Origin of the sequence: Microcoleus sp. Pol10D4 (assembly GCF_036701555.1) — a bacterium.
Taxonomy (GTDB): Bacteria; Cyanobacteriota; Cyanobacteriia; order Cyanobacteriales; family Microcoleaceae; genus Microcoleus.
On the sequence record NZ_JAUBRA010000008.1, the window covers coordinates 115,343 to 156,830 of the forward strand.

38 protein-coding genes and 1 pseudogene (1 of these 39 only partly in view) are annotated in these 41,488 nt (G+C 45.7%); 22 read left to right on the forward strand and 17 right to left on the reverse strand.

Annotated elements, in window-relative coordinates:
- Positions 1–458 carry the 3' portion of an Hsp20/alpha crystallin family protein gene (locus QUA36_RS06940; RefSeq protein ID WP_333456358.1) on the forward strand. The gene continues 25 nt to the left of window position 1, outside the view, so only the last 458 of its 483 coding nucleotides appear in the window; its start codon lies beyond the left edge, outside the window; the stop codon is at positions 456–458.
- Positions 459–951: 493 nt separating this feature from the next.
- Complete coding sequence (locus QUA36_RS06945) at positions 952–1,761, forward strand: peroxiredoxin-like family protein (protein ID WP_333456360.1); 810 nt, start codon at positions 952–954, stop codon at positions 1,759–1,761.
- 146 nt (positions 1,762–1,907) lie between these two features.
- On the opposite strand, the gene QUA36_RS06950 is transcribed toward QUA36_RS06945, so the two are convergent.
- From QUA36_RS06950 to QUA36_RS06960, 3 genes are all read right to left on the reverse strand, one after another.
- A complete protein-coding gene (locus tag QUA36_RS06950; protein ID WP_333456409.1) occupies positions 1,908–2,027 on the reverse strand; it encodes a DUF72 domain-containing protein in 120 nt (39 codons plus the stop codon).
- Between the two features lie 143 nt (positions 2,028–2,170).
- Positions 2,171–3,385, reverse strand: a complete 1,215-nt coding sequence (locus QUA36_RS06955; RefSeq protein WP_333456361.1) for an outer membrane protein assembly factor BamB family protein — start codon at positions 3,383–3,385, stop codon at positions 2,171–2,173.
- Positions 3,386–3,607: 222 nt separating this feature from the next.
- Positions 3,608–4,078, reverse strand: a complete 471-nt coding sequence (locus QUA36_RS06960; RefSeq protein WP_333456363.1) for a DNA-formamidopyrimidine glycosylase family protein — start codon at positions 4,076–4,078, stop codon at positions 3,608–3,610.
- A 308-nt stretch (positions 4,079–4,386) separates the two neighbouring features.
- On the opposite strand from QUA36_RS06960, the gene QUA36_RS06965 reads away from it, so the two are divergent.
- From QUA36_RS06965 to QUA36_RS06975, 3 genes are read left to right on the forward strand one after another with little or no spacing between them, the layout of a single operon-like run.
- The gene (locus QUA36_RS06965) at positions 4,387–7,872 is read left to right on the forward strand and encodes a tetratricopeptide repeat protein (protein WP_333456365.1); all 3,486 of its coding nucleotides are present in this window, start codon (positions 4,387–4,389) and stop codon (positions 7,870–7,872) included.
- Between the two features lie 3 nt (positions 7,873–7,875).
- Positions 7,876–8,667 carry an STAS-like domain-containing protein gene (locus QUA36_RS06970; RefSeq protein ID WP_333456367.1) on the forward strand — a complete coding sequence of 264 codons (792 nt, stop codon included), beginning with the start codon at positions 7,876–7,878 and terminating at the stop codon, positions 8,665–8,667.
- A complete protein-coding gene (locus QUA36_RS06975; RefSeq protein ID WP_333456369.1) occupies positions 8,667–9,305 on the forward strand; it encodes a hypothetical protein in 639 nt (212 codons plus the stop codon). The genes QUA36_RS06970 and QUA36_RS06975 overlap by 1 nt, the downstream gene beginning before the upstream one ends.
- A 50-nt stretch (positions 9,306–9,355) precedes the next feature.
- Here QUA36_RS06975 and QUA36_RS06980 read toward each other — a convergent pair whose 3' ends face one another.
- Positions 9,356–9,553: a hypothetical protein gene (locus tag QUA36_RS06980; RefSeq protein ID WP_333456371.1), complete on the reverse strand. Its 198-nt coding sequence runs from the start codon at positions 9,551–9,553 to the stop codon at positions 9,356–9,358.
- 856 nt (positions 9,554–10,409) lie between these two features.
- Between QUA36_RS06980 and katG the strand changes: the two genes are divergently transcribed.
- Positions 10,410–12,638, forward strand: a complete 2,229-nt coding sequence (gene katG, locus QUA36_RS06985; protein WP_333456373.1) for a catalase/peroxidase HPI — start codon at positions 10,410–10,412, stop codon at positions 12,636–12,638.
- A gap of 240 nt (positions 12,639–12,878) precedes the next feature.
- On the opposite strand, the pseudogene QUA36_RS06990 reads toward katG, so the two are convergent.
- A pseudogene (locus QUA36_RS06990) lies at positions 12,879–12,986 on the reverse strand (IS1 family transposase); the annotation flags it as partial.
- Positions 12,987–13,210: 224 nt separating this feature from the next.
- Between QUA36_RS06990 and QUA36_RS06995 the strand changes: the two are divergent.
- Complete coding sequence (locus QUA36_RS06995) at positions 13,211–14,128, forward strand: phytanoyl-CoA dioxygenase family protein (protein ID WP_333456375.1); 918 nt, start codon at positions 13,211–13,213, stop codon at positions 14,126–14,128.
- 102 nt (positions 14,129–14,230) lie between these two features.
- Here the strand turns inward: QUA36_RS06995 and QUA36_RS07000 are convergent, their stop codons facing one another.
- Positions 14,231–14,857 carry a discoidin domain-containing protein gene (locus QUA36_RS07000; protein WP_333456377.1) on the reverse strand — a complete coding sequence of 209 codons (627 nt, stop codon included), beginning with the start codon at positions 14,855–14,857 and terminating at the stop codon, positions 14,231–14,233.
- 234 nt (positions 14,858–15,091) lie between these two features.
- Between QUA36_RS07000 and QUA36_RS07005 the strand changes: the two genes are divergently transcribed.
- The 7 genes from QUA36_RS07005 to QUA36_RS07035 all read left to right on the forward strand — a co-directional run bounded on the left by QUA36_RS07005 (position 15,092) and on the right by QUA36_RS07035 (position 21,222).
- The gene (locus QUA36_RS07005) at positions 15,092–15,454 is read left to right on the forward strand and encodes an HNH endonuclease (RefSeq protein ID WP_333456379.1); all 363 of its coding nucleotides are present in this window, start codon (positions 15,092–15,094) and stop codon (positions 15,452–15,454) included.
- Entirely contained in the window at positions 15,432–15,665 is a 234-nt protein-coding gene (locus QUA36_RS07010; RefSeq protein WP_333456381.1) for a hypothetical protein, read from the forward strand. The genes QUA36_RS07005 and QUA36_RS07010 overlap by 23 nt, the downstream gene beginning before the upstream one ends.
- A 244-nt stretch (positions 15,666–15,909) precedes the next feature.
- Positions 15,910–17,577, forward strand: coding sequence for a hypothetical protein (locus QUA36_RS07015; RefSeq protein WP_333456383.1), 1,668 nt, complete (start codon positions 15,910–15,912; stop codon positions 17,575–17,577).
- Entirely contained in the window at positions 17,570–18,082 is a 513-nt protein-coding gene (locus QUA36_RS07020) for a hypothetical protein (protein WP_333456384.1), read from the forward strand. The genes QUA36_RS07015 and QUA36_RS07020 overlap by 8 nt, the downstream gene beginning before the upstream one ends.
- 49 nt (positions 18,083–18,131) lie before the next feature.
- Entirely contained in the window at positions 18,132–18,929 is a 798-nt protein-coding gene (locus QUA36_RS07025) for a mobilization protein MobD-like protein (protein WP_172192730.1), read from the forward strand.
- A 690-nt stretch (positions 18,930–19,619) separates the two neighbouring features.
- Positions 19,620–20,741, forward strand: a complete 1,122-nt coding sequence (locus QUA36_RS07030; RefSeq protein WP_333456386.1) for a DUF6753 family protein — start codon at positions 19,620–19,622, stop codon at positions 20,739–20,741.
- Between the two features lie 58 nt (positions 20,742–20,799).
- The gene (locus QUA36_RS07035; RefSeq protein WP_194060121.1) at positions 20,800–21,222 is read left to right on the forward strand and encodes a hypothetical protein; all 423 of its coding nucleotides are present in this window, start codon (positions 20,800–20,802) and stop codon (positions 21,220–21,222) included.
- On the opposite strand, the gene QUA36_RS07040 is transcribed toward QUA36_RS07035, so the two are convergent.
- Positions 21,164–22,393 (reverse strand): hypothetical protein, encoded by a 1,230-nt coding sequence (locus QUA36_RS07040; RefSeq protein ID WP_333456388.1) that lies wholly within the window; start codon positions 22,391–22,393, stop codon positions 21,164–21,166. The two genes, QUA36_RS07035 and QUA36_RS07040, sit on opposite strands and share 59 nt — an antisense overlap.
- 178 nt (positions 22,394–22,571) lie before the next feature.
- Between QUA36_RS07040 and QUA36_RS07045 the strand changes: the two genes are divergently transcribed.
- The 3 genes from QUA36_RS07045 (at position 22,572) to QUA36_RS07055 (ending at position 23,711) form a co-directional block, all read left to right on the forward strand.
- Positions 22,572–22,805, forward strand: coding sequence for a hypothetical protein (locus QUA36_RS07045; protein ID WP_194012320.1), 234 nt, complete (start codon positions 22,572–22,574; stop codon positions 22,803–22,805).
- A 152-nt stretch (positions 22,806–22,957) separates the two neighbouring features.
- Entirely contained in the window at positions 22,958–23,578 is a 621-nt protein-coding gene (locus tag QUA36_RS07050) for a Uma2 family endonuclease (protein WP_333456390.1), read from the forward strand.
- Positions 23,565–23,711 carry a hypothetical protein gene (locus QUA36_RS07055; RefSeq protein ID WP_333143558.1) on the forward strand — a complete coding sequence of 49 codons (147 nt, stop codon included), beginning with the start codon at positions 23,565–23,567 and terminating at the stop codon, positions 23,709–23,711. The genes QUA36_RS07050 and QUA36_RS07055 overlap by 14 nt, the downstream gene beginning before the upstream one ends.
- A 109-nt stretch (positions 23,712–23,820) precedes the next feature.
- Here the strand turns inward: QUA36_RS07055 and QUA36_RS07060 are convergent, their stop codons facing one another.
- From QUA36_RS07060 to QUA36_RS07070, 3 genes are all read right to left on the reverse strand, one after another.
- Positions 23,821–24,342 (reverse strand): hypothetical protein, encoded by a 522-nt coding sequence (locus QUA36_RS07060; RefSeq protein ID WP_333143557.1) that lies wholly within the window; start codon positions 24,340–24,342, stop codon positions 23,821–23,823.
- A 185-nt stretch (positions 24,343–24,527) separates the two neighbouring features.
- Positions 24,528–24,887, reverse strand: a complete 360-nt coding sequence (locus QUA36_RS07065) for a hypothetical protein (RefSeq protein WP_194060967.1) — start codon at positions 24,885–24,887, stop codon at positions 24,528–24,530.
- Positions 24,888–25,169: 282 nt separating this feature from the next.
- Positions 25,170–25,907, reverse strand: coding sequence for a hypothetical protein (locus tag QUA36_RS07070; RefSeq protein WP_333456392.1), 738 nt, complete (start codon positions 25,905–25,907; stop codon positions 25,170–25,172).
- Positions 25,908–26,069: 162 nt separating this feature from the next.
- Between QUA36_RS07070 and QUA36_RS07075 the strand changes: the two genes are divergently transcribed.
- Positions 26,070–27,743: an ATP-binding protein gene (locus tag QUA36_RS07075; RefSeq protein ID WP_333456394.1), complete on the forward strand. Its 1,674-nt coding sequence runs from the start codon at positions 26,070–26,072 to the stop codon at positions 27,741–27,743.
- Between the two features lie 603 nt (positions 27,744–28,346).
- Here the strand turns inward: QUA36_RS07075 and QUA36_RS07080 are convergent.
- Positions 28,347–28,529, reverse strand: coding sequence for a hypothetical protein (locus QUA36_RS07080; RefSeq protein WP_333099898.1), 183 nt, complete (start codon positions 28,527–28,529; stop codon positions 28,347–28,349).
- Positions 28,530–28,545: 16 nt separating this feature from the next.
- On the opposite strand from QUA36_RS07080, the gene QUA36_RS07085 reads away from it, so the two are divergent.
- Complete coding sequence (locus QUA36_RS07085; protein WP_333099897.1) at positions 28,546–28,671, forward strand: hypothetical protein; 126 nt, start codon at positions 28,546–28,548, stop codon at positions 28,669–28,671.
- Positions 28,672–28,745: 74 nt separating this feature from the next.
- Here the strand turns inward: QUA36_RS07085 and QUA36_RS07090 are convergent, their stop codons facing one another.
- The 6 genes from QUA36_RS07090 to QUA36_RS07115 form a co-directional block, all read right to left on the reverse strand.
- A complete protein-coding gene (locus QUA36_RS07090; protein WP_333099896.1) occupies positions 28,746–29,678 on the reverse strand; it encodes a DUF5996 family protein in 933 nt (310 codons plus the stop codon).
- Between the two features lie 32 nt (positions 29,679–29,710).
- Positions 29,711–29,986, reverse strand: a complete 276-nt coding sequence (locus tag QUA36_RS07095; protein ID WP_333099895.1) for a UBP-type zinc finger domain-containing protein — start codon at positions 29,984–29,986, stop codon at positions 29,711–29,713.
- 36 nt (positions 29,987–30,022) lie between these two features.
- Entirely contained in the window at positions 30,023–30,601 is a 579-nt protein-coding gene (locus tag QUA36_RS07100) for an antibiotic biosynthesis monooxygenase (protein WP_333456396.1), read from the reverse strand.
- 69 nt (positions 30,602–30,670) lie between these two features.
- Entirely contained in the window at positions 30,671–32,227 is a 1,557-nt protein-coding gene (locus tag QUA36_RS07105) for an iron uptake porin (protein WP_333143960.1), read from the reverse strand.
- A 167-nt stretch (positions 32,228–32,394) separates the two neighbouring features.
- Entirely contained in the window at positions 32,395–33,057 is a 663-nt protein-coding gene (gene ycaC, locus QUA36_RS07110) for an isochorismate family cysteine hydrolase YcaC (RefSeq protein WP_333093232.1), read from the reverse strand.
- A 236-nt stretch (positions 33,058–33,293) separates the two neighbouring features.
- The gene (locus tag QUA36_RS07115; protein ID WP_333093233.1) at positions 33,294–33,431 is read right to left on the reverse strand and encodes a hypothetical protein; all 138 of its coding nucleotides are present in this window, start codon (positions 33,429–33,431) and stop codon (positions 33,294–33,296) included.
- A gap of 194 nt (positions 33,432–33,625) precedes the next feature.
- Here QUA36_RS07115 and QUA36_RS07120 point away from each other — a divergent pair, with 194 nt between their 5' ends.
- From QUA36_RS07120 to QUA36_RS07130, 3 genes are all read left to right on the forward strand, one after another.
- A complete protein-coding gene (locus QUA36_RS07120; protein ID WP_333456399.1) occupies positions 33,626–33,793 on the forward strand; it encodes a hypothetical protein in 168 nt (55 codons plus the stop codon).
- A 266-nt stretch (positions 33,794–34,059) separates the two neighbouring features.
- The gene (locus QUA36_RS07125) at positions 34,060–40,749 is read left to right on the forward strand and encodes a PAS domain S-box protein (protein ID WP_333456401.1); all 6,690 of its coding nucleotides are present in this window, start codon (positions 34,060–34,062) and stop codon (positions 40,747–40,749) included.
- A 7-nt stretch (positions 40,750–40,756) separates the two neighbouring features.
- Positions 40,757–41,386 carry a response regulator transcription factor gene (locus QUA36_RS07130; RefSeq protein ID WP_333118484.1) on the forward strand — a complete coding sequence of 210 codons (630 nt, stop codon included), beginning with the start codon at positions 40,757–40,759 and terminating at the stop codon, positions 41,384–41,386.
- Positions 41,387–41,488: the final 102 nt, after the last annotated feature.

A 41,488-nucleotide genomic window follows, 5' to 3' on the forward strand; every position in this document is an offset into this window, starting at 1 on the left:
TCACGGAAATTGAAACCATCCGCGAGCAACTCGATAAAGTTTTTGACCAACGGGCAGCAACGAGAGATAACTCAGAAGCCGCTTGGATGCCAGCTCTGGAATTGGCTGATGCTGGGGACAACTTCGTATTAAAAGCGCAACTGCCTGGAATTGACCCCAAAGACATTGACGTTCAAGTCACTCGCGAAGCAATTTCTATCTCTGGCGAGCGCCGCTACGAAAACACAGACGAAAAATCTGGCTACGTCCGCTCAGAATTCCGCTATGGCAAATTCCACCGGGTGCTTCCCTTACCCGCACACATTCAAAACGACTCTGTGCAAGCTGAATACAAAGATGGCATTCTAACGCTAACTCTGCCCAAAGTAACTGAAGCTCGCAATAAAGTCGTCAAGATTAACTTAGCCGAAATTGCTGGAACTCCAGCGACTCCCGCTTTGGAACAGGCTAACCAATAACGATGGGGTAAGCGTGTTTAGTGGTGAACTCAGTACGCAGAAAGGCTGTGCTTAATCGAGTGAGGCAAATTTTCCTTTCATTGAGCCTGATTGGATTTATCTAACAACAACGGAACTGGAAAAGCTGAGACCGGGAGCGACCATTGCTCTCGGTATTCTTTATGTAAAAAAGCCAAGCGAAAAGTTACCTACAGATGCCGTGAACTGACGCTGATTCCAGTTAGTCTGCAAAAATATTTCACGCTTGTCGGCACCAATTTTATTGAGTCTGCTCTCGCGGAGAGAGCATTGGCGATCGCCGGACATCACCTGCTCATATGAGCTAAAGTAGCACAGGTAGACAGACCCTGCCAGCTCAAGCGCAATAGTTAAAGCATCTCAACCAGGTTATACATCAATTCCGAAAGTAGTCGCCCGATTTGATGTGAGTAAACCATCTGTCCAACAACTGATTATTTTCTACTTTCCCAATTCCTTAATCGATAATTAGCCGATGAATATCCATACCCTCTTGAGCCAAACCTCACGCCAACGGGTGAGTGATGGAGCCGTTTTACCCATCTTGAGCGGTTGCCAATCCTCTATGAGGCAATTGGTGCTGTTCTTGCCACAATTGGGAGACTTCGACAGCCTTGAATATGCTTGGTGGTTGCGACGGGACGCTCAACGGCTTGAAGCACAAGGGATAGCAATCCGAGCTGTGGGAATTGGCTCACGCTCATCGGGTCAGCGATTCTGTGGCTATACAGGATTTCCTGCCGACTGTTTGTTTGTAGATCCCAGTGCCCAACTGCACCACAAACTTGACCTGTATCCAGGTTTATCCTTAAAACTACCCGGTTTATCGGCTGCTATGAATGCTTACTTCAATTTATTGTTCATGTGTGCAGGGATTGGTAGCCCTGGCACTCTGGCAGAAGTATGGAGAGGGTATCGAGGCGACGCAAAAGCACCTCAATTAATTGGTGATGATGAAATTATCCAGGCTTTCCCTCTTCCACCCCTCAGAGGCTCCACTTTCCGGTGGGCAGGTGGCAAGGGTTTCCAACGTCCATTTGAATTGGCAACTTTACGGCTGCGGAATATGGGAGAAGTGCTGAGTCATTGGAAAACCTATGTTCCAAATGCTGCTTATCTCACTCAACGAGGCGCAACTTTCTTGTTTAATGCTCAGGGAGATTTAGTATACGAGCATCGAGATCGCGCCATCCTTGGTTTCGCTGCTGATATGAGCAATCCCCTGGCATTTCTATCAGAAATGGTGGCTGATGGAGACTCATTGGGGCATGGCAATATGCACTAACTACCACACTTATGGTGGGGCTTGCAGGAGCCAACTATACCCTGTACTGCTTCGTAGTTTGAACTCGCGTCTTCAAATACCGAAAAACGGCAGAACATACTTAATGTTCCGCTATTTCTAATGGGAACGCTCTCAATCAGAGCCTGTTATGAAGTACCCTTCTCCAAAAAAGTTTTTAACCTAGAAGCGTTCCTCATTGCATTACCGCCTCCGTCGTTGTTGAAGTAGACGAACACGCTTCGCCCCTGACTTTCCCACTCGCGGATGCAATAGACCTACCAATACAAATCCTCATCGAAACATAGCAGCTAGTAGCAGTGCATTAATTAGCCAATATTTCATCGAAAATTTCTTTCTAACGCCGCCATCCCAAGCATTCTTAATTCAATGTACGAACGGCTCTTAGAATCTATTCTACGGCATGAGGCGTAGCATCAAACGCATAGATTCTGTTTCGTAGGACATAGTAAAGCGTATCGTTATACAAAGATGGTCCCTCAATAGAGGGAGAACGTCGCTCACAGTTGTGGCACTCTTTATATTCCCAGTAGGGATTCCCGGTTTGAGGATCGAATGCGTAAAGAACTTCTTCCCGCACAAAAAAGACTGTACCCTTGTGGGCAAACGCACCTGTGTAACTGGTAGATGCTTTGGTAGGAAATCGCCATTTCTCTTGTCGCGTTACTAAATCAACAGCATGCAAATTGGGGCTAACCCCACCAAAGTAAATGACATTATCGGAAATTGCCAGATCCGAATCCACCATGCCCTCATGCACTGAATATTGCCATTGAAGTTTGCCGGTCTGAGCATCAAGCCCATAGATGTAGCCCCGATGTCTAGTGGCATCGCCAGAGCCAATGTAAACCCTCCCCTTTTGGACAAGGGGAGTGCTGTCCACCGCGTTATCAGTGGCAAATCTCCAAAGGGGTTTACCAGTTTGGACATCTAGCGCGTATAAACCGCTGCGAGTGCCTATGTATACAACGCCATTCGCAACCGTTGGAAAAGACACCACCTCATCTGGACGACCTTCAAACCGAGTGTTAATTTTTAACGGTGGGAGCGTTCCGTATGCCGGGAAGCTCCATTTCGAGTTTCCTGTGTTGGCATCAAGCGCATAAAGATACCCATCTAGGCTTCTAAAGCAGGCTACACCATCAAACACTACGACTGGCGAAAGAACGTTGCCACTGGCCTTGGTTTGCCACTTCAATTGCCCAGTTTGGACATCCAGTGCATAAACATGAGGTGATGAACCATAGGTGCCAACATACAGCATACCGTCATCGATAACAGGAGTATGACCAATTGCGTCCGCAGGGGGTAACTTAAAGCGCCAACGTTCTCTTTCTGTCTCGACCTCAACTGCAAAAACAACTGAGGAAAATAGAGATATATCAAAGCTTTCTTTGCCACCGAAATACATCACGTTTTGTGCAATCGCAGGTGCAGTGGTAGCGTTGTATTTGTAGGTATGCTTCAGTCTTTTAGAAAAGAACCTGTCTATCCAGGAATCAGAAGATATCCTAAAATCAGAACATTTCACAGGTAGCAACAAACTCATTATTATCAGCAAAATAATCCAGATACGAGAATGTATTGCTCTTTGTAAATAAAACATACATGAGAGAGGTTTTTCCTTAGTTTATTACTCAAGTTTATACTACCTTGCTTACGATGTTGAATGATGAAGTGGTTGAACCCCAAACCAGTGAAGATGTTCTCGACTGAAACAAATCCCGTGTAGGTAAGGGTGATGTATTGTAGGCGACTGTTCTCAGTATTTCTAAAAACGGTAAATACGAGATTGCAGTCAACAATCAACCGGGCAATCCGGGCAATGCTACTTTTCGTTTTGGATTTGCAGCAACTTGCGGGAGGAAAAATTGCGAAAAAGCCTCCTGAAACCAATCCCAAGTATCAGGCTCAATACAGCCAAGTAAAACTGATCGATGGCTCTCCAGCTCTCGTAACTTCTTGGTGCGGGGCTACTGTGTGTTGGTCGAGCGTGAGCGTGGACGACAATACGCGATCGCTCGCGGCGATCTATTTCTTGGGGCGGATTGTCTAAAACTGCCCAGCTTCCCCACATCATCAGGTGAGAGTGGAAGTAGTAACCCCCTTCAATTAAGCCGACTAGGTGCTTGCCGTGTGAGAGGACTCGTTCGATACGCCTGTTGAGTAAGACACCGGGATGCTCTTTTTCCCAAGATGAAGCTGTCTGTGTCCGTGCCTTGAGTGACACGATGGGTTTGCCTCCAAGTGCCTGATTTAAGGCATCGGCAAACCGTCTGACTTTTGGTTCTTCTGGCATGAGTGTGAGAGAGTGTTACTTTTTTTACTGTAAAGATGTGGCTACCTCGTCAACATCCTTCTTCATATAGAGGCTACCTGTGCGGATGAGGGGGTATTGTATGCTGGCAGGTGATCGCTCTTTGGTCGTGCTAACAGGTCTCTGAAACTAAGTTCCGCAATGCTATGCTAAAGCTAGGTTACAGCTTGCACAAATAGTAGAGTATCTAAAAACTGGACGGTTCAAAAAGCAAAAGATATTGGTAGGCTTAATGCCTTCTCCATCAACGCGAATGCAGAATAGTAATAACTGGATGAAAATTATTGCAGATGATGCAGAGTGCTAATGTAGAAGACTTGCTTGAGCAAGGTCATGATCAACTAGATAGAGGGCAGTACCAAACAGGGCTAGAGGTGTTCCAGCAAGCGGCGGAACTAGAACCGTGCAACCCGCAAGTATTATATGGTTTGGGTTTAGCTTGGTATTGTTTAAAGGACTATCAAAAGTCTGTTGACTACCTCAACAAAGCTTTGCAGAGCAAGCCATCCTCCATTTTAGCCTTGGCTCTACGGGGCTTGGCTTACCAACGTCTAAACCTGGTTGAGCAAGCAACTGTAGATTTTGAGCAAGCGATTCAAATTGAACCTCAACACCATGAAGATTGGCATGGTAGAGGCATCGGGTTCGCTGAGTTGCAGCAGTATGAAGATGCACGGGTTAGCTTCGACAATGCGACTAAGCTAAAACCTGACTTCTATGAAGCTTGGAGGCTTCACGGCATTACACTAGCAAACTTAGGCAAGCACAAAGAATCACTAAACAGTATTGAGAGAGCCATTCAGCTTAAACCCGACTCCCACAGAGCTTGGAAGAGCCATGCTCAGACCTTAGGAAACCTAGAAAACCTTGAGAACTTGGAAAAGGCACTTAAAAGTTTAGATAAAGCAATTGCGATAAAACCTGACTATGCAGAAGCTTGGATGTATTACGGTATTACCCTCACCAAATTAAATCGACATCAGAAAGCGATCGCTAGCTTTGATAAAGCGATTAAGTTTAGACCAGACTTCGCAGAAGCCTGGATGCATCGCGGCATTACGCTCGCCAACCTCAGACGATTTAGAGATGGGCTTGACAGCTTAAACAAAGCGATTGAGTTTAAACCAGACTACTCAAAAGCTTGGATGCATCACGGCATTACCCTAGGAAAATCAGGCGGCAAAGAAGAGAAACAGGAAGCAATCGCCAGCTTTGATAAGGCTCTAGAAATTCAACCAGACTACGCAGAAGCCTGGATGCATCGTGGCATTACGCTAACAATATTAGGATGCCATGAAGAAGCACTGACCAGCTTTGATAGGGTTTTAGAAATTCAACCAGATTATAAAGATGCTGAGAAAAAGCGTCGCCGTCCATTAGATGCACTTGTTAAATCAGGCTGCTACGATGCTGTATTTGCTAGCTGGGCCAAAATTATAATTATTCAACCTGATAACGCAGAAGCTCGGTTGAAACGGGGGTACGCACTTTATAAGCTAGGTCGCTTAGAAGAAGCGATTGAGAGCTATGACGAAGCCTTGGATATTGACCTCAACTATACGGAGGCTTGGTACAGCAAAGGCTTTGCACTGCAACACTTAGGTCGCTTAGAAGAAGCGGTTGAGAGCTATAACGAAGCCTTGGATATTGACCTCAACTATGCGGAAGCTTGGTACAACCTTGGTAATGCGCTACAGAGCTTGGGTAAATTGGGAGATGCATTTGAGAGCTACCATCAAGCTGTAAAAATTGAATCAAACTACAAGGACGCCTGGTACAACCGTAGCAAGGTGTTATTAAAATTAAGTCGCTACACAGAGGCACTCAACTCTTACGAACGTACCTTAAATCTAGCTCCCGAAGACTACTATGCTTGGAATGGTAAAGGTAATGCCTTGAGGAGTTTAGAGCGTTATAAGGATGCGGACCTTAGCTATAAAGAAGCTCTGCGTCTGAGTAATTATCAGGACTATTGGTCTTGGAAAGATCGAGGATTACTTTACCACCAGTATTTAGGTCATTACAAGTCGGCATTACGAACATGGGATAAGGGATTAGAGCTTCTCCAGCCAGAAACACCAGGCTGCCAAGAAGGTTACGGAGTATTGCATCACTCTAAAGGAAAAGCTCACTACCTAGAAGGGCGAAAACAGCGTAATTCTTTTGAATACTGGGAAAAAGCACGGGAAAGTTATCAAGAAGCTCTGAAGCTTTTAACTCGTGAAAAGTTTCCTGAACGGCATCTTATAGTTTTGCAAGATCTAATCGAGGTTCATTTGGGATTAGGTCAAATAGCTGAAGCGAAAGAATTACAGCGGCTTGGAGTAGATCAGTTGCGACTCTTGCTTGCTAGCTCACAGAGTTTTGGGAAGAAAAAACAGCTAGCTCTCAAGTTTGCGGGTTTTAAGCAGTTAACTGTTGATATCTTCGTGCAGTCTGGCGAACTCTTGCAAGCACTGAAAACCGCAGAAGAAGGCAAAAACACCTGCTTAAAATGGCTACTCTGGAATGAAGATATTCCAACTCCTAGCTATAAGGAAATACAGCAACTCCTAAATCCATCAACCGCAATAATTTACTGGCATCTCAGCCCTGCTGCTCTCAATACCTTCATTCTAAAGCATGGTGAATTAGAACCTGTCTTGATTCCTACATCAACAACAGAAGATCAGGATCAAGATGAGCGTCCTGCATCCATGCGTTGTCTACAAAAATTTGAAAGCTGGCTTAGTGATTGGAATCAACAGTACGGCAACTATCGCAACACTAAAACAAAAAAAAATAAAGAAGACCATCCCTGGCTTAAGGGAATGCAGGACAAACTGGAAGAGCTAAAGAATCAAATTCTCAACATTCCTCGGCTTGAACAGGAATTAGCTTGTATCACTCAATTGATTTTGATTCCCCATCGCGATCTGCACCGTTTTCCACTTCATGCTCTGTTTTCACAGAGTTATACAATTACCTATCTTCCCAGCGCCCAAATCGGTTTGCAGCTACTGGAATCAGGAGCCAGGCACTGGGAGTCAGGAGATACTCCCTACTTGCTGAGTGTAGAGAATCCTAAGCACACAAATGAAAAAACCAAAAGTGGCGATTTGTCTTCGGCTGAGGTTGAATCTGAAATGATTTGTCAGATGCCAATGTTCTCCAACCCTAACCGAATTGGCTCTACCGATGCTACTCAGGGACAGGTGAAAGCCAAACTGCAACAACCTCACAGCATTTTTCACTTCACGGGACATGGTGCTTACAATTTTGACCATCCTGAAGAATCAGCTCTCTTTTTAAGTGGCACAGACCGACTGACCATCAAAGAAATTAGTTCCCTACAACTCAGCAACTATCAACTGGTTTGCCTTTCAGCTTGCGAAACTGCTCTCACGGGCAACCAAACGATTACTGATGAATATGTTGGTCTGGTCAGTGGCTTCCTTCGTAGTGGAGTAGCTCGTGTGGTCAGTACCCTCTGGACGGTACAGTCACAAGTCAGCATCTTGGTTATGGTTGAGTTTTACAGACAGTTGCACAATGGCAAATCGGAAGTAGCTGCTTTGACAGAGGCAACTCGATGGTTAAGGCATCTGACCAATCGGCAACTCGCTGACTGGTATAAATCTATCCAGGACAACCTGCCGCCTGATGAAGAAACCGTGTATGATTTCCTAGAAGATGGACTGAGCACGCTTTATAAAATGAGTATGATAAAGCTAGATGAGCAACCTTATAATCACCCATACTACTGGGCAGCCTTCACTATTACAGGTAAACCCTGAGCTATGAAAGCCACAGAGGCACTTCAACTCAACGCCTTCCTTGCCGCCCTAACCCAACTCGACGGCAAGTTACCTGTTGAGATTCAAAATCAGCTAAACGACATTGGTAAGGAGTTTCCTGCCAGTGTCTCTAAGCTTGGTACTTTAGCAAAGAGCTATTCCCCCTTGGACAAAATATACAAGGAGGCTCGTCGGGTTTTGCGAAGTCATGAAGGTGAACGGCTCCGCTTTACTACACCAGATCCTGAAGAGACTGCTCAGAGTAATGAGGAAGAAATTATCGGTTTAGCTGTTAACATATTTAATTCCTCCAATTCTGTAGCTTCAGCCAAAAAGGCAGCAGCAGAGTCAGGCGTCTTTAAGCAGCTTCTTGTCCAGCTTCAAGGCGAAACCAGTTTTTCGGTGCCAGATACTCATTTGGCAAATGTTGGGGCTTCTCAGGCACATCGAGTGTACAACATCCGCAACTTAGTTGGCGGAATCTGCATAACACCAGATGACGGTCAGAAGGTTTATGACCTGATTCATCCAGAACTAATAGCAGGTAATCTCGTTGAACTTGATTTTACTGGAGTGGATATTATTGGGCCGCCATTTTTGAATGCTGCCATCGGAGAACTGCTCAAAGACTTACAACCAGAAGATATAGATCATCTCCTCAAAGTTTCTAACCTGATACCGCTTGGAATGCGGGTAATGAAGCGAGTGATCGAGAACTCGAAGGAGTACTACTCCGATGAAAAGACTGGCAAGGCAGTAGATGAGGTTTTGAGGGAACAGGCGCTTAGTTTCTGATGCCGATTAACTATGCAATCCGAGCAGAAGTAGTCGCTCTTGGGAGCGATAGCCCACAGTCAAGTGACTCTTTTCTAGTAGATAGTAATGTGTGGTACTGGCTGACTTACAGCCGAGCTAGTCAGGCAGTTAACGGGCCTAAGTCCTATCAGCTCAAGCATTATCCTGATTATATTCGTAATGCTAAATCTGCCAGCGCTAAACTCTTACACAGTGGGCTATCTCTGGCTGAACTAGCTCATTTAATTGAAAAAACTGAACGAGAAATATTTATCCGTGCCAGGGGATTGTCAATTAGCAACAAGGAATATCGCCATAATTATCCAACGGAACGAACCATTAAAGTAGTGGCTGAAGTTGAAGATGCTTGGGAACAGGTTAAAGCGATTGCCGACCCCCTGAATCTCTCCGTAGACGAGTCAACCACAAATGCAGCCTTGGTTAGATTTAAAACCCAACTACTCGATGGTTATGATCTGTTCATTCTAGAAAGTATGACTAGGGCAGGTATTTTTCAAGTAATTACTGATGATGGTGATTTTGCTACAGTTCCTGGAATTCAGGTCTTTACTGCTAATCAGAATGTGATTACAGCAGCACGGAATCAAGGCAAACTTTTACGTAGGCAATATCGATAAAGAATTGCTATAAAAATACATTTTTTAATAAATAAAAATCGGAATAGGTCTTATATTCCTAATAAGGCGCTCATTGTCCAAAGCGATCGCACCATCCTCCTCGAACTCCACTCTCCTAAAGCTGAAGCAGCAAGAAAAGCGATCGCCTGTCCCCGTGAAAAACTGCCAGACTTAGAATAGGATGAATTTCTGAGGTTTCCTGTGAAGCTAGAGAACATACTGTTACCCGTAAGAATCCTGGCAGTCATTGCGATCGGCAGATACGCTCAAGGTATAGTAACTAACGAAATCGCTGCGGTAACCAACGGAATTAGCGATCCACCGTGAAAGGGTATTTACAGTGTGGCAGAATGATTGGTGTTGTTGGGTTTCGCAGGCTCCAATCTAACTTATAGGACTTGCGAATCCCTAACGTAAGCGACATAACATTGACCATCACCTACCGCAGGCAACCTCCTATTCCCAACAGACAACCTCTCGGCGGTCAGGTGCATGGGTGTTGTTAGGTAAATTGCATCTAGATGTAACGATAGAGCGTCACAATTGATTTCAGGAAACAGCTCCTCATCTGTAAACAAGTTGAGAGTGGATTATTCTGCCGTTTCTTCCGCTGATTTGCGGGTGAAAATATAGACCGATCGCTCAAACGAGTCCAATTTTAGGGCGCGGTTTAAAAGTCAGTTAAAGCCCTATTCTTGTGGATGCAAAATAAGAGATTTAGGGGTTGAAAGCAGACCATAGTATAGTTAAATCTTGCGATTCATAGGCTTACTCACACCTTCCCGATTACCTCGTGGCAGATGCGTAAGCCCGTCAGTTGAGTCAGATGGAGCTGTCGTTACACCGTCGCGGGTGTCTCAGCATCATGTGAGCTTTGTGGAAAGTGACCGCGCTCAACCAGAGCGCGTACAGGCTCACCCTTGGGTTATTAGTAATAACCGTTTGTTTCAAATTACAAATCCATTGTTTCAAATCCTAACGTTAATTATATTTCTCTTAGATTATTTGCTCATCGATTATCCCAGTAATTACCATAATGCTATTTGTTGGCAATACCCGCAGTACATCAAAAAACCTACCCACACACCTCGATAGGAAAATACTATGAGCAACGGAAGTGGATGCCCCTTTACGGGCGGCGGTCAGAAATCTCAGCCTCGTCATATGCCGTCAAATCGAGACTGGTGGCCGCATTATTTGAATCTGAGCATCCTCCACCAGCACACCCCCCAGGCCAATCCTATGGGTGAGGAATTCAACTACGCTGAGGAGTTCAAGAGTCTTGACTTAGCTGCCTTGAGGGCAGATATCTACGAGCTGATGACCACCTCCCAGGACTGGTGGCCAGCCGACTACGGCCATTATGGGCCGCTCTTCATCCGGATGGCTTGGCACAGCGCCGGCACATATCGTATTGGCGACGGTCGCGGCGGCGCGGGTTCCGGTAGCCAGCGGTTTGAGCCGCTCAACAGTTGGCCAGACAATGCCAACCTCGACAAGGCGCGCATGTTGCTTTGGCCAATCAAGCAGAAATACGGCAAGAAAATCTCGTGGGCAGACCTCATGATCTTCGCTGGCAACTGCGCGCTTGAGTCGATGGGTTTCAAGACGTTGGGTTTTGCCGGCGGGCGCGTGGACGTTTGGCAGCCAGAGGAAGACATCTACTGGGGTTCTGAGAAAGCCTGGCTCGGCAATGAGCGTTACGAAGAAGATCGGGTGCTCCTGAATCCTCTCGCCGCCGTTCAGATGGGACTGATCTACGTGAACCCGGAAGGGCCAGACGGCGAGCCCGATCCGGTCGGCTCAGGGCGCGATATTCGCGAAACCTTTGGTCGGATGGCGATGAACGACGAGGAGACAGTCGCCCTCACCGCCGGTGGGCACACGTTCGGCAAATGTCACGGTGCGGGCGAGGCGACGCACGTAGGGGCTGATCCTGCGGGTGCCACCATCATCGATCAGGGCCTCGGCTGGAAGAACGCCTTTAACACGGGTGTCGGCGTCGATGCGATCACCAGCGGTATCGAAGGCGCATGGACCCCCACGCCGACACAGTGGGACAACAGCTATCTTGAAACCCTGTTCAAATATGACTGGGAACTGACGAAAAGCCCCGCTGGCGCGTGGCAATGGAAGCCCAAGGGCGACGCTGGTGCGGGTACGGTACCCGACGCGCACGATCCGTCGAAACGGCACGCCCCCATGATGACCACGGCAGACATGGCGATGAAGATGGACCCCATCTACAACCAGATTGCGCGACGTTACCACGACAACCCGGATGAGTTTGGCGAGCAGTTCGCCAAGGCGTGGTTCAAGCTGACGCACCGCGACATGGGTCCCCGTTCACGCTATCTCGGCCCGGAGGTTCCCCAGGAAGAGTTCTTGTGGCAAGATCCCATTCCCGCAGTCGATCATGAATTGATTGATGAGCAGGACATCGCTGCCCTCAAAGCCAAGATTCTTGCTTCGGGACTGTCTGTCTCCCAGCTCGTTTCGACCGCTTGGGCGTCGGCGTCAACGTTCCGCTGCTCCGATATGCGCGGTGGAGCGAACGGGGGGCGCATTCGTCTCGCGCCGCAGAAGGATTGGGAAGTCAACCAGCCAGAGCAGTTGGCAACAGTGCTGCAAACCCTGGAGGGAATTCAACAGGAGTTCAACAGCTCGCAGTCTGGCGGCAAGCGGGTTTCGATCGCTGACTTGATCGTTCTGGGCGGATGCGCGGGCATTGAGCAAGCGGCGAAAAATGCCGGTCACGACGTGACGGTTCCCTTCAAGCCGGGACGCACGGATGCGCTGCAAGAGAAAACGGATGTCGAGTCCTTTGCCGTGCTTGAGCCGACTGCGGACGGGTTCCGCAACTACAAAGGCGGCAAACATAGCGAATCGCTCGAAGAGCTACTGGTCGATCGGGCGCAGTTGCTGTCCCTGTCAGCTCCTCAGATGACGGCTCTCGTGGGCGGCTTGCGCGTCCTGGGTGCAAACTTTGGAGGGTTCAAACACGGCGTCTTTACCGATCGGCCAGAGACGTTGACCAATGACTTCTTCGTGAACCTGCTCGACCTGGGTACGACGTGGAAGGCGACCTCTGAAGATGAGTATGAGTTCGAGGGGAGCGATCGCAAAACAGGCGACCTGAAGTGGACTGCTACCCGTGTTGACCTCATCTTCGGCTCAAACTCTCAGCTCCGCGCCCTGGCGGAAGTCTATGGATGTGTGGACTCGCAGCAGAAGTTTGTCAATGACTTTGTGGTGGCGTGGGACAAGGTGATGAACCTTGACCGCTATGACCTTCGCACAGTCTTAGCGAAAACCTCTGCGAGGAGTTTCTAGGCGTAACTTCAACCGATCGTCGGCGATCCCAGATCGAGGTTACGTTAACCCGCGGCAATCCTAAATGCGGGTAGGAGCTAGAGACAAAAATAAGAGCGGCGTTTCAACTTGTCTTGAAACACCGCTCTGGGCTTTAGATCCTGATACCAAAGCTATTTAGAAACATGAACGCAATATTAGTCACGTTGTAAGATGTGCCAATGGTATCGGGGTAGTAGTAAATATGTAGTGATTGAATATTTATTGCCTCAAAGTATAGTCGTAATGATGGACAAAATACCAAATAGCACCAATATGGTTTTCTAACTTTTTAGAAAATGAGAAAGTCTTTCTTACAAGATGTGACATTAGGTTAATGCTGGATAAGATCGATATAGGAGATAATATTCAGCAAAGGTGACAGATAACACCCAAGAACCCGGACTTAACCTGCTTTCGTTTCTGTTTAATCCCTTAAAATTAGGGTGTTATCTAGCAGATACGACGGATAGTCCACCGCAGGTAAAGGTATTATCCAGCAGATCTGTTGAATACTGAAGTTTCTACTGTCCCGACTTAAACGGGTAGCCACGATGCTGATTAGGCAAACAAAAACAGCCCTAAGTTCCCTAGGTTATGAACTAGATTGCCGTGAGGAGGCTTTTGGCTATCTAAGGGATTCCTCCGATGTACTCGGACAGCCAGAGCAATTGCGACGGAGGATGCAACAAGACGGTTACTTATACTTAAAAGCCTTTCTTAACTCTCAAGAGGTTTGGCAAGCTCGGCAGGAAATTGCAGCTTGTTTAGCTGCTGAGGGAAGCTTGGAACTTGAGGGCCCTGTTCTAGATTGCATCGCTAAACCGGGATTAAGCATGAATTTCCGTCCCGATTTAGCAAGCAGGAGTTCAACACTGAAAACACTGCTTTATTCGGGACGCATGATGGAATTTTTTGGAATGTTTTTAGGCGGTCAAGTCCGGCATTACGATTACACTTGGCTTAGAGCCGTCGCCCCAGGAAAAGGAACTTACGCTCATTGTGACATTGTGTATATGGGACGGGGAACTGACAAGCTTTACACGGCTTGGACTCCATTAGGCGATATTCCTTGGGAATTAGGGGGGTTAATGATTTTGGAAAATTCTCATCATCTAGAGACTATTAAAAATACCTATGGATGTAAAGATGTCGATCGCTATTGTGCCAACAGAAAAACGGCTTCTTTGTATGCCTCCAATCAAAAATCGTGGGATGGAGCCTTATCCAAAAACCCGGTTTCTTTGCGCTGTAAATACGGAGGACGTTGGTTGAGTGCCGAATTCGAGGCTGGAGATGTTCTGATTTTTGGTATGTTTACCATTCATGCGAGTTTGGATAACCATTCTCCTTCTATTCGACTATCCTCGGACAGCCGTTATCAATTGGCATCGGAACCAGTGGATGAAAGGTGGGTTGGCAGTAACCCTATTGGTCACTCTACTGCTGCTAAGCAAGGTCAGATTTGCTAGAAGAAGACTTTAGTATTGTCTGTTTGAATTTAAGTTTAGTCGCTCCGCATCGCTACCGCACCGAATTCAGCTCTGGGCTATCCTAAAAGGCCCTTGAACCTCTTACTTTTTTGGGGAGTAAGCCCGGAGTTGATGGAACGTCCCCCAACCATTCCATTGGCCGTCTGGTGGCTCCCAATACTTGACATATCGAGCGGTCATCGGGGGAATTGCAACATCAATATCCAGTTTATTGAAAATGGTATTTGGAGAGTAAGGATGGACTATTTCAGAAGCTAATTGCCAAGTTTTATTATCTGTTGAAACCTCAATGCGAAAGGTTAGTGAATTCTTAAACGCACCATCCCAATCAATATTGTAGCCAACACCGTTGAGTGAATAAACTGCACCTAAATCGATAGTTTGAAAGGTGCCAGTCCCTTCATTGGTTCCGTTTCCCCACCGCCCCAGTTTTGGATAGTTCGTTGTTGTTTGGTAATCAGCCGGATCGTTAGCATTGCTCCAGCCAGGATAGGTAATCCCTCCGTTTCTGGCAATCACTGGTTTGCCAGCAGCTACGTTGGTGCCTAATATCGGCTTCGACGAAGTAATATTGCTTGGAGATGCTGATTCCACTGCTGGCGGTGGAAGTGTAGGGGTGTTTGATACTTGTTGAATCGATTGAGAACAGCCAGCCACAGCTCCCGTAGCGAGGAATATCCGAGCAAACCAGGCACACGATTTTTTCATGATTTGAGGAGGGACGATTGCCCCGGCAAATTAGGGATATTATTCAAGGATATGCTCGCCTCAGTTCTGGGGGAAACTAAAACCGAACCAAAAACCCAAACCCAACCCGCAACCCCCACAGGTAGGCCATGCCCAAAATCCATGAGTGCGATCGCTTTTATGCCAGGAGGAGACGGTATTCTGAGTAATGGGAACAAAAGCGATCACCCTATAGAGAGATGAGCTTTGACGTTTATGGCAAAACCCAAAAGGTATCCAAAAAATTGGCGAGAGATTGCGCTCTCAGTGAAAGAAAGTGCTCTTTGGCGCTGTACTAAATGCAACCAACAATGCCTCCGACCCGGTAGGAAAAGTGGTTTAACCAAGTCCGAACGATGTTCCCTAACTTTGACAGTGCACCACCGCAACCGGATACCGGAGGACAACCGTCCAGAAAACTTAATAGCCCTTTGTACTGCGTGTCATCTTTCTTATCACAACCGCGGGCAATCCAACGTCTCGCCTGGACAATTATCGCTGTTCCCCGATGATGGCATTGACTGGGATATGATGGATTGCTCTCTGGAATCGGCAATTGAAAATATCAAAGAATATTAAAGAATTAGCAGAACTGCTTCAACCCTTGCAGCAAGAAGATAAAAATCTGCACGGAACACGCGCCGATTCTCACCAATACAAACTGAGGCCAACGCTTGCGGAAGCCGAGTTGCAAAGTTTCGAGCGGCAACATCAAATCAAGCTGCCCGAAGATTACCGTACCCAATTTATTTCTTTGAAGATTCAGAACTCCCCGCTCAGCTTGAGTTAAACGAAGACAGGATAGTTATCAAAATCAATTTTTCGCCTTTCATCTTAGCCTAACCTTGACATAGTTGCTATTTGTAGGAAGCGCAAAGCAACCGACACAAACCCAGATTTTTTCCTTGAAAGGCAGTCTGTCCCCGCCATTTGGAGGGGGCTATTTTAATTATCCAAAACCACCGGATTTGGTGAGGTCAGACTTAAACAGAAGCCAATACTATTATTTTATAACGTAATAAAAGCCAGCATTTATGAAGAAAAAACCATCAATACCAGATGCGATTCTGGCTATAGATTTTGGCGGCTTATCTACTAGAGTTTTCTGCCAAAGCTCGCAAGCAGGCAGTAAAGCAAACTCCTTTGTAATGGAATCGCAGGTGGGGCCAGTGAGCCAAGACATAGCCAATTGTTTCACCAAACCTAACCTCGCATCAGCATCTCCCGAAAATATTGCTTGGGTGGCAATTGGTAATGAATGCCGAGCCGTTGGCTACCTGGCAGCAGCGCAATTCAATGCTCACATCGGTTTAGCGGGACTGAAGTACAGTAGCGCTTTGTACAAAGCTCTAGCAGCTTTGTGGGTAGTGTCGCGGAAGTTAGATTTAGGCAGTCAATTTAGCGCTGCGATCTCCGTTTTCTTGCCCCCAGGCGAATTTAATGACTCCAAGCAATTTTTTGAACTCTTAAGTCAATACTCTGCTTCATTTGAAACACCCACAGGCAAGCTATCCGTCACCCTGGACAAAACCCAAGCTTTGCAAGAAGGTGGCGGCATTGCTTTGATCCACAACAGTAATTTAGGTTCAGCCTTCAAGCAGCGGGTAACTGCCTTTGTTATGGTAGGATTTCGCAATGCTTCGGTAATAGTTTCGGCACGCGGTGCTGTCGGTAAGGGCAAAACTTCAGACTTAGGAATGGTAAGGTTAGTAGATCTAGTTCAAGAGCGAACCTCTAACTACGATGCTTCCCGTTTGGCTTTATCAATCGCTCAAGCGGGCGTAAGCTACAACCGCCCTTACTTTTACCGAATTGCTCGGAATCGAGAGGAGACAGCGAAAGATCGAGAAGTTGACCAATTGATTGAAGCAGTCAAGCTGTCTCGCTTCGACTACGCTCGAATGCTATCTCATTGGATTAATGAAGTGCTGCCGCCCGATTTAGATGAAATTGTATTTTGCGGGGGGACTTCTGAATATATGAAGCCAGAACTGCGAAATCAGTTTTCTCATTATTCGCTGTCTTGGCACGCAGGTATAACAGTGCCAAAAACGCTCGATCCTGATGGTTTAGGTTGCCGCATAGCTGATGTTTACGGACTATTTTCTTACTTCAAATCTCAGTTTGAGGTACTGAGGCAAAGCTCTGTTGCGGCAACTTCTCAGAGGGCAGAAAATACAACTTCTACTTCAGGAGATGCTCCAGTCCCTCCGACTGATATACAGAGTGTAAAAGAATGTGCTGAACAATCTATCAAGCCCAAATCTGAACAATCTACCAAGCCAAAATCTGAACAACCTACTCACCCTAAATCCGAGCCACCTACTCAATTAAAAATTGAGCAATTTACTCACGCTAAATCGGAGCAATCTACTGAACAAAAATTTGAGCAATCTACTGAACAAAAGACTGAAGATATTACTGAACAAAAATTTGAAGAACCCGCTAAACAAAAATTTGAGGAACCCACTGAACAAAAGACTGAAATTATTACTGAACAAAACAGTGAAGTTTGCGCTCAACAAAAGACTGATTCAAGTATCAAAGATAGCTGCTTAGATGATTCTAATAAATGGAGTGAGGAGGAGGAGTCGTCCAATACAGAACCTTCATTAGAGGAATCAGAAGCAAACTTAGATGCAGCTCTCTTATTGGGAGGGCCCTACCGAGGTGCTGGAAAGAAGGTGAGGAATTATGCCTAGAAAACGTTACAAGGAATTTTGCTGGCGCTGTCAAGTTTTGCCAGATTCCGAAGACGCTATCTTGCTATCTTACCTGCAAAATCATCCTTTTTTTAGTTTACAGGAAACGATTTTACCTCTAATCAAAGCGCGGTGGCTGTTAGCATCATTACGCAATAGCGGTAGTCATTCTAGTACAGAGTTAGAGTATTTGAGGCGAGAAAGCATTAATTTTTTGCTTAGGCAGATAGATGAAGTTTGCCGAGATGCGGGATTTAACTGTACCGAGTTAGGAGCAATTGCCCCTGGTATTTCTTCGGGTTTAATTCCTTTAGCTACTTTCCCTCACTTATCGAATTCAGGTGCATCTATTGCTGCAGAATTAACTGCCCCTGAGAGTTCAAATCCAGCAAGTTTGCCCGAAGAAAAAGAAGCAGAGGAATTTTCGGGAGAAGTTGAGTTTGAAAACAGCGCGTTTAACTTAGCTGGTTTCGATCCGGCAATGGTCGGACCTAGTTTTAGTTAAAAATTATTAAGTCTTGAATAGACACCGACATCCAGCAAGGAGGAATGAAATGACTAACATGATTCACTTGGTTGACGGCGAGAAAGGTGGCGTTGGCAAGTCCATGCTAACTCGGATTCTGGTTGAATTCAATCAGAAGTATGAACTGCTGTACACGTTAATTGATGGCGATTTTCAAAATCCTGATGTGCAGCAGCGCTATCCTGAACACAATGCAAAAATCGTAGCTTTAGTTGAAGATGAAGAGAAGTTTTTCGATATCGATATTATTTTTGAAACCGCAGTAGAAACTCCTGTAATTGTCAATTTACCAGCTCGGGTTTACAGCATTATCAACAAATGGATTGACGAAGCTAATTTAACCTCTCCTGATTTTAAAGAGCAGTCAGGAGTTGATGTATGCAAGTGGTTTATTTGCGGGGGTACGACGGACAGCATTGAAATGTTTATTGACTCTTTCAACTACTTTGAAGGTCAGCTCAATCACATTTTTGTCCGCAATTTTGGAGTTTGCAAAGATTGGTCGCACGTACAAAGCCATAAGGAAATGAACAAGCTCATTAATAATTACCGAATTCCTGTGGTAGATTTGCCGGCTCTGAGTGCAAGAGAGCGCAAGTTTATTGATACGAAGCGGTTGTCATTTTCTCAAGCAATGAAACACTCTGAATTCTTCTTGATTAGTCAGCAGCGATTGCATACTTTTCTGGAAGACTGTTTCCGCCTGATAGAAGATGTAGGTTTGTTTAACAACGTACCCAATCGCAATAAAAAAGAAGTCATCGCGCCCTATGAACGAAAAAAAAATGAGGAAATGCAAATAGAAAATGAGCAACAAAATAAGTAACAAAATAAGCAACAGGTGGTAAAGTCTCAGGAGGCTGTAATTTGTAAAAAAGGTATCGTAAGCTTTTAAGAATCTAAATTAAGGCTTACGCACACACTCTACTGATAGGGTGTGCCGAAACCAGCCGGCTGGCTGAGTGCAATCAACGCAGTTGTGTTATCCCAGGCGTTGGATATTAGCAATAAACAACGTTTATTGCGTTAAAACTCTGAAAGTAAGAAGATTGATCGATCGCCCGCTACGAGATTTCCAGGGTTTCAAAAACTTCTTCACCACTGGGCCAGCGGGCTCGGTGTGCCGAAACACATCTTAATACTACAGATAGTGTCTAAACCGATAATTTGCGGGTATTCCTGTAAATTTTACAGTCATATCAATTCCGGTTGCACTCAGACATGATGTTGACTGTTGACCCTTCGACCCTTCGGCTACGCGGTTCCTGAGCGTAGTCGAAGGGCAGGGCGACGCTGTTGACTGTGAATCGAACAACTGAAAATTGCGCCGAGATAGGTGGCGACTTGTAACAATCATTCATGAATTGCCCTCTAATTTATCACCTGACGATGCAGGCGGAAACGATATCAATGGGTGATGAACTCGTTAGGAGACGGACAAAATATGAGTTCACACTATAGAATGCGCGATGCAGAACAGCATAAAGATTAGGATTTTGATTAGGTAGGAGGTTAAATGTCCGATAGACTTTTAGAAGAACTTTCCGAAGTTGACTCTCAAGAGTTGGGCGAGATATTGGAAACGCCAAGGGAACAGGGCAGACTTAATAATACCAAAAATAATTCCATACAATTCGCTGAAAATTCGCAAAGTTGGCCCGATTCTCCAGATACATTTCCAGAAGATGCAGTAGAAGAAAAGTTGGAATCAGATGGGAGTAAGCTAAATGAAAAGGAGTTTTGGGAACTCATAGAGGATGATTCGAGGGAAAGAGAAGCTCTGAACAGAGATCCTTTATCTGCCCCTCCCATGTACGAGAGAGATACTGAGTCACTAATCAGCCAGGTACTTAAGGGCAAAGACTCCAAATTTCGCTCTCACGTCATTCAGACAGCTTACCGATACGGTCTCAATAAAAATGACCCGCTTTTTATCGTATTGCTGGCTACAGGTCAACTCGAACTGCTGTTAGAAAAAAAACCACAAGAGATTGACCAGTTTTTCAAGAATTGGCAATCTCAATGGCAAGGTGATTTGAAAGATTCTCAAGCTGTTATTTCTCAAGAACTGGAACAAGTTCGCCAGCTTACTGAAAATTGGGAAAAAGAAAGCAGGGAGTTTTTAGAACGGCAGGGAAAAGCGGCTGTTAAGGTGCAACATCGCCACATTTCCAACTCAGTTTACACCCTAGTGCGACAAGCAGCTTTAGAGAAAGTTGCTCACGATATTTGGTCGGTGATTTTTGGGAGCGGGGTAGTGTTAGGGGCAATGGCGATTGGCGCGTTTATCGGGTTAGCGCTGCCCCGGTTCATTCCAGCGCCTGAACTCGACCCAAAAGGGCCGCGCCAGCTCACTTTAGAACAAGCCGTAGCGCTCGAATGGGGGCTGAGCAAAGAGGGTCAGTTTGCTCGCAAGAACGCGGATACAATTCAGTGGGCAACCAGCAATGAAGGGAAATATGCTCGCCAATTTATGAGCTGGAATCAAGCTTTGTTGAGCGAGAAAGGTGGCAAAAAACTGTGTGAAACTGAGATAAATAGATTGGGGGTGACGCTGACAGTAGAGGGTAAACCTGCACAAAAAGGATTTTGTACTTTGTGGATTCGCTCCCCTCAAGAACGAGAATTTGTTCCTTGAGGGCAAATACTAAAGTCTTGAATGGGATGTAAATAAGTTAGCTTAACAGGAGAAATTTATGATTGCCAATTTGAACAATCAGCCGTTACCTGACCCAAATCAGAAGCAAGTGCAGTCGCAAATATCGGGTGTTTTAGTTGCACTAGACGACCCATTCGATAAGATGGTTTGGGATTACTGTTTGAGTCAAACATACCCAATATCGGAACAGATTAAGATTGTACTGAGTGCTTTCTGGGGACCGTTTGCTGCTAAAAATGCTAGCAAGTCTCCAGAGCGAGTGCGAGCAATAGCTTGTTATTCACTGCAACAATTAGCAGCTCAACAAAAATTAATTGACTCAGTGTTTGAACTGTCAAGTGAATCAAATAAACTTTCCGAAGTTATTGCTGTTCTCAAAATGAAAAATAGTTGTGAGGCACTCAATCAAGCTTGTGTGTGTTCTCAATCTGTTCTAAATACTGCAATTCGGTGGGAGTAAGAGCCGTTGTTCTTTCTAACAAGTTGAGGATTTCTATCTCAAAAGGATCTAGATTTCCTAATTGGTGAAGTCGGTCAGTGCGATCGCAAATTTCTTGAAGTCCCGGTTGATTTTCGAGCGGCACGACGGTGAGAGCTGAGTGTTTGAAGGTATGCAAATTCATGGCAAGAGTAGGGATGTGCCGCATCCACACGGTAGCCGTTTTCTCGCCCACTGAGTGAATGCGCCCCAACCGACCGTTAACGTCCTGGCGATCGGGCGCATACACTTCTACTAACGAACTAATTTTGAGCGTTAGGTGGTGAGCGATGGCAGGTTGCTTTTCAGGTTTCACTTTCCGGCATCGCCCCTGTAAAGTTTTGGCAACTTGAGCCGGACGACTGCGAGCATCATTGGCCAAAGCAAGAACTTCCTTCTTTGTCAGCCCAGCAGAGCGGTTAAGAATCTTCCACTTCACATCTTCTCCTCCAATAGAACTAAGAGCATCCACAGCTCGAGTAAATTGGGCATCCCGGTAAATCGTTCTGGGGGAAGCTTTGAACCGTTCTCCTAACTCTCGTGCTGTTTTGTCTGTCAAGCTGCCATTTTGACAGCTTGCTCCTTCTGGCATTGTTTTGTCTGTCAAGTGGTCATTTTGACAGCTTGCCTCATCTGGCATTGTTTTGTCTGTCAAGCTGCCATTTTGACAGCTTGCTCTATCTGGCGATATTTTGTCTGTCAAACTGTCAAAATGACAGTTTGCCGAACGCTTGCCCCCGTGAGATTCCTTGGTCAGCTCGTACCAGGTGCCGCGCAGGTAGCTAACGGATTCTGGCGTCAAGCTGCGCCGTCCCAGTTGGTTGGCGATCGTCCAGACCTTGACTGCATTTCGACTGTCAAAAGACATCTCTACAATTTTGTATGGTATGCCGTGCGCGGTACAGATGGCGAACCTGTTGTGGCCGTCGATGAGAAGCTTTTCCTCGACCCAGACTACTAACGGATCGCGGCATCCTTCCTCCAGAATGCTCGCTTGCAGGGCGGCTTTTTCGTCTTTACTCAGGGGAGGAATGAGAGATTGAAATTCGGGGTCGATTCGCAGTTGTTTCGCAGCACAAGAGGTACACCCTCCAATACCCCCCGGCAAAACAATTAACGCTTGCGGCTCCCGATCGTCTGCTTCTGATTGCATTTGACGCATTCCTGGCGAGTTTGTTGAATGCAAGGCTCGCCCGCGCTCGACCGCAACCGGAGTAGGGGAGTCAGCGCGGGCAGGAATTTTCTTGAACTATTCAACACTAACATAGTTATCGTCGAGAAGCCTCCAGAAAATGCGAAAATAGTAAAAAAAAGGAAATGCTATCGACGCTATGTCACCCAGGAAAGGAATTCACCCCCATCCCAACTCACTAGCCAACCTCAACCGCTCTGGGGGACAACCCCGCTATGAAGAACCCAAGAAGCAAAGAAATATCCAGGTAACGTCGGTGGGATGGGAGGGAATTCGCGCGATCGCCATTGAACGCGGATTGAGCCTCAACGAGTTGATAGAACAGATTGGCAGGGGTCTAATTCCCCTTGGCAATGGTGAAAAAAGTAACTAATCGCCAGATATAGAAAGGGAGGTTAGATAAAAAATTTTTTCTATCAACTCGTTACTAGAAGTTTTATTGATAGTAACGACGGGTTTTTTATCGGCAAGGACTTGTTAAAAATTACGCTTTTGTGCCGTGTAAATCTATCAGGAAAAAACACAATGGTTCAATCACCTCCAAAACTTATAACTGTTGATGAATTTATTACAAACTACGGCGACAGCGATTGCTACGAACTGATTGATGGTGAATTAACCGAAATGGAACCAACAGGGCCGCACGAACAAGTATCCGGTTTTTTGGGACGAAAACTGAATGTAGAAATTGACCGCCTGGATCTACCCTACCTTATCCCCCCTCGCTGTCTCATCAAATTATTAGGAACAGCAACAGCCTTTCGCCCCGATGTGCTGGTATTAGATGAAACTCGACTGATTAATGAACCTTTGTGGCAACAAGAACCTGTAATTACATCAGGTTCCTCAATTAAACTGATTGCTGAAGTTGTTAGCAGCAACTGGCAAAACGATTACGCTCGCAAAGTTGAAGATTACGCCCTGCTTGGAGTGCCTGAGTATTGGATTGTTGATTATTTGGGCATTGGTGGCAGAGAATATATTGGCAAACCCAAACAGCCGACAGTTACAATTTGTACGCTGCGAGAAGACGAGTATCAAAAACAGTTGTTTCAAAATGACGATCTGCTTATTTCCTCAATCTTTCCCGGCTTGCAATTAACAGCGCAACAAATCTTCGCGGCAGGCAGATATGCTGCTATCTAGCTTATATCCAGGTAACGTCGGTAGGATGGAGAGAATTCGTGCGGTCGCAATGGAACGGGGATTGAGTCTCAACGAGTTGAGCAAACAAATGGGCAAGGGTCTGATTCCCCTTGGCGCTGAAGAAAGTAACTAATAGCTTGGTCAGGAAAAGGAGGGTGCCTTCAAAAAAACTTTCTATCAAATCGTTCCCATAAGTTGTTTTGAAATAAAAGACTAATTGGCTTGTTGATTCCCCGAGCGTGCTAACTAACTTTCAAAATTTGCTCAATTAGGGAGACAAATTGCTGCGGTCGATGCTTAAAATGCTTCTTGATTTGAAATTTTAACGAATCTGCTGGCACATCTTTTTTGTTGAGTTTCAGGCGAATATGCTCACTTCGTGGGAGAGTGGCATTGAGCGCTCGAATAACGGTGCGGCATTGTCGAAGAGTCAGGCTATCGACTTGAATGAAAGGTAGATTTAATGTGTCGGTATCGAGTTGAATATTAGAAGCAAATTCGGCTTTAAATTGTAGCGAAGAGGTGAGGCGCTGTTCTTCTGTGGGTTCTGGAGTTGCTGCACATTCGGTAACAGCAGGAAAGGAAGCAATTTCATTGAGAAGAGGCACAAAATCTGGGGCAAGTTCTGCTGAGAGTTTTTCAGAAGGATTCATTCGCTTCGATGCTAACAGCGTAGCGATATAGTGAACAATTAAGCCACCGTAACCAAAAATTACCACAGTTTCAATTGTGAGGGTGAGAAAATGCTGAATATGTTCGTACATGATTATAATTTATTTGCAAGTGGAACATCTCTCAAACGCGCTCGCGTTTAATATCAAAACCTTACTAAAGCCTTCTGAGAATGCGGGCGCAAGTATCGCAAACGGAACTGGTGCGGTGGGTGGGCGGGCAAAACAAATCCTGCTCCAAGCAGGATTTTATCCCCTTTATCGGGGGTCGTCATTGATTACTTGATAAAATCATCAATCTCTTCATTATCGTCAGTTGCCTTTTTCTTATGAGAAGCTTTGACTGCCGACTCGATATAACGGAAGTGCAAGTCAATCACTGCTTGCTCAGATGAAAGCCAGTAAACGTTGCTCAAGATTTCTTCAAGCATTTCGTCAGCCGAGTAGCCTTCATATTGCTTGTTAAACCAAGTATTGAACGCTTCCCAGTCAAGAGCTTTACCTTTCTGCAACTGTCGTTGTTTGGCACGTCCCGTTAACTCGCGGGCAACGTGCAAAAACATCTCGAAGCGCTGTTCTTCAAGAGTTTCTGCAAATTGCTTTTGCATCGGAGTTGGAGCGGATTTGCGATTAGCCATGATTAACCCTCAAGCGTGTTTTTTTTCACAACTAAAGCGACGGCAGTCTGCTAATTACAATTAATTCAAAAAAAATAGGGGTGGGTGAGTGGGTAAAATTAAATTCACAATCAAGGTCAAAATTTCCTTGATTGTGAATTTGTTGGGTCGGCTTCCCAGAGCGTCCTAATTCGGACGGTGGCGACAATCATTACCCAGCATCGCGATTCGTGGAAAAGGCCTCGATAGAGGCAAAAAAATGCTCTGCTTTTTCAGCAGAGCTTTCTAATCAAACTTTAGCCATTATTCGTCGTCTTCCTCAAATTCTTCGTCTTCGTCTAAACTAAAATCATCCTCCTCATCGTCATCATCCTCATCCTCATCCTCATCCTCATCGCCTTCCTCGTCTTCGTCATCCTCATCAATTTCATCGAGTATGTCATCAATTTCATCATCTTCATCATCGAGTTCGTCGTCCTCATCGAGTTCTTCAGTATCTTCTTCAGAGGATTTAGCTAACTCGTTGCGACGCTTTAAGCTTTGAGCATTGAACTCCATTAAATCGGCAATGGCAGCTTGCGGGTTGTCAGCAATTGTATCGTAAATTTGGCTCATCGCTAAGGCAACAACTTCGACACCATACTTGAGTTCCTCGGGTCGGCCAACTAGCTTGGGAAACACAGTATTGTTCCACTCTTGCCAGTCGAACTTTTTACCATTGCCATTGCCGTTGCGCTTGTTCAACTGAGCTTGAATATCCAATCCCAGTTTTTCGCGAATTGCGTGGCCAACCTTTGTCGAAATACGGCTATCGCGACGCTGAATTGTCACACCGTACTTCTTATGAATTGTATTGCGAATCTGTTTGACTAGCTCGCCAGCAAGTTGCTCCGGGCTGAGGTTAGGTTGAGGTTTTGATTTTGCTCCATTGTTACTGCTAACTGTTTGACTGTTCTGTTTTTCAGGTGGCTTAGATTTAGCAGGCACTGGTGAATGAGAGCGAATGGGAGTGGCTGCGGTTTGCTTTTTACTTGTGACCATGATTGACAATTTAACTTGCATAACATCAATTTATTAGTGCCGTTAGGCACAATTACCCCCTCCACTTGAGGGGGAGTTTTTCGCTCATTAGCAGGAAGCTAAATTTTAATTATGTTAGTTAAATTTTTATGTTAAACATCCTTAGTTTAGTTGTACAAACTCATGAAATTTTTCACTATTTCGTCTAATTTAAGAGTCCCTAAAACTCCAATATTTGCCCTCGAATATTACAGTTCCGATCGCCAAAAAATATTGTCATCATTTCATCAGTACGCCAGTGAGTGTTGTTTACCTGTTTATTATTGGAATCCTGGCTATGCAACTCTTCAACAGGTGCGGTGTTTGGATAAACATCTCCCCAATTTAGGTTGTCATTCTGATATGACAAGCGTTTCAGATATTTCGGAGATGTATAATAGTGAATGCGTCTTATGTAAAACTGAGCTATCTGTCGAGAATGATGTCCTGCAATTTCTGCTGGAAAATGACTGCCCCGGTATCTTTTTGTTAGAGGACATTTTGGAGTCAGACAGTACCGAACAGCCTCTTGTGCGCCGTTATTCTCAATTGACTAACGCATTCTTTGAGCTGAAAGGGCGTTCAGCCGAGCAATATTGGGTACTGCTGGGTGAGTACATCCAACTACCATCAAAGCTAAGTCCATTAATTCCTCTACTCAAATGTCCGTTACCCGATCGTTTTGAAGTCGAAGTTCTTGTAGATAATTTTTGCGATCGCAATTGTTCCCTTGATTTTGGTTCAGATGCGGTAGCTGCTAAAAAACGGCTGGCTGTTTCTAGTCTAGGGCTGCCAACTGCTGAAATTGAATTAGTGTTAGATCGATCGCTCTCTGTGACCGCTTCAGTTGTCAAAATCGCACAGTTGGTATTGGAGCATAAAATATCGCAACTTCGAGACCAGGGGTTGGAGTTCATTGCTTCTCCCGACGTGCCTCATGCTGGCGGTTTAGATCTATTAGACGCTTATTTGAGCGAAGTCGTAAAGCTATCAGAAGCTGATGCCAAGAAATATCACCTCAGACCTCCCAAAGGAATGCTGCTGTGGGGGCCGCCGGGGACGGGCAAAAGTTTGAGTGCGAAGCTAGCTGCTAAGAAGCTAGGTTATGCGCTTTTAGCAGCAAGTTGGGGCAATATTCTAGGTTCCTCTAATCCCGATCGCGCTCTCAACAAAATGCTGGATACAGCCGATAATTTGGGCGGCTGCGTGTTGTTCTTTGACGATTTTGACAAGGGTTTTTCTGGCTGGGAATCAAATGCTGATGGCGGTGTAGCTAGGCGGCTGTCGCAGAAATTGCTCACATGGATGCAGGAGCATGAAAGCCCCGTGTTAATGTTAGCTACTGTTAACCGCTTAGAAATGCTGCCGGCTGAACTTATCCGCAGATTTGACGACGGCGGAATCTGGTTTGTGGATTTGCCACACAGCGGCGCTCGCTATGAGATTTTCAATTTGCACTTAGCTAAGTATTTCCCAGAGCAGTTTGGGGAAGGAAAAGAGAATCTTTGGAGCGACAGACAGTGGTATTTGCTACTATCTGATTATGCCGGAGCAACGAGTGCTGAAATTGCGATCGCAGTTAAACGCTGTGCTGAACGAGCTTATTGTGAAGGACGACCTGGTAAAATTGAATTGGCCGATCTGCGTTATCAGAGAACTCAGTTTGTGCTGTCGTTTGAGCGTTCTTCTGAAGATATCCAGGGGATTCGGAATAAAGCGTCCTTTGCTCGGCCTGCTTCTGGGGGCGATCAGTCTAAATTTGCGGTGGCAGAGCAAGAATTATTCGAGTATCGGGCACCTGCTTACGAGAAAACTTGAGTGTACGATCAACAGCAATAGCAGGGTTTTATTGGCATCGAAAATCAATTCCAAGATTTCTGCCGCATTAGATGGTGCGGTGCAAACAAGAGAAGTATTGTAAAACTTCATTGAGTTTATAAGCAATAGTCCGGACAGTTTTTATATGACCCAATGGCTTATACCAATTCACTATGAAGATACACTAAATGAGGCTGATGTCTTTCTGGTTGGAACTAGATCCTTAGCGTTATATTAAATGCAGCTTCATAGTGAATTGGTATTAGGCTCTAAGACTTTGAGCCACTGTGGATAATTAAATCAATGTCAGCTCCACCCCTGACTTACATTTAATTCGACTTTTTTATGCTCCTTGCCCCGCGTAAGCTTGTAGTATCGTTCCAAAAACTGTCCGGAGTATTGTTTAATACAAAGCCAAATAAACAAGTTCTTTTGTCTGGCAGATCGATTTTTAAGTATTTATACTGTATCGAGCGGTTCGCGCTAGACTATCCCACGGAATTTACTGCCCGCCCGCACCCCATGTGACAGTTGGGGTGCGGAATGTGGGTTTCATCTGGGGTAAATTTGACCAATTCCGGCGCAATATCCCCTAGAGCGCGATCATCGATGCACTGCAAAAATTGGTGCAGCAACTCTTGGGAGAACCAGACGAACAGATGGAAGTGTGGCGATCGCATCTCCACACTCTTCCAGGGCGAAATGTCCAGTATTGAGGAAGGTGTTGAGGCTGATGGCTACCAGATTTTGAACACCATTGGTGTATTGCCAACGAGTTCCTTCCACCAGGGTGAGGAGAAATTTGAGTTTATCTGCACTCTCAGGGGAGCGATCGCGCCAGTATGCTCTGACAGGTTCCCAAAATTGGAGTAATTACCATAGGTTCATCGGAATTGACCTTCACGAGCAAGGTTTAAGCGTCCAATAAACCAGTCTGCGAAATTGTCCTACATTTCACCACTTAATATCTGCCAGTTAAACGCCAATTTAGGAATGCAGTTGCTACTTAAACGTCAACTGCTGAAGTTCCTTTTGATTCCAGTTGCCTAACCTGGCTGCAGCTTCATAGGTGCTTTGTAAGAACTCTAACAACGTCTGATCCGGTGATTCTGCCTCACGGACAGCATCATAGGGCAAAATAAATTCACCCAACTCTTTATTGTAAAATGCAGCATCAGGACGAACCTCAGCCTGCTTAAACCCATCGGGTTCTGGGTACGCATAGGAATAAAACGCTGGGTATGATAATCCGGCTCCGGGCCAAAATCCGGCACTACTGACTTCCTGGGAATAGGCTTCCTGCGCCACTGCATCCGGTAGATTTGGCACCCCTCCCGGATGCTCAGGAGCCGATCGCCCCGAAAAGCGAGTCACTGCTAAATCAAAACTCCCCCAGAAAAAATGAACCGGACTAACCTTGCCGGAAAAATGGGAGCGAAATTCTCGAAAGACGCGATCGGACTGTAGCAGCACTCGCCAGCATCGATTGGCATAATCCGCATCATAAGTAGCATGGGTTTCATCCTGCTCAAATCGAATTGGATTGGGGACTTCATTTGGTTTAGTGTTAATTGTGATGTGAATATCCAATGCTCTGAGCGTTTCCATCACGGTTTGATAAAAATCAGCGACCGAGCGAGGGTAGAGGGCGATCGCCCGTCTTGCCCCTTCGCTGGTTTGAATCAGCAACTCATGATCAATGAAATCAAAGTCGATTTGAAAGATGCGGCTGCCATAGGGAATCGTGGAAGTGGTCAGTCCCCGAACGGTTAGATAGAGGGGAATATGCCAGGAATGATTAATCCACGGAGTTTGGGCAAATCGGATTTTGCCGATGATTTGAGTCCACATGTGCAAGGTGGCATAGGTCTCTTGCCATGCGTCCAGGGGTAAACTCGGCCAAATATCTGTTAGGGCAGGCTGATTTGACATCATGATTTCCTCGCGAGTAGAAAAGGGGCGCGTGATCAATAGTTCTTCTGTTGTTCGTCGGTAAAACACCACAGCCATTGTTCTCCCAATTCGGCTGAACTAATCACCGCATGTCCACTTTCTTCGTAATGGCGGCGAGCGTGTTGATTTTTAGACGAGTCGCAGCACAGCATTTTGCCGCAGGTTTGACAAATTCTCAAGTGAACCCAGGGATCGCCAACTCGCATGCATTCCTCACAGCGGAATACCGGGTAATTGGCTTTTGAAATCATATTCTCCAGCGTCAGTTCGTTCAGGTGTTGACAAGACATGGAAGATTCCTGTGAATGTGCAAGATATGTACTTGCTCAAATGGGATACAGCCATTTGCGAAAGAGTTGAGTGAGGCGCGGCATAATCACGTAGGTCAGCAGGGCAACCGTTAGACCTGTAACCAACAAGGTTCTGAGCAATACCGGAAGCCCAACCAGGAGCGGTACTAGCAAACGGTTGAGAATAGATATCGTAAAAAATACTCCCAGCCATGTCACGATCGCCATTTTGTAGCGCGGAGGTAGAGCCTTCATGGGTTTGTTAGGAAGCGTAAACCAGGTTTCCAGACCCGTTAGAGTTTGAATGGTTTCAGGCTTTTCAATCAAGGGCTGCAACCGCTCCAGCCATTCCTGCCGCACACTGGATTCCAGCCAGGTTTTGAGGTTGTCGTAATGATCAAATCTGAGAATTGCCACATATTCAGGATGAGTGTGGTCACAGGGTCGGATCACGCTGACTCCTAAGTGTCCCTTAAATTGGTGAGCAGCCGTCGCAATTCCGTGCAACCATTCCTCATAACCTTGTTCACGTCCTGGTCTCACGATATGAGAAATCACGGCGGTGACTAGATAGTTTTCTTGACTGGTATTGCTCGCCAATGGTTCTTCCAACATAGAATTTAACAGTCCGGGAAATTGGATGGTTAAAACAGAAAAACAGCTCTTACCGTGCCTGTATAGACTCTAAAACTGAAACGTCGTCCGAATAATGCCAACAAAAATCGTGTCATTATTGCTGTTGTGTTCAGGGTTGGTAATGACGATTACACCAGGAGTGATTGAGAGATGGTCGTTCATTTGAAACCGGTAGAAAGTTTCAAAGTGCAATGAGGTGCTACGATCGCTTACTCCAAACTGATTGCTGATCACTCTAGGCGGTTGTCCAAAAACAAAGCCTAATAAGTTTCCTTCCTTACCCAAATCTGGAAATCCAAAATTAACTGCGTAGTAAAAAATCTCAGCAGTAGGAGCATTGGAGAGGTCTTGCGCCGATGCCCGGAGATATCCTATCCATCCTCCCAATCTGAAAGCAGGGTTAACAAGCCAGGAAGCCGTAAGACTATAGCTATCCCCAACAATGCTGGTACTGTTTCCATTAAAGGGATCATTGGTAATGGCACTACTGGTACCAATATCAATTGAATTCAAAGAACGAGCATAGGTTAAGCCCAAACTTAAGGATTCTGTGGGTTTGAGTGTCAGTTGTGCTAAGGCAGAGTAAGAACCATCAAATAATCCAGATCCCGCAGTCGGGTTGTTGGCGTTACTAGCAAGATAAACCAGTGTCAAATTGATGGCTGAGTTAAAGTTATGGTTGATACCAACACCTGTCCCACCTGTTTCTTCACGATAGATAGGGCTACGCACCCCAAATGCGGAAATCGAACCTCTGCCATCACTTCCCAATAGAGGGTTAATCGTATCAACCACATCAAACAAAGTGCCCTGGGCGATCGCAGTCACCCTAGTATCTGACCCGATGGGAAATTGATAATAAAGTTGATTGAGAATGAACTGATTGTCTGTATTACCATCAAAACTTAGGCGAGCCATATTGGTTCCTGTGGCTGCTCTAAAGTTTGGAATATTACCAGCCTGAAATCGAATTCTCAGTAAATCTTGCCCCGTAAAACTGGTGTCCGAGATCAACCGCGCACGACCGCTAAAAATGATAGTGTCACCGATCTCACCCCTAGAACCAGGTGTTTCTCCTGGTGGTACAGCTCTATCACTGCCAAATGCACCGCTCACAGCAAAAACGACCTCTCCAGTCAATTTTGTTGTAGGGGAGAATTGCTGAGACTCTAATCGAGTTGTGCGGGTTTCTAAGGAATCTACCTGTCTACGCAATGTTGAGAGTTCTGATGCAAATTCCGCTTGAAGTCTTTGTAGTGTTTGTAGATTTTCTCTTTCCGCCAGATCTACTGTTGCACTGGCTAGTAGCTGATCTAGCCGATCTAGACAAGCATTTAGCCCAGCAGCAAACTCATAACGAGTAATGGCTCGATTGCCCTGAAATAGTTGATTTGGATAACCAACCATACAGTCGTAGCGATCGACTAAGGCTTGTAATGCTGCAAATGCCCAATCGGTCGGTTGCACATCAGCCAGTAGATTCACAGAGGGGACTTGACCTTGCAAGGTATCCTGGGCAATGGCAGACTCAACCAGGGATGGGTAAATCAGAGAGCCTCCAAAGATCAGACACGATGAGAGAATCGACTGAAAGAGAAGTTTCATTGAGAATCAATCCCCTCGAAACACCGGATTACTTGGTAATTTTGGCAGCAACCACCTTGGCTAGGATCGATCAATGGCAATCGATCCTAGCCATTCACGAAATCATCAAGTGTCGTTGCAATATTGCAAATGAAGTTGATCACTTGGCAATGACAACACCCACTCAGTTACACAGGAGTCATCAGGCGCTCACGACTGGCAGAGCCAGCACTTGATGTTGCCACATAACTAGTCATCAGGTTTTTGTAGTCAGGAATAAACCCTGCAAGGAGATTACCTAGCCCTTCAATATCGTTACGCCAGTCACGGTGCAATTCACCTACAACACTAAACCAATTGACCAACTGAACTCCAGCACGAGACATCCGATCCCACGCTGCATCGCGACAGGCTTCATCGAAGGTGCCAGAGGCATCAGTAACCACAAAAACGTCATACCCTGCCTCTAATGCCGAAAGCGCACAAAACGTAACACAGACATCAGTGACAATGCCAGCAATGATCAATTGCTTCTTACCGGTTGCTTCTACGGCTTTAACGAATTCCTCATTGTCCCAAGCGTTAATCTGTCCGGGGCGCGGAATAAAAGGAGCATCGGGAAACTTCTCCTTCAGTTCAGGCATAATGACTCCATTGGGACCATCCTCAAAGCTAGTGGTCAAAACAGTAGGCAGGTTGAAAAACTTGGCTATACTTGCTAGCGCCAACACATTATTTTTGAAGTCGGCAGCACCAATATCACGCACAAGCGAGAACAGTCCAGTTTGGTGATCCACCAGTAAAACAGCAGCATTATTCTTGTCTAGACGATTGTACTTGAATGTAGACATTAGGTAATTCTCCTATTGGAGCGATTGGTGAATGAGGAATTGCAGAATGAAATCAAAAGCTAAACATCTCTGCTTGTGCTTTTAAGTGAAACGTCTGTTTACCCTCAAGGGTTGATGACGTAAGCGATCGCGCCATGAACTGAGTCTGCAAGACAACGCCAAATTTCATCACTTAAGCTCCGCAAGTTAAGCACAGAGTTAAGATTTTCGCGTCGCGTGCCCAAAGGGCATTCGCTTCACTGTGCGATTGCTCCTAATGCTTTCAACGTCGCTGCTTGAGCGTGCGTTAATCCAGTTGCACCTTGAATATTTATGCCTTCAAGCATGGAACCGTGCAATTTACTTGCTCGATCCATTTCCATGACTGTTTGCATAAATTCAATATAGGTGGTCGCCTTCAAGCTGTCGCCTATAGCAAGTTAAATTTTTTACAGTACAAATTGATAGATTAACCATGCCATCGCGGAGTAGAAGGCTAGCTCTAACTTAAGTTAGAATCCGAATTTGATCGAAAGTACATTCATACAACTGATCGACCATCAATGTCTGAATGCAAAATCCGGTAGCGATGTCCCACACCTTTGATGCGGGCGATGACCTGTTTGCCCCCCGGATGAAGCGGTTGTCACTACGAGCTATTGCCGTGAACCGACGACGACAGACCCTCGCTGCCTCAACGCTTCAGCAATACGGCTCTCGATTCCGAGGTAGCCTGTGGAAGATATTGAATGTATAGCGGTTCTCAGATTAATGAGGTATACAGAAACCCTGTAGTGTCAAGCTTTCCAGGCAAAAAATCGTACCTCACCTTTTTGAAAAAGGCTATATCTCTGCCTTCCAGGCTATTTCCCATGCCCTTGCCTCACACCAGTCTGATTGGCTACTGAGTTGAGCAATTACAAGTCAAGATATAAAGATCCACACAAGGAGCTTTATATTCTGGAGTTTGGCAAGCGATATACTTTGGGAAACGGATGACAGTCTTTCGCCGGGGGGCGTTCAATGATTACCCTGCCTGGAGTTACTATTCACAGCAAAATCTATGAGAGCTTAGCTTCTTTGGTGTATCGGGGTATCAGAGAGCAAGATAACTGTGCAGTGATTGCCAAAGTTCTCAAGCAGGATTATCCCTCTCCTCAGGATTTAACTCGCTATCGGCAAGAGTATGAAATTACTCGCTTTCTCAACATTGAAGGCGTAGTCAAGGCATACAGCCAGCAAGACTACCAGCGCACGCTGGTTATTCTTTTGGAAGACCTTGGTGGAGAGTCTTTAGAATGCTGGATGCGGCAACAATTAGACTTCTGTCCCATGCCGCTGTCGGTTTTTTTGAATATGGCGATCGCCATTACTGATACTCTAGGCAAAATCCATGCGGCCCATGTCATCCATAAAGATATTAATCCTGGCAACATTGTCTTTAATCCGAGGACTGGCGTTGTCAAAATCATTGATTTTGGCATTGCCACTCGCTTCAGTCGCACCAATCCGACATTCAAAAGTCTCCATCTTCTAGAAGGAACCCCCGCCTATTTGTCGCCAGAGCAAACCGGACGAATGAACCGTATGCTCGACTATCGCACCGACTTTTATTCACTGGGTGCAACCTTCTACGAACTGTTGACGGGACAATTACCGTTTCCGACTAAAGATTTCCTAGAGCTAGTCCACTGCCACATTGCCAGACCGCCGGCTCCCCCGCATGAATTAAACTCAACGATTCCCCAACCTGTTTCAGATCTGATTTTGAAACTGATGGCAAAGAATGCGGAGGATCGCTATCAAAGTGCCTGGGGCATCAAAGCAGATTTAGAACGCTGTGCCCAGCAACTGGCAGAAGTGGGTTTAATTGAACCTATGCCATTGGGACTGCAAGATGTTTCCGAGCAGTTCCGCATTCCTCAAAAACTATATGGGCGAGAAGCGAAGATTGCAGCATTATTGGCGGCTTTCGACAGAGTGGCAGGGAATGAGGGAATAGGGGAATGGGGAAGTGGGGGAGCAGAAAAAGACATTACCCTACTACCGCATCGTGAAATGATGCTGGTCTCCGGTTATGCTGGCATCGGCAAAACGGCATTGGTGCAGGAACTCCATAAACCGATCACAGCAAACCAAGGCTATTTTATCTCTGGCAAATTTGACCAATTTGGGCGCAACATTCCCTACAGCGCCATTGTGAATGCCCTGCAAAAGTTAGTGCAGCAACTCTTGAGCGAACCGGATGAGCAGGTGAAAGGGTGGCGATCGCGCCTGCTCACTGCTCTGGGCAGCAACGGACAAATCATCATTGATGTCATCCCCGAAGTTGAGTTAATCATTGGCAAGCAGTCGCCTATACCCGAAGTTGGAGCAACTGAGGCACAGAATCGCTTCAATCTCACGTTTCAAAAATTCGTGCGGGCGTTTTGTGCAAAAGAGCATCCCCTGGTCATTTTCTTAGACGATCTACAGTGGATTGATTCTGCGACTTTGAAGTTAATCGAACTTATCTTACTTGATGAGCAAATTCAGTATCTGTTTTTGATCGGAGCCTATCGAGATCATGAAGTATCTCCAACGCATTCATTAATTTTGATGCTGGAGAGCTTGCGAAACCAGGGAGCAGTACTTCAGGAAATCATCCTGGCTCCCTTAACGCTGGAACCGTTGACTCAACTGGTGGCTGAGACATTACATCGCAATCCTGATACCGTTCGTTCCTTAGCCCAAGTCGTGTTGCGTAAAACTGAGGGCAACCCTTTCTTTGTTGGTGAATTTTTGAAGCTGCTGTATGGCGAAAATCTGTTGACCTTTGATGCCCAACAGTTGAGCTGGCAGTGGAACCTGGCAGAGATTGAAGCTCAAAATATCACGGATAATGTGGTGGAGTTGCTACTGCGTCAGTTGCAGAAATTGCCGGAAGCAACACAACAAATTCTCTCCATCGCCGCTTGTACTGGGGCTGAGTTTGATTTAGAGACATTGGCGATCATTTGCGAAAAGTCACCGAAAGCAATTTTTCAGGATTTATTAGAAGCAATACAAGCGGGATTAATTCAACCTCTGTCTGACTTGGACGAAGACTTGTTGGTTCAAGAGTATAAGTTTTCGCACGATCGCGTTCAGCAAGCGGCTTATGCTTTGATTGATGAATCGCAGAAACAGGTTGTTCATCTCCAAATCGGTCGCAATTTGCTCGAAAAAACTTCACCAGAGCAACGATCCGATCGGTTGTTTGAAATCATCGATCATCTCAATCAAGGACTTGAGCTAGTCACTGCTCGATCCGAACGAACTGAAATTGCCAGATTGAATTTAATGGCAGGTCAGAAAGCAAAGGCAGCAACGGCTTATGAAGCAGCTTTTAAGTATTTCACTACAGGGCTTAAACTCCTCAATTCAGAGAGTTGGCAGAGTGAGTATGACCTTACCTTAGCGCTGTACTCAGAAGCAGCAGAAGCGGCGTATCTCCAGGGTCGCTTTGATGAGATGGAACAGTTGGTAGAAGTGGTACTCGATCGTGCCAAAACAGTGGTTGACAAAGTGCAGGCTTACGATAGCAGAATTCAAGGATATTCGTCACAGGGCAACCTGAAAGAAACACTAAAAACTGGGTTGGAAGCGTTAAAGCTTTTGGGAATAGATTTAATAGAAAATCCAAGTCTGGCAGATATTCAAAGGGAATTGGAGTCAACGGCTGCACTACTCGCTGAACGAGAAATCGAAGACTTGAGTAATTTACCAGAGGTGGCTGCACCAGAACCAGTGGCAGCTATAACAATCCTATCGAATATGGGGTCTGCTGCATTTATAACGTTACCAGCACTGTGGATACTGATTATATGCAAAACGGTAAATTTATCAATCAACTACGGTAATACTATCTGGTCACCGCTGTATTATGCTGCCTACGGATTTGTTCTATGTGGAGTTGTTCAAGACATTGAACTCGGCTATAAATTTGGTCAATTGGCTCTTACCTCGGCAGAACGATTGAATACCAAAAAAGGCAAGGCTAGAGCATTACAGTTATTTAGTGAGCATGTTATGCACTGGAAGGTGCATCTTAAGGAGCCGATACCACTGCTGGTTGAGGCTTATCAGGAAGGAGTGGAAACCGGAGACTTTGAATCTGCTGGTTATGCTGCATATTACGTGTGCCATAACTCATTTTTTGCTGGAGAGGAACTTACTCAACTGGAACAAAAAACAGTAATTTACAGCAAAGCGATCGACCAAATTAGACGAGAAAGTCCCTCGAATTGGCTGACAATATTGCGGCAGACCATTCTTAATTTGCTAGACAGGGCTGAGAATCCCAGTCGCTTAGTTGGTCGGGTGTGTAATGAAGAGGAGGCGTTATCACACGCTATTGCAGTTAAAGATGGAACTGTAATTCAAATACTCTATTTGCACAAAGTCATGTTGTGTTATCTATTTGAAGAACACCATCAAGCTGAACAGACTGCTATTTTGGCAAAGCAACATTTTGAAGAGGTGTCAGCAATAACGATTCTACCTATATTCTGTTTCTATCATTCTCTGGCGCTTTTGAGCCTATCGCTCGATGCTTCAAACTCTGACAAAGCAGCTTGGCTAAACTGTGTTAACACCAACCAAGAAAAAATGCAGAAATGGGCAGAACACGCCCCAATGAATTATCTACATAAATTTTATCTAGTCGAGGCAGAGAAAGCACGAGTCTTAGGGCAATTTCTTGAGGCTGAAGAGTTTTATGAACGGGCGATCGCAGGTGCTGCTGAAAATGAGTATATCCAGGAAGAAGCACTCGCGTATGAATTAGCGGCTAAACATTATCTGGCGCGAGGTCGGTCAAAAATTGCTCAAACCTATATGAAAGAGGCGCATTATTGTTACGATCGCTGGGGCGCGATCGCTAAAGTTAAAGACTTAGAAACTCGCTATCCACAGTTCTTTTCTCAGTCGTCTAGAGCTGCTTCCACATCAATTCCTATTACTGCTGAAACTATCACTAATCCCTTCCATACCGCTTTCGATTTAGCAGCAGTGATGAAAGCTTCACAGGCGATTTCTCGTGAAATTGAACTGAAGCAATTGCTGCGATTACTGATGCAAACTTTAATTGAGAATGCTGGCGCACAAACCGGATATCTGATTTTAGAAAACTCAGGAAAATGGTTAATCGAAGCGGCTTGTGAACTCAATGCCGATGAAAATGCTTGTGCGACTCAGGTGTTACAGTCTATTCCAATTGCCGAACAATTGCCAGAATCAATCATTCAATATGTGATTCGGACTCTGAAGCCTGTCATCTTAAATGATGCGACTCGTGAAGGTGCTTTTATTAATGAGCCATATATTCAACAGAACCAGCCTCAATCTGTTTTCTGTTTACCGCTGCTAAATCAAGCCAAGCTGGTCGGTGTATTGTATTTAGAAAATCAGTTAGCAACTGGAGTATTTACACCAGAGCGATCGCAGGTCTTGCAGCTATTATCGACTCAAGCAGCGATCGCCATCGAAAATGCCAACCTTTACTCAGAACTGCAGGCTAAGGAAAGCAAGATCACCCAGTTCCTCGAAGCGATTCCAGTGGGAATTGCGATCGTGGATGCGACGGGTTGCCCTTACTATGCCAACCAATGCGGCAATCAACTCATAGGCAAAGAAACTGATACTTCCATAGCACCGGAGCAGCTCTCAGAGGCTTATCAGCTTTATGTAGCGGGAACGGATCAAATCTATCCAGCGGAGAGCTTGCCTATTGTGCGGGCATTAAGGGGCGAACGCATCAGGACTGAAGATATAGAAATTCGTCGAGATCATGTCACAATTCTAATTGAGGCACGGGGAACACCAGTTTTTGATCAACAGGGCAATATCGCTTATGCGATCGCTACCTTTCAGGACATTACAGAGCGCAAACAAGCCGAGAAACTCCTAGCCGACTACAACTGCACTTTAGAGCAACAGGTCGCAGAACGAACTTTTGCGTTACGACAAAGTGAGGCCAATTACCGCAACCTGCTACAAACCGCGAATTCAGTCATCATTCGCTATGACACGCAAGGACGGATTCGATACATCAACGATTATGGGGTGAAACTCCTGGGCTATGAAGAACATGAGATTTTAGGGCGAACCTTATTTGAAACAATCATTCCAGACATCGAAACCTCTGGACGTGATGTCAAACCATTTGTTCACGATTTACTTCGTAATCCTCAATTGTACCCGCAAGGTGAGAGTGAAAACCTGTGTCGAGACGATCGGCGAGTTTGGATGGCCTGGTCGAATCAAGCCATCTTCAATGATCAGGGAGATGTCGTTGAAATCTTATCGGTGGGCAACGACACCACCCAGCGTAGGCAAGCAGAAGAGGCATTACAACGCAGTGAGGCCAAGTTCCGCAATATCTTTGAAAACTCGCAGGTTGGCATCTACCGAGTCCGCTTCTCGGATGGATTACTTCTCGATGCCAATCAACGCCATGCCAATCTGTTTGGCTTTGATTCACCAGAGGAGATCATTGGGCTTGAACACGTCATAGGCTATTATGCAGATCCCAGCGATCACCAACACCTCATTGAGTTGCTGAAGCGGGATCGAGAAGTGCGAAGCTTTGAAGTCCAGATGCGAAAACGAGATGGGACATTGTTTTGGGGGCTTTTCTCTCTTTATCTGAATGCAGACGATGACTACATCGAAGGGGTGATTGCGGATATTAGTGATCGCAAGCAAGCAGAAGCCGCTCTACAAGCTTCAGAGAAAGAGCTGCAAACTTTAATTACGGCAATTCCCGACCCGTTGTATGTACTAACTGCTGAAGGGCAAGTACTCGATGCAGTCGAGAGAGATCCCAATCAGTCATGTAGACCAATCGAGGAGCAGATTGGTAAAACACTGCATCAACTCCTTACCAAGGAACAAGCCGATGAATTCCTGAGTTGCATTCAGCAGGTACTGAGAACCCAACAAGTCCTCACCGTTGAATACAGCCACTGGATAGCTGGACGAGAAATGTGGTTTTCGGTTCGCATTGCCCCGATTCGGCACGAGCAGGTGATTTGGTTAGTGCGAGATATTACGCCGCAAAAGCAAGCAGAAGCAGCCTCGATTTTAGAAGAGCGTAACCGCATGGCACGCGAAATTCACGATACACTCGCCCAAGCATTTACAGGTATTCTCGCTCAGGTAGGAGCCGCAAACCAGGTGCTAACAGATGATTTAGAAGCAGCTCAAGCACACCTAGACCTGATCAAAGAATTGGCGCGAACTGGACTGGCTGAAGCACGGCGATCGGTCGTCGCGCTCCGTCCTCAGCTTTTGGAGGAGGGCAATTTACAGAGCGCTCTACATCGTCTCATCGCTCAAATCAGAACTGCCGCAATGGATACCACTTTATATTATGAGATTGAAGGTACAGTGTATTCTCTACCGACTGAAGTCGAGAGTAACCTACTGCGAATGGGGCAGGAAGCATTGACCAATGCGATTAGATACGCCAATGCTGACGAAATTCGAGTCCAGCTAGTATACGATCGCGATCAGTTTTGCTTGCGCGTGAAAGACAATGGACAGGGCTTTGGAGTTGGAAGTATTCCATCCTCTGAGGGATTTGGCTTACTCGGCATGAGCGAACGGGCAGAGCGTATCGGCGCACAACTCACGATTAGGAGTCAACCTGGACAAGGAACAGAGATTATTGTCACCATCAATCGGGAGTAACATCACAATGAGCGAAACCACGACTATTCGGGTTTTGATTGCGGACGACCATGCTATTTTTCGGCAAGGATTAGCCACGATTATTAACCGTGACCCAGATATGCAGGTGATTGCCCAAGCCGAAAATGGGGAACAAGCGATCGCCTTATTTCGGGAACATCAACCGGATGTTACACTCATGGATTTGCGAATGCCGGAAGTGGAAGGAGTTGCCGCCATCGGTGCAATTTGTGCTGCTGCTAAATCGGCTCGGATTATTGTACTAACCACGTATGATAGTGACGAAGATATTTATCGGGGATTGCAGGCAGGCGCAAAAGGATATCTGTTGAAAGAAACTGAACCTGACGAGCTTCTGAATGCCATTCGTACCGTTCATCGGGGTCAGAAGTATATTCCGCCCGATGTAGGAGCAAAGTTGGTACAGCGCCTCAGCAATCCAGAACTGAGTGAAAGAGAACTAGAAGTACTCCGCTCACTGGCGAAGGGAATGAGTAATGCGGATATTGCGACTGCTTTGAGTATTGGTGAAGGTACTGTTAAATCCCATGTTAATCGGATTTTGAATAAGTTAGATGTTAGCGATCGCACTCAAGCTGTGATTGTTGCCGTTAAACGCGGCATTGTCAGTTTGTAGGGTGTACTTTCGATAGAATTGGGATTCTAATACCATTTTTTTAAAGATGTGATAGAGATAAAGAATGTAAAATCCAAGACCATCCGGTGAGAAAACCAATGA

Coding starts and splice junctions, on each gene's coding strand:
- QUA36_RS06960 (WP_333456363.1), bottom strand. CDS start 4,078: ATGCCAGAAGAACCAAAAGTCAGACGGTTTGCCGATGCCTTAAATCAG.
- ycaC (WP_333093232.1), bottom strand. CDS start 33,057: ATGTCTACATTCAAGTACAATCGTCTAGACAAGAATAATGCTGCTGTT.
- katG (WP_333456373.1), top strand. CDS start 10,410: ATGAGCAACGGAAGTGGATGCCCCTTTACGGGCGGCGGTCAGAAATCT.
- QUA36_RS06995 (WP_333456375.1), top strand. CDS start 13,211: ATGCTGATTAGGCAAACAAAAACAGCCCTAAGTTCCCTAGGTTATGAA.
- QUA36_RS06955 (WP_333456361.1), bottom strand. CDS start 3,385: ATGTTTTATTTACAAAGAGCAATACATTCTCGTATCTGGATTATTTTG.
- QUA36_RS07020 (WP_333456384.1), top strand. CDS start 17,570: ATGCCTAGAAAACGTTACAAGGAATTTTGCTGGCGCTGTCAAGTTTTG.
- QUA36_RS07050 (WP_333456390.1), top strand. CDS start 22,958: ATGGTTCAATCACCTCCAAAACTTATAACTGTTGATGAATTTATTACA.
- QUA36_RS06975 (WP_333456369.1), top strand. CDS start 8,667: ATGCCGATTAACTATGCAATCCGAGCAGAAGTAGTCGCTCTTGGGAGC.
- QUA36_RS07060 (WP_333143557.1), bottom strand. CDS start 24,342: ATGTACGAACATATTCAGCATTTTCTCACCCTCACAATTGAAACTGTG.
- QUA36_RS07000 (WP_333456377.1), bottom strand. CDS start 14,857: ATGAAAAAATCGTGTGCCTGGTTTGCTCGGATATTCCTCGCTACGGGA.
- QUA36_RS06965 (WP_333456365.1), top strand. CDS start 4,387: ATGATGCAGAGTGCTAATGTAGAAGACTTGCTTGAGCAAGGTCATGAT.
- QUA36_RS07065 (WP_194060967.1), bottom strand. CDS start 24,887: ATGGCTAATCGCAAATCCGCTCCAACTCCGATGCAAAAGCAATTTGCA.
- QUA36_RS07115 (WP_333093233.1), bottom strand. CDS start 33,431: ATGCAAACAGTCATGGAAATGGATCGAGCAAGTAAATTGCACGGTTCC.
- QUA36_RS07090 (WP_333099896.1), bottom strand. CDS start 29,678: ATGATGTCAAATCAGCCTGCCCTAACAGATATTTGGCCGAGTTTACCC.
- QUA36_RS07125 (WP_333456401.1), top strand. CDS start 34,060: ATGATTACCCTGCCTGGAGTTACTATTCACAGCAAAATCTATGAGAGC.
- QUA36_RS06945 (WP_333456360.1), top strand. CDS start 952: ATGAATATCCATACCCTCTTGAGCCAAACCTCACGCCAACGGGTGAGT.
- QUA36_RS07055 (WP_333143558.1), top strand. CDS start 23,565: ATGCTGCTATCTAGCTTATATCCAGGTAACGTCGGTAGGATGGAGAGA.
- QUA36_RS07025 (WP_172192730.1), top strand. CDS start 18,132: ATGACTAACATGATTCACTTGGTTGACGGCGAGAAAGGTGGCGTTGGC.
- QUA36_RS07120 (WP_333456399.1), top strand. CDS start 33,626: ATGTCCCACACCTTTGATGCGGGCGATGACCTGTTTGCCCCCCGGATG.
- QUA36_RS07040 (WP_333456388.1), bottom strand. CDS start 22,393: ATGCAATCAGAAGCAGACGATCGGGAGCCGCAAGCGTTAATTGTTTTG.
- QUA36_RS07035 (WP_194060121.1), top strand. CDS start 20,800: ATGATTGCCAATTTGAACAATCAGCCGTTACCTGACCCAAATCAGAAG.
- QUA36_RS07045 (WP_194012320.1), top strand. CDS start 22,572: ATGTCACCCAGGAAAGGAATTCACCCCCATCCCAACTCACTAGCCAAC.
- QUA36_RS07075 (WP_333456394.1), top strand. CDS start 26,070: ATGAAATTTTTCACTATTTCGTCTAATTTAAGAGTCCCTAAAACTCCA.
- QUA36_RS07030 (WP_333456386.1), top strand. CDS start 19,620: ATGTCCGATAGACTTTTAGAAGAACTTTCCGAAGTTGACTCTCAAGAG.
- QUA36_RS06970 (WP_333456367.1), top strand. CDS start 7,876: ATGAAAGCCACAGAGGCACTTCAACTCAACGCCTTCCTTGCCGCCCTA.
- QUA36_RS07130 (WP_333118484.1), top strand. CDS start 40,757: ATGAGCGAAACCACGACTATTCGGGTTTTGATTGCGGACGACCATGCT.
- QUA36_RS07005 (WP_333456379.1), top strand. CDS start 15,092: ATGGCAAAACCCAAAAGGTATCCAAAAAATTGGCGAGAGATTGCGCTC.
- QUA36_RS07070 (WP_333456392.1), bottom strand. CDS start 25,907: ATGGTCACAAGTAAAAAGCAAACCGCAGCCACTCCCATTCGCTCTCAT.
- QUA36_RS07095 (WP_333099895.1), bottom strand. CDS start 29,986: ATGTCTTGTCAACACCTGAACGAACTGACGCTGGAGAATATGATTTCA.
- QUA36_RS07100 (WP_333456396.1), bottom strand. CDS start 30,601: ATGTTGGAAGAACCATTGGCGAGCAATACCAGTCAAGAAAACTATCTA.
- QUA36_RS07015 (WP_333456383.1), top strand. CDS start 15,910: ATGAAGAAAAAACCATCAATACCAGATGCGATTCTGGCTATAGATTTT.
- QUA36_RS06980 (WP_333456371.1), bottom strand. CDS start 9,553: ATGACTGCCAGGATTCTTACGGGTAACAGTATGTTCTCTAGCTTCACA.
- QUA36_RS07105 (WP_333143960.1), bottom strand. CDS start 32,227: ATGAAACTTCTCTTTCAGTCGATTCTCTCATCGTGTCTGATCTTTGGA.